Origin of the sequence: Streptomyces sp. NPDC002870 (assembly GCF_042888505.1) — a bacterium.
Lineage (GTDB): Bacteria > Actinomycetota > Actinomycetes > Streptomycetales > Streptomycetaceae > Streptomyces.
Genome location: NZ_JBIAPW010000012.1, coordinates 56573 through 111724, shown reverse-complemented (window position 1 = coordinate 111724; position 55152 = coordinate 56573). Strand labels below are relative to the sequence as shown.

At 71.0% G+C, this 55152-nt stretch carries 50 protein-coding genes (2 of these 50 only partly in view); 28 read left to right on the top strand and 22 right to left on the bottom strand.

Annotated features, from left to right (window positions below; translation table 11 throughout):
• Window positions 1-370, bottom strand: the start of a protein-coding gene (locus ACFYWY_RS17460; protein WP_389186952.1) for an ABC transporter ATP-binding protein. Its footprint begins 452 nt before the window's first position; the window shows 370 of its 822 coding nt (coding positions 1-370); the start codon lies at window positions 368-370; its stop codon lies off the left edge, out of view.
• Window positions 371-429: 59 nt separating this feature from the next.
• Complete coding sequence (locus ACFYWY_RS17455; protein WP_389186949.1) at window positions 430-1086, bottom strand: bifunctional DNA primase/polymerase; 657 nt, start codon at window positions 1084-1086, stop codon at window positions 430-432.
• Between the two features lie 279 nt (window positions 1087-1365).
• Between ACFYWY_RS17455 and ACFYWY_RS17450 the strand changes: the two genes are divergently transcribed.
• Window positions 1366-2748 carry a transcriptional regulator gene (locus tag ACFYWY_RS17450; protein WP_389186638.1) on the top strand — a complete coding sequence of 461 codons (1383 nt, stop codon included), beginning with the start codon at window positions 1366-1368 and terminating at the stop codon, window positions 2746-2748.
• A 171-nt stretch (window positions 2749-2919) separates the two neighbouring features.
• Window positions 2920-4557 carry a hypothetical protein gene (locus ACFYWY_RS17445; RefSeq protein ID WP_389186635.1) on the top strand — a complete coding sequence of 546 codons (1638 nt, stop codon included), beginning with the start codon at window positions 2920-2922 and terminating at the stop codon, window positions 4555-4557.
• 270 nt (window positions 4558-4827) lie between these two features.
• On the opposite strand, the gene ACFYWY_RS17440 is transcribed toward ACFYWY_RS17445, so the two are convergent.
• Window positions 4828-6222 (bottom strand): ABC transporter substrate-binding protein, encoded by a 1395-nt coding sequence (locus tag ACFYWY_RS17440; protein WP_389186632.1) that lies wholly within the window; start codon window positions 6220-6222, stop codon window positions 4828-4830.
• A 173-nt stretch (window positions 6223-6395) separates the two neighbouring features.
• Between ACFYWY_RS17440 and ACFYWY_RS17435 the strand changes: the two genes are divergently transcribed.
• Window positions 6396-6842 (top strand): hypothetical protein, encoded by a 447-nt coding sequence (locus tag ACFYWY_RS17435; protein ID WP_389186946.1) that lies wholly within the window; start codon window positions 6396-6398, stop codon window positions 6840-6842.
• Window positions 6843-6966: 124 nt separating this feature from the next.
• Window positions 6967-7818: a formyltetrahydrofolate deformylase gene (gene purU / locus ACFYWY_RS17430; protein WP_389186629.1), complete on the top strand. Its 852-nt coding sequence runs from the start codon at window positions 6967-6969 to the stop codon at window positions 7816-7818.
• A gap of 16 nt (window positions 7819-7834) precedes the next feature.
• Here the strand turns inward: purU and ACFYWY_RS17425 are convergent, their stop codons facing one another.
• The 3 genes from ACFYWY_RS17425 to ACFYWY_RS17415 form a co-directional block, all read right to left on the bottom strand.
• Complete coding sequence (locus ACFYWY_RS17425; RefSeq protein ID WP_389186626.1) at window positions 7835-9160, bottom strand: extracellular solute-binding protein; 1326 nt, start codon at window positions 9158-9160, stop codon at window positions 7835-7837.
• Window positions 9157-10320 carry a hypothetical protein gene (locus tag ACFYWY_RS17420; protein ID WP_389186623.1) on the bottom strand — a complete coding sequence of 388 codons (1164 nt, stop codon included), beginning with the start codon at window positions 10318-10320 and terminating at the stop codon, window positions 9157-9159. The genes ACFYWY_RS17425 and ACFYWY_RS17420 overlap by 4 nt, the downstream gene beginning before the upstream one ends.
• 61 nt (window positions 10321-10381) lie before the next feature.
• Window positions 10382-14191 (bottom strand): tetratricopeptide repeat protein, encoded by a 3810-nt coding sequence (locus ACFYWY_RS17415; RefSeq protein WP_389186620.1) that lies wholly within the window; start codon window positions 14189-14191, stop codon window positions 10382-10384.
• Between the two features lie 36 nt (window positions 14192-14227).
• On the opposite strand from ACFYWY_RS17415, the gene ACFYWY_RS17410 reads away from it, so the two are divergent.
• The 5 genes from ACFYWY_RS17410 to ACFYWY_RS17390 all read left to right on the top strand — a co-directional run bounded on the left by ACFYWY_RS17410 (window position 14228) and on the right by ACFYWY_RS17390 (window position 19127).
• Window positions 14228-14533 carry a trypco2 family protein gene (locus ACFYWY_RS17410; protein WP_381195542.1) on the top strand — a complete coding sequence of 102 codons (306 nt, stop codon included), beginning with the start codon at window positions 14228-14230 and terminating at the stop codon, window positions 14531-14533.
• A gap of 226 nt (window positions 14534-14759) precedes the next feature.
• Window positions 14760-15431, top strand: a complete 672-nt coding sequence (locus tag ACFYWY_RS17405; protein WP_389186615.1) for an RNA polymerase sigma factor — start codon at window positions 14760-14762, stop codon at window positions 15429-15431.
• Window positions 15428-15658 carry an anti-sigma factor family protein gene (locus ACFYWY_RS17400; RefSeq protein WP_389186612.1) on the top strand — a complete coding sequence of 77 codons (231 nt, stop codon included), beginning with the start codon at window positions 15428-15430 and terminating at the stop codon, window positions 15656-15658. Before ACFYWY_RS17405 ends, ACFYWY_RS17400 begins: the two co-directional genes overlap by 4 nt.
• Before the next feature lie 498 nt (window positions 15659-16156).
• Window positions 16157-17791 carry an NAD(P)/FAD-dependent oxidoreductase gene (locus ACFYWY_RS17395; protein WP_389186609.1) on the top strand — a complete coding sequence of 545 codons (1635 nt, stop codon included), beginning with the start codon at window positions 16157-16159 and terminating at the stop codon, window positions 17789-17791.
• Window positions 17784-19127, top strand: coding sequence for a hypothetical protein (locus ACFYWY_RS17390; protein ID WP_389186606.1), 1344 nt, complete (start codon window positions 17784-17786; stop codon window positions 19125-19127). The genes ACFYWY_RS17395 and ACFYWY_RS17390 overlap by 8 nt, the downstream gene beginning before the upstream one ends.
• An 83-nt stretch (window positions 19128-19210) precedes the next feature.
• Here ACFYWY_RS17390 and ACFYWY_RS17385 read toward each other — a convergent pair whose 3' ends face one another.
• The 5 genes from ACFYWY_RS17385 to ACFYWY_RS17365 all read right to left on the bottom strand — a co-directional run bounded on the left by ACFYWY_RS17385 (window position 19211) and on the right by ACFYWY_RS17365 (window position 23945).
• Window positions 19211-19717 carry a DM13 domain-containing protein gene (locus ACFYWY_RS17385; RefSeq protein WP_389186603.1) on the bottom strand — a complete coding sequence of 169 codons (507 nt, stop codon included), beginning with the start codon at window positions 19715-19717 and terminating at the stop codon, window positions 19211-19213.
• A 403-nt stretch (window positions 19718-20120) separates the two neighbouring features.
• On the bottom strand, window positions 20121-21059 hold the full coding sequence (locus tag ACFYWY_RS17380) for a hypothetical protein (RefSeq protein WP_389186600.1): 939 nt from the start codon (window positions 21057-21059) through the stop codon (window positions 20121-20123).
• Window positions 21060-21080: 21 nt separating this feature from the next.
• A complete protein-coding gene (locus tag ACFYWY_RS17375; protein ID WP_389186597.1) occupies window positions 21081-21782 on the bottom strand; it encodes a flavodoxin family protein in 702 nt (233 codons plus the stop codon).
• 238 nt (window positions 21783-22020) lie between these two features.
• The gene (locus tag ACFYWY_RS17370; RefSeq protein ID WP_389186943.1) at window positions 22021-23319 is read right to left on the bottom strand and encodes a maleylpyruvate isomerase N-terminal domain-containing protein; all 1299 of its coding nucleotides are present in this window, start codon (window positions 23317-23319) and stop codon (window positions 22021-22023) included.
• A gap of 44 nt (window positions 23320-23363) precedes the next feature.
• Window positions 23364-23945: a sigma-70 family RNA polymerase sigma factor gene (locus ACFYWY_RS17365; protein WP_389186594.1), complete on the bottom strand. Its 582-nt coding sequence runs from the start codon at window positions 23943-23945 to the stop codon at window positions 23364-23366.
• A gap of 234 nt (window positions 23946-24179) precedes the next feature.
• Between ACFYWY_RS17365 and ACFYWY_RS17360 the strand changes: the two genes are divergently transcribed.
• A complete protein-coding gene (locus ACFYWY_RS17360) occupies window positions 24180-24554 on the top strand; it encodes an STAS domain-containing protein (RefSeq protein WP_389186591.1) in 375 nt (124 codons plus the stop codon).
• A gap of 113 nt (window positions 24555-24667) precedes the next feature.
• Window positions 24668-25180, top strand: a complete 513-nt coding sequence (locus tag ACFYWY_RS17355) for an EF-hand domain-containing protein (RefSeq protein ID WP_389186588.1) — start codon at window positions 24668-24670, stop codon at window positions 25178-25180.
• 43 nt (window positions 25181-25223) lie between these two features.
• Here the strand turns inward: ACFYWY_RS17355 and ACFYWY_RS17350 are convergent, their stop codons facing one another.
• Window positions 25224-26804, bottom strand: coding sequence for a class I adenylate-forming enzyme family protein (locus tag ACFYWY_RS17350; protein ID WP_389186585.1), 1581 nt, complete (start codon window positions 26802-26804; stop codon window positions 25224-25226).
• 147 nt (window positions 26805-26951) lie between these two features.
• Between ACFYWY_RS17350 and ACFYWY_RS17345 the strand changes: the two genes are divergently transcribed.
• From ACFYWY_RS17345 to ACFYWY_RS17330, 4 genes are all read left to right on the top strand, one after another.
• Window positions 26952-28142 carry an amidohydrolase family protein gene (locus ACFYWY_RS17345; protein ID WP_389186581.1) on the top strand — a complete coding sequence of 397 codons (1191 nt, stop codon included), beginning with the start codon at window positions 26952-26954 and terminating at the stop codon, window positions 28140-28142.
• Window positions 28139-29272, top strand: a complete 1134-nt coding sequence (locus ACFYWY_RS17340; protein ID WP_389186578.1) for an acyl-CoA dehydrogenase family protein — start codon at window positions 28139-28141, stop codon at window positions 29270-29272. Before ACFYWY_RS17345 ends, ACFYWY_RS17340 begins: the two co-directional genes overlap by 4 nt.
• On the top strand, window positions 29272-30198 hold the full coding sequence (locus ACFYWY_RS17335) for an acyl-CoA dehydrogenase family protein (RefSeq protein WP_389186574.1): 927 nt from the start codon (window positions 29272-29274) through the stop codon (window positions 30196-30198). The genes ACFYWY_RS17340 and ACFYWY_RS17335 overlap by 1 nt, the downstream gene beginning before the upstream one ends.
• Before the next feature lie 414 nt (window positions 30199-30612).
• Window positions 30613-31065, top strand: coding sequence for an ATP-binding protein (locus tag ACFYWY_RS17330; protein WP_389186571.1), 453 nt, complete (start codon window positions 30613-30615; stop codon window positions 31063-31065).
• Window positions 31066-31073: 8 nt separating this feature from the next.
• Here ACFYWY_RS17330 and ACFYWY_RS17325 read toward each other — a convergent pair whose 3' ends face one another.
• The gene (locus ACFYWY_RS17325) at window positions 31074-32000 is read right to left on the bottom strand and encodes a cyclase family protein (RefSeq protein ID WP_389186568.1); all 927 of its coding nucleotides are present in this window, start codon (window positions 31998-32000) and stop codon (window positions 31074-31076) included.
• Window positions 32001-32083: 83 nt separating this feature from the next.
• On the opposite strand from ACFYWY_RS17325, the gene ACFYWY_RS17320 reads away from it, so the two are divergent.
• From ACFYWY_RS17320 to ACFYWY_RS17310, 3 genes are all read left to right on the top strand, one after another.
• Window positions 32084-32995, top strand: coding sequence for an SDR family NAD(P)-dependent oxidoreductase (locus ACFYWY_RS17320; RefSeq protein WP_389186564.1), 912 nt, complete (start codon window positions 32084-32086; stop codon window positions 32993-32995).
• A gap of 389 nt (window positions 32996-33384) precedes the next feature.
• Window positions 33385-34530, top strand: coding sequence for an acyl-CoA dehydrogenase family protein (locus tag ACFYWY_RS17315; protein WP_389186561.1), 1146 nt, complete (start codon window positions 33385-33387; stop codon window positions 34528-34530).
• A complete protein-coding gene (locus ACFYWY_RS17310) occupies window positions 34527-35576 on the top strand; it encodes a Zn-dependent alcohol dehydrogenase (protein WP_389186558.1) in 1050 nt (349 codons plus the stop codon). The genes ACFYWY_RS17315 and ACFYWY_RS17310 overlap by 4 nt, the downstream gene beginning before the upstream one ends.
• Before the next feature lie 36 nt (window positions 35577-35612).
• Here the strand turns inward: ACFYWY_RS17310 and ACFYWY_RS17305 are convergent, their stop codons facing one another.
• Window positions 35613-36605: a GlxA family transcriptional regulator gene (locus ACFYWY_RS17305; protein WP_389186940.1), complete on the bottom strand. Its 993-nt coding sequence runs from the start codon at window positions 36603-36605 to the stop codon at window positions 35613-35615.
• A 122-nt stretch (window positions 36606-36727) separates the two neighbouring features.
• Between ACFYWY_RS17305 and ACFYWY_RS17300 the strand changes: the two genes are divergently transcribed.
• Entirely contained in the window at window positions 36728-38098 is a 1371-nt protein-coding gene (locus ACFYWY_RS17300) for an MFS transporter (RefSeq protein ID WP_389186555.1), read from the top strand.
• Here ACFYWY_RS17300 and ACFYWY_RS17295 read toward each other — a convergent pair.
• Entirely contained in the window at window positions 38088-38702 is a 615-nt protein-coding gene (locus ACFYWY_RS17295) for a flavin reductase family protein (protein WP_389186936.1), read from the bottom strand. The two genes, ACFYWY_RS17300 and ACFYWY_RS17295, sit on opposite strands and share 11 nt — an antisense overlap.
• Window positions 38703-38893: 191 nt before the next feature.
• On the opposite strand from ACFYWY_RS17295, the gene ACFYWY_RS17290 reads away from it, so the two are divergent.
• Window positions 38894-39778 carry a sigma-70 family RNA polymerase sigma factor gene (locus ACFYWY_RS17290; RefSeq protein ID WP_389186552.1) on the top strand — a complete coding sequence of 295 codons (885 nt, stop codon included), beginning with the start codon at window positions 38894-38896 and terminating at the stop codon, window positions 39776-39778.
• 119 nt (window positions 39779-39897) lie between these two features.
• Here the strand turns inward: ACFYWY_RS17290 and ACFYWY_RS17285 are convergent, their stop codons facing one another.
• From ACFYWY_RS17285 to ACFYWY_RS17270, 4 genes are all read right to left on the bottom strand, one after another.
• Window positions 39898-41070, bottom strand: coding sequence for a DUF3103 family protein (locus ACFYWY_RS17285; protein WP_389186549.1), 1173 nt, complete (start codon window positions 41068-41070; stop codon window positions 39898-39900).
• Window positions 41071-41271: 201 nt separating this feature from the next.
• A complete protein-coding gene (locus ACFYWY_RS17280) occupies window positions 41272-42132 on the bottom strand; it encodes an enoyl-CoA hydratase/isomerase family protein (protein ID WP_389186546.1) in 861 nt (286 codons plus the stop codon).
• A gap of 37 nt (window positions 42133-42169) precedes the next feature.
• Window positions 42170-44389: an acetate--CoA ligase family protein gene (locus tag ACFYWY_RS17275; protein WP_389186543.1), complete on the bottom strand. Its 2220-nt coding sequence runs from the start codon at window positions 44387-44389 to the stop codon at window positions 42170-42172.
• A 349-nt stretch (window positions 44390-44738) separates the two neighbouring features.
• Window positions 44739-45887, bottom strand: coding sequence for a flavin-containing monooxygenase (locus tag ACFYWY_RS17270; protein ID WP_389186540.1), 1149 nt, complete (start codon window positions 45885-45887; stop codon window positions 44739-44741).
• A 172-nt stretch (window positions 45888-46059) separates the two neighbouring features.
• Here ACFYWY_RS17270 and ACFYWY_RS17265 point away from each other — a divergent pair, with 172 nt between their 5' ends.
• Both ACFYWY_RS17265 and ACFYWY_RS17260 read left to right on the top strand, forming a co-directional pair.
• Window positions 46060-46509, top strand: a complete 450-nt coding sequence (locus ACFYWY_RS17265) for a DoxX family protein (protein WP_389186537.1) — start codon at window positions 46060-46062, stop codon at window positions 46507-46509.
• Window positions 46509-46919 (top strand): Zn-ribbon domain-containing OB-fold protein, encoded by a 411-nt coding sequence (locus ACFYWY_RS17260; RefSeq protein WP_389186534.1) that lies wholly within the window; start codon window positions 46509-46511, stop codon window positions 46917-46919. Before ACFYWY_RS17265 ends, ACFYWY_RS17260 begins: the two co-directional genes overlap by 1 nt.
• A gap of 9 nt (window positions 46920-46928) precedes the next feature.
• Here ACFYWY_RS17260 and ACFYWY_RS17255 read toward each other — a convergent pair whose 3' ends face one another.
• Window positions 46929-47597 carry a pyridoxal 5'-phosphate synthase gene (locus ACFYWY_RS17255; RefSeq protein ID WP_389186531.1) on the bottom strand — a complete coding sequence of 223 codons (669 nt, stop codon included), beginning with the start codon at window positions 47595-47597 and terminating at the stop codon, window positions 46929-46931.
• Window positions 47598-47656: 59 nt separating this feature from the next.
• Here ACFYWY_RS17255 and ACFYWY_RS17250 point away from each other — a divergent pair, with 59 nt between their 5' ends.
• Window positions 47657-48229, top strand: a complete 573-nt coding sequence (locus ACFYWY_RS17250) for a TetR/AcrR family transcriptional regulator (RefSeq protein ID WP_389186528.1) — start codon at window positions 47657-47659, stop codon at window positions 48227-48229.
• A 49-nt stretch (window positions 48230-48278) separates the two neighbouring features.
• Here ACFYWY_RS17250 and ACFYWY_RS17245 read toward each other — a convergent pair whose 3' ends face one another.
• Window positions 48279-49448, bottom strand: coding sequence for an acetyl-CoA acetyltransferase (locus ACFYWY_RS17245; RefSeq protein ID WP_389186525.1), 1170 nt, complete (start codon window positions 49446-49448; stop codon window positions 48279-48281).
• 33 nt (window positions 49449-49481) lie between these two features.
• Between ACFYWY_RS17245 and ACFYWY_RS17240 the strand changes: the two genes are divergently transcribed.
• The 3 genes from ACFYWY_RS17240 to ACFYWY_RS17230 all read left to right on the top strand — a co-directional run bounded on the left by ACFYWY_RS17240 (window position 49482) and on the right by ACFYWY_RS17230 (window position 51644).
• Window positions 49482-49853 carry an iron chaperone gene (locus ACFYWY_RS17240; RefSeq protein ID WP_389186522.1) on the top strand — a complete coding sequence of 124 codons (372 nt, stop codon included), beginning with the start codon at window positions 49482-49484 and terminating at the stop codon, window positions 49851-49853.
• A 124-nt stretch (window positions 49854-49977) separates the two neighbouring features.
• Entirely contained in the window at window positions 49978-51162 is a 1185-nt protein-coding gene (locus ACFYWY_RS17235) for an acyl-CoA dehydrogenase family protein (protein ID WP_389186519.1), read from the top strand.
• A complete protein-coding gene (locus tag ACFYWY_RS17230; protein ID WP_389186516.1) occupies window positions 51162-51644 on the top strand; it encodes a nitroreductase family deazaflavin-dependent oxidoreductase in 483 nt (160 codons plus the stop codon). Before ACFYWY_RS17235 ends, ACFYWY_RS17230 begins: the two co-directional genes overlap by 1 nt.
• Before the next feature lie 230 nt (window positions 51645-51874).
• Here ACFYWY_RS17230 and ACFYWY_RS17225 read toward each other — a convergent pair whose 3' ends face one another.
• The gene (locus ACFYWY_RS17225) at window positions 51875-52522 is read right to left on the bottom strand and encodes a TetR family transcriptional regulator (RefSeq protein ID WP_389186513.1); all 648 of its coding nucleotides are present in this window, start codon (window positions 52520-52522) and stop codon (window positions 51875-51877) included.
• 298 nt (window positions 52523-52820) lie between these two features.
• Between ACFYWY_RS17225 and ACFYWY_RS17220 the strand changes: the two genes are divergently transcribed.
• Complete coding sequence (locus ACFYWY_RS17220) at window positions 52821-53594, top strand: VOC family protein (protein ID WP_389186510.1); 774 nt, start codon at window positions 52821-52823, stop codon at window positions 53592-53594.
• 249 nt (window positions 53595-53843) lie between these two features.
• On the top strand, window positions 53844-55152 hold the 5' portion of the coding sequence (locus tag ACFYWY_RS17215; protein WP_389186507.1) for a PQQ-binding-like beta-propeller repeat protein. Its footprint extends 1136 nt past the window's final position; 1309 of the gene's 2445 nt are visible here — the first part of the coding sequence; the start codon lies at window positions 53844-53846; its stop codon lies off the right edge, out of view.

Here is a 55152-nt window from a genome sequence, read left to right as displayed (position 1 = left end):
GCAGGCCCCGCAGCCGCCCGTTGTATGCGAGCAGCTCGCGGCCGGAGAGGCGCTCGAAGAGGCGCAGACCCTCCGGCAGCACGCCTATCCGGGACTTGACCTCGACCGGATCGCGCCACACATCGTGGCCCGACACCTCCACCCGCCCCTGATCCGGGCGGAGCAGGCCCGTCACCATGGACAGGGTCGTCGTCTTGCCCGCGCCGTTCGGTCCCACCAGGCCGATGAACTTGCCGGCGGGGAGCGTCAGATCGATGCCGCCGACGGCGATCTGCTCGCCGAACCGCTTCCACAGCCCCTCAACGTGAACGGCGGGCGGCGCTGTGCGCGCTCCGCCCGCCACTGTGGCTCCAATTGCCCGGTCCGGCATGGTGCCCTGCCTTTCGATGTCCCCGTGTCTGTACAGGTCCACCTTATGTACGGCACGCCCTATCTACGGCGTGCTCGTTCAGCGGCCGCCTCCCGCCCGCATGCGTACGCCAGCGGACTGATCAACTCGTCCGAGTCCGGAAGCCATCGGTTGGCGGAGGTGGGGCGGCGCGCCCACTGCACCGCGCCATGGCCGCCGATGCGGGTCGGCGGGGCCGCGACATAGTGGCCCTGGCCGCGCGCGATCAGATCGATGGAGCTCGGCGCCCAGCCCAGGGTGCGGATCAGATCGGGGACCTTGAGGGCGGCTCCGGGGAGTACGAAGAACAGCATCCGGCGGGTGGGGGTGCAGGTCACCGGGCCGAGAGGGAGGCCCATCCGCTCCAGCCGCGCCAGCGCCAGGAAGCCCGCGGACTCGGGGACGTCGATGGCGTCGAAGGTGCGGCCCGTCGGCAGCAGGATGGACGCCTTCGGCTGCTTCGACCACAGCCGGCGGGCCGCTGTCGCGCTCCCGGTCGCCTGGTTCCCCCAGTCCGCCCTCACCGGGTGGGCGCCGGGCGAGGCGCAGGCGACGTCGCCGCACGAGCAGTGTTCTCTGCCTTCCACAGCCTCGAGCCAGGTGCCGGGGAACACGTCCCAGTGCCGCTCTTCCGCGTACCGCACGGCATGGTCCAGCTGCTGCTCACCTCGCTGCTGGGGGATCTGCGCGGCTTCCATGACTCCGATGGTCTCTTCCACGACACACTCAACTACCGCCGTCACCTTGGGTTACGGGCGTGCCGTGGCGGGGCGCGACGCATCGATCCTGCACGCGGGGCGCACGGATGCATGGGTGGGGGCGCGCATGAGGCCGGACCGCGGCGGGCGGGTAGCCACTCGCAGGGGGGTCACGCCGATTCCCGGGAAAAACCGACGAACTCGCTCCAAGTCTGCATTCTCCGTATATCAGCCGGGCAGTGATCACGTCACGGATCACCGCGGCCTCAGGGGGTAGTCATGGCAGCCAGGCCTCTCGTCGCCCGACAACCGAACGAACGGTTGCAGGCGCTCATTCAGGAAGCCGGGTGTTCCAACGCCGGCCTCGCCCGCCGAGTCAACATGGTCGGCGCGGAAAGGGGGTTGGACCTGCGCTACGACAAAACATCGGTGGCGCGCTGGCTGCGTGGGCAGCAGCCGCGCGGCCGGGCGCCGGGAATCATCGCGGAGGCGCTCGGCCGCAAACTCGGCCGTACGGTCACGATCGACGAAATCGGAATGGCGAACGGCAAGAACCTTGCGTCGGGCGTCGGCCTGCAGTTCTCGCCGACCGTGCTCGGCGCGATCGAGCAGGTCTGCGAGCTGTGGCGCAGCGACGTCGGCCGCCGCGACTTTCTGTCCGGGGCGGCGGTCGCCGCGTCCGCGCTGGTCGAGCCGAGCCGCGACTGGCTGATCACCGGCGCGGACACACAGGTGGCGCGTACGGCAGGGGCGCGGGTCGGGGTCTCGGACGTCGAAGCGGTACGGGCGATGACGACGGCCCTGACCGAGCTGGACCACCGCTTCGGCAGCGGGCACGTCCGTCCGGTCCTCGTGCACTACCTGAACAGCGTGGTCTCCGGTCTCCTGTCGGGGTCGTACCGCGAATCGGTCGGCCGCGAACTGTTCGCGGCGGTCGCCCGGTTGACGGAGCTCGCCGGCTACATGGCGGTCGACACGGGTCAGCCCGGACTCGCCCAGCGCTACTACATCCAGGCGCTGCGCCTCGCCCAGGCGGCGGGCGACCGTGGGTACGGCGGGTATGTGCTGGCCGCATCCATGAGCCACCTCGCGGCGCAGCTGGGGAACCCCCGGGAGATCGCCCAGCTGGCACGGGCCGCGCAGGAGGGCGCGCGGGGGCAGGTCACTCCGCGGGCCGAGGCGATGTTCTTCGCGGCCGAGGCGCGCGGGCACGCCGTGCTCGGCGACGCCCGCACCTGCCACGAGGTGGCCGGCAAGGCGCTCGCCGCGTTGGAGCGGGCCGAGCCGTCGGCGGGGGACGACCCGGTGTGGATCGCGCACTTCGACGACGCCTATCTCGCGGACGAGCTGGCGCACTGCTACCGCGACCTGGGTCAGCCGGAGGCGGCGGCGCACCACGCGTCCCACGCGCTGGAGGGCCACCCCGAGTCGAGGGCCAGACGCCGGGCGATCGGCCTCGTCCTGCTGGCCACGGCCCAGGTCCAGCAGCGCGAGGTGGAGCAGGCCTGCCACACCGGCACGCGCGCGGTGGAACTACTGGGGAGACTGCGCTCGAGCCGGGGCGCGGAGTATCTGGAAGACCTCCAGCAACGGCTCGAGCCGTACGGCGACGAGTCGGCGGTGCGGGAATTCGGGGCGCGCCTGGAGCTCCAGGCTGCCTAGATTCCTGCGCCCCGGCCCATTCGCCGCTCGTCGGGAGCCGGTCCTCATCAGCGTTCCTTATCAGCGTCCTGAGGGGACTTCTTGTTACTGCTCCCACACGTGTGTGCGGAGTCCCGGGCGTACCCGGTAGCGTGAGCCGACGATTCCGTAGGTCCACACGTAGGAGTCCCGGTGACGCAAAGCGGACAGGGTGACGAGCAGCAGCCGCCTGCTGCGCGGCCCGCGCACGAAGGCGTCGTGCTGCCCGCCGACGGAAGCGAGCCCTGGATTCCAGGCGTTTCCGACGCCCAGGTGGCTCCGGCGGGCGGCCAGCCGTGGGGTGAGCCGTGGGGACCGCAGCAGCAGCCGGGGCAGCCCGGCCCGCCCGCTGACGGTGAGCCGGTCGGGCAGCAGGGCTGGGGCGAGGCCCCACAGCCGCCGCAGGCGGGGTACGGCGGGCAGCCGCTGCCGCCACAGGGGCAGCCGCCGCAGGCCGGGTATGACCAGCTGACGCCTGCGCAGGCGGGGTACGACGCGCTGACGCCTGCGCAGGCGGGGTACGACGCGCTGCCGCCTGCGCAGGCCGGGTACGACGCGCTGCCGCCCGCTCAGGCCGGGTACGACGCGCTGCCGCCCGCTCAGGCCGGGTACGACGCGCTCCCGCCCGCGCAGCCGGGGTACGGCGCGAGCCCGCAGGGAGAGGCTCCCCAGCCTCCGCAGGCCGCCTACGGTGCGCAGCCGCTGCCGCAGGCCCTGCCCCCGCAGGCCGTCCCCATGGCGGACTCCGACGCCACGCAGTACATCCCTCCCGTCGCGCCCGGGGCGCTGCCGCCCGAGAACCCCGCCGAGTCGACACAGTTCCTCGGGACCGGGCCGGGGCCTGCGCAGGCTCCCGCAGCGGGGCCGGACGCCGACGCCACGCAGTACATCCCGCCAGTGCCGCCGACGCCCTCCGGCGCGCCCTTCGGGATCCGGCCGGGGACTCCCGGTGAACGGCAGCCGCCCGCGGAATTCGACAGCCTCTTCCGTACGGACGCGCCCGCCGCCCAAACCCCGGACGCCACACAGCAGTTGCCCCGGTTCGAGGCGGCCCCGCGCGGGGTCGGCCGGCCGCCGCGTCAGCAGCAGTACCAGCAGCCGCAGAACCCACAGCCGCAGGCGCACTACGAGCCGCAGGGTCCGGAGCGCGAGTCCCGGCGTCGTAAGTCCTCGCATGTGCCCGTCATAGCCGCTGTCGTCGTCGGCTGTGCCGTCCTGGGACTCGGCGTCAGCGCCGTCATGTTCGGCGGGGACGAGGAGAAGGACCCCGGCGCAGGCAAGAACGTCGCCGCCACCTCCGACGCCCCCAGCGGCAGCCCCAAGGCCGCTGACGACCCCGCCAAACCGCAGGCCGAGGCGCTCGACAAGCTCCTCGCCGACAGCAACAACAGCCGCGCCGCCGTCATCCGCTCGGTGGAGAACATCAAGCAGTGCAAGAACCTGGACCAGGCGGCCAGTGATCTGAGCGGGGCCGCGGAGCAGCGCCGCGGTCTGGTGACCCGCCTGGGGGGGCTCACCGTGGACAAGCTGCCCAGCCATGCGCAGCTGACCGCGTCGCTCACCAAGGCCTGGCAGGCGTCCGCATCGGCGGACGACCACTATGCGGCCTGGGCCAAGCAGGTCGAGGGCAAGAAGGGCTGCAAGGACGGCAAGGCGCGCAATACGGGACAGACCGCCCAGGCCAACCGTGCCAGTGGTGAGGCGACCAAGGCCAAGAAGGAAGCCTCCGGGCTGTGGAACGCCATCGCCGGAAAGTACGGCCTCACCGAGCGGCGCAGCGACCAGCTCTAGGGAACGGGCCGGGCCCCGGGCGCGTACCCGTACCGGTTGCCCGTGCCCGGCCTGAGAGGCGACGCGTACCCGTGTCCGGGAGTGAGACGCGACGCCTACCCGTGCCCGGCCCGAGACGCGGCGCTTACCCGTGCCCGGCCCGAGAGGCGGCGCTTACGCGCGCCCGGGCAGAGAGCGGCGCTTGCCCGTGCCCGGCCCGAGACGCCGCGCTTGCCCGTGCCCGGCCCGAGACGCGGCGCTTGCCCGTGCCCGGGCGGGAGACGCGCGGCGTCAGCTGGACGTGACGGCGGAGGCCGACAGCGTCTTGCTGACGTCCACGAAGCCCTGCTTCTGGGCCACCAGCCGCCCGTCGCGCACTACTTGGAACGTCACGCTCCGGTTCACGATCCGCGGGAAGCCGGGCGTGCCGAGCATGTCCTCGTACTCCCAGCGCAGGGTGGGAGTCAGCCCGCCGGTCGGCACCCGTACCCCGCTGTCCAGGGCGCGCGAGATCTTCCCCGCCGTGATGTCGTCCGAGTCGAGCGACTGGATGACCGTCCGCAGCACGGTGTACGCGATCCAGGTGGTCTGCACGCCCGCGTCGGCCGGGTCGATGCGGTTGTCGCCGAAGGCGTGGGCGCGGATGACCCGCTCCATCTCGGCCCACCGCGAGTCGCCCGAGTCCGGGTACCAGCCGGTGATGTAGGCGCCTTCGAAGGGGCCGTTGCGGCCGCCGGTGCGGTCGATGAGGGGCTGGCCGACGGAGCCCATGACCGAGGAGACGTGGATGTCCCGGTCGTCCTCCGGCAGCCGCCGGAAGGAGTCGAAGAAGGTCTCGGTACGGTCGCCGAGCGCGGCGGTGACGCACCCCGGGCGGTCGTCCGACCCGGAGCCCGACCCGGGCCCGGAGCCCGACCCGGAGCCGGAGCCCGACCCGGAGCCGGAGCCCGACCCGGAGCCGGAGCCCGACCCTGACCCCGCCCTCTTACGGGCCTGCTCGGCCTGCGCCGTGTAGTCCGTCGCGTCCTCCGCCGCCAGGATGTCCGCGGACTTGCGCCGACTGCCCCCCGCGAGGCCCGCGTTGAGCAGCACGGGCAGCTCGTCCCCCGCGAGGGTGTTGGGCCGCACCAGCGAGACGCGGTCGCAGGAGTCCGCGAGCTGCTGGCCATTGCCGGCCAGGAGGGCCGCCTGGCCGCCGTTCACGGGGTAGGAGAGGTAGCTGGTGAACTCCTCCTCGGATATCCCGTAGCCGCCGATGAAGGGGATGCCCGCGGCCTCCAGCGGGGCCATGAAGGCTTCGCCGTGCTGGCTGTACGAGCCGACGACCGCGTCCACGCCCTCCTTGACCGCCCGCCGGGCGCAGGCGGCGGCGCCGTTCGAGGTGTTCTGCTCGTTGCAGGAGATGACGCGCAGCTCGTGTCCGTCGAGCCCGCCCTGCGTCTTGGTCCAGCGGGCGTACGCCTTCGCCATCGCCGACATGCCGGGCATGTTCGTCGCCCGGGTCTCCTCAGGGGCGAAGGTCATCACCTTGACGGGTTCCCTGGAGCCCCCCGAGCCTCCAGGGAAGACGCCGCAGCCGGTGACCAGCGACGCACCCGCCACCACGGCAGCCGTAGTCGTACATACGGCGCGAACTCGAGCGGTCCTTGAGGGGCGGGGGGAGAAGGAACGTAGCCAACCGGTCATGCTCAGCCACATTTCCGCTTCCCGGGTAACGGAGTAGTGTGCATTGTTCAACGCGGGGTGACGGGAAGGTGAATTACGGGGGGTGGTCCGGTCGCACGAAAGGGGAACGTACGATCGACGGCGTGCAGCAAGGTTCGGACACCTCTTCCCGTCGCGGCCGTCGCTCCTCCACCATGGGCGGCATGCCGCTCAATGACATGCCCTGGTGGCGCTGGCGCTGCAATGTGCGCTCGGCGCTGCACATGCTCTCCGACCCCGTCTTCCACCAGGAGTGCTGGCTGGCCGGCCTCGAGGGGTACGGCGACGTCACTGACGCCGTGTACCGCCTGGTCGAGGACACCTGGCTGGACAACTGGTCCGCCGAGAAGTACGTCGGGACGATCTTCCGCGACTCGGGCGAGGCCGCCCTGGTCGATGTCGCCGTCCTGCGCGTGCTGCGGATCATGCACCAAGTCGGTGCGGATGCTCCCGTATCGGCCTATCTGGAACACCACGGCTGGCCGGAAGCCGTACGGGCCGCCCGCGATGCGCACGTACGCCTCTCGGTGAACGACGACGAGGATCCGGATGTGCCGCCGCGCTCGCTCGATGTGCTGCGCATCATGACGCGGTCCGCCTGAGGGTCTGCCCTCGCCCGAAGGTCGCCGGAAGGTTCACCGAAGGCCACCCGAGGGTCCGCTCCCCGGGGGTCCGTCTGACGGACCGGGATCACGCCGGGACCGGCGAATATGGCACCCTACGAGGATGACTGACCAGTACGTCCTGACGCTCTCCTGCCCGGACAAACAGGGCATTGTGCACGCCGTGTCGAGCTATCTCTTCATCACCGGCTGCAACATCGAGGACAGTCAGCAGTTCGGAGACCGGGACACGGGCCTGTTCTTCATGCGGGTTCACTTCTCGGCCGAGGCGCCGGTGACCGTGGACAAGCTGCGGGCCAGCTTCGCCGCCGTCGGGGACTCGTTCCGGATGGACTGGCAGATCCATCTCGCAGAAGAGCGGATGCGGATCGTGCTGATGGTCAGCAGGTTCGGTCACTGCCTCAACGACCTGCTCTTCCGCTCCAGGACCGGTGCGCTGCCGGTCGAGATCGCGGCGGTCGTCTCCAATCACACGGACTTCGCCGATCTGGTCGCCTCGTACGACGTCCCGTTCCATCACATTCCGGTCACCAAGGACAACAAGGCCGAGGCCGAGGCCCAACTGCTGGAGCTGGTGCGCGGCGAGAACATCGAGCTGGTGGTGCTCGCCCGCTATATGCAGGTGCTCTCGGACGATCTGTGCAAGCAGCTGAGCGGCCGGATCATCAATATCCACCACTCCTTCCTGCCGAGCTTCAAGGGCGCGAAGCCGTACCACCAGGCGCACGAACGCGGCGTGAAGCTGATCGGCGCGACCGCGCACTATGTGACGGCCGATCTCGACGAGGGCCCGATCATCGAGCAGGAGGTCGAGCGGGTCGGCCACGGCGTCACCCCGGAGCAGCTGGTGGCGATCGGCCGCGACGTGGAGTGCCAGGCACTGGCGCGGGCGGTGAAGTGGCACGCGGAGCACCGGATCCTGCTCAACGGCCGCCGTACGGTGGTCTTCGCGTAACAACCGCCCGCAGTCCTCATTCGTTGCCGGGCGGCGGTCCCGGCACGTTGTCGCAGAGATCGTCCAGTACGAACGCTCCTTCCTGCCGTTGCAAGACCCTTTCAGCCTCCAGCCGTTTGAGCAGCTCGTCCAGCAGCCTCTCGTCCTGCGGGTCGCCCAGGAATTCCAGTACGGCGCGGTAGAAGGCGTCCCGCAGGGTCGGCGGCATGGCGTCCGACGCGTCCAGGCAGATCTGGCTCGCCCCGTCGAACAGGCGCTGGACGGCCCGGGTGTTCTGCGACAGCGGTACGGTGCCGAATGAGCCGCCGGGAAAATACGGCCGCTCCCCGGGCCGCGCCGCCTTCGCCCAGTCCTCGCGGGCCTGGCGGGAGGTCAGCCTGTCGAGGAGGTCCCAGGCGGCGGCGCTGGGCTTGAAGACCGCGGCCATGTCGCCAGAGACCTCGAAGGCGTTGTCCTCGCTCTGCCCCTCGCTCTGCCCCTCGCTCTGCCCACCGGTCTTCCCGCCGGTCTTCCCCGCGCCGAAGAGGGCGGCGGTGGGCGTGGGTTGCACGTCGTCGCCGTAGTGGCGGCGGATGAACGAACCCTGGTGCTCATGGGTGCAGTGACCGCCGTTCAGCAGCCCGTACCGGCCGTTGCCGAGATCCTCGAAGGACAACCTGAGCCCCTCGCCGCCGAGGTTGCCGCCGTTGGCGGCGAGCAGACCGGCCCACTCCTTCCAGGCCGCCCTGGTCTGCGACCACGGGGTCTTGCCCGTCGCCCACCTCTCGTACGCGGCGGGGCCCTGCCGTTGCAGCAGCAGGTCCTCCACCCAGTCCGTGCCCGGCCAGCCGGAGGTGGCGCCGGAGCCCACGCCCAGGCACCAGTCCGGCTTCTTGCGGGCGCTCTCCGCGCGGCGGAAGACCAGCGACTTCAGGTCGACCCGCACCGGCGCCCAATAGGCGCGCGTACGGGCCTCGCCCTGCTCGTTCTCGACGGTCACCGAGGGCGCCCACGGCGGGACCGCGGCCCCGGCCACGTGCTCAGGGAGCGGATAGGCGTCTTGGGCCCTGGCGTACTCGGCGAGCTCACCGGGGCTGCTCAGGATCGCCAGGTCCGGCGGCGCGCCCGCCTGGAGCTGGGCCACCAGCGTCTCGCGCAGGGAGCGGGTCCCCTTGTAGACGTAACTGCGTCCGGTCCGCTCACCGATGCGCCGCAGCGCCGCCACGAACGGCTTCTCCTCGCCGTCGGTCCACGGGCCGAGGACGACTAGGGTGCGCTCCTCGGCGGCTTCCGAGCAGCCGCCCGCCGTAACGGCAGCGGCGGCGAGCAGACAGCAGGCCAGCAGTGCCCTCAAGCGCTTCATATGTCTGTGTACTTCCGTCGGGGGCGGCCGGCCGGATACGGCCGGCCGTAGAGGAAGAGCGTCACGCCGCAGGCGAGCGCGCCCACGCCGGCCGCGGGCACGACGACGCCGGCGGTCAGCGACCAGCGGTCGGGGTGGGCCTCGCGCATCAGGGCGGCCGCCTCGCGTGCGGTGGACTCGATCTTGCGAGGCGCCATGCCTTCTGCGCCCTGCTGCTCCAGGGCGCCGACGGTCGTACGCACCCGCTCCTGCGCGGCGTGCTCCTCGGCGCCGCCGAGAGCCAGCAGCACGGGCGTGAGCAGCACCGGCACCGCGGCCACCGCCAGCTGCACGCTGATCAGCCGCAGCCGGTCCCGCAGGAAGACCGAGGTGCCGACGAGGACGAAGGCGAAGAGGGCGGCGGCGAGTGCCGCGGCGGCGGCCGCGGCCAGGGTGAGCGGGCTCCAGGCCGCCAAGTCGCGGTTCTCCTGCCGCAGTTGGTGCTCGAGCTCCGCGATTCGGTCGAGGATGGAGATGGGCTCCTGGGGGGTGGCCTGGGCGACGGTCCGGTGCTTGCCGCGCAGCATGTCGTCGGCGTAGGTGACCCCGGCTTCACGCAGCGTTTTGTTCTTACGGTTCCGGTCGGCCCACGCGATCTTGTCGCCGTACGCGACGACCAGGCCGGAGACGACCCGCAGCTCCTGCTCCTGTGCCTTGTGCAGGGCCCTGGACTGCGCGACCCGGTTGAGGCTCTGCGCGGCCTCGGTGAGGAGGGAGCGGTAGGTCTCGCCGACCTCGACGCTGCCGGCCTGCGCGGCGGTGAAGAGGCGTAACTTTGCCTGCCCCTGGGCGAGTTCGAGGGAGATCCGGGCGTGCGCCAGATCCACGAGTGCGGGCGCGCAACGATCCCGCAGCCGCTCCGTACGGTCGTGCACGTCGCCGTAGGCGGCTGTGGAGAGGACGAGGGAGACCACGGCAAGCGCGGGCAGTACCAGCATCCGGCGGCGCAGGAACGCGGCAGTGGGGCGGCTGCCCTCGGGGGTGCGGCCCGCGGCGCGCAGCCACAGGGCGGGGAAGAGCCCGCGCAGGGCTGGGAGGACGCGGGTGGCGGCGTGGTGCAGCCGCGCCAGGGCGGGCCGGAGCCGGTTGAGGAGCGGGCGGAACCGCTTGCGGCTGGTCATGCGCCCTCCCGGGGGCCGCGGTGTCGCGCCGGCACGGGACGGAGCCGCCGGTTCAGGCCGTTCATGCGTCATCGCCCGGCTCGGGCAGCCGCGGGCGGCGCGGCAGCCACGCGGTCAGCGGCCGCTGTGCCCGGTCCCGGTCCGGGTTCCGGTCGCGGTCCGGGTTCCGGTCCCGGTAGTGCTTCAGGCCCAGCGGGCGGGTTCGGTACGCGCTGTCGAGCAGCGCCTCCGCGAGCGCGGCGTCTTCCGCGCGGTCGGTGCGCGGCACCTGCTTGGCCAGCTTGCGGTAGCTGGCGGAGAGCTGCTCGCGCAGCTCCCGTTCGGTGGCCGGGACGGACGTCCCGGGTGGCAGCGAGGCGCGCAGCTCGGCCAGCGGGTCGGCCTTCTCCCGTGCGGCGCCGACCAGTTCGAGAAGCAGTTCCAGGAGCTCTGTGGTGAGCCGTTCGTACGACTGCCGGTCGGTGAGCCCCTCGTGGCTGACCAGCCGGCGCAGCGCGCCGTACGCGCGCACCGCCGACGCCACCGTCGGCGCGCTCCCGTCCGAGGGCGGGCTGGCGTGGATGCGGACCATCGCGGTACGCGCCGCGGTGCGGTGCCGGGAGTCCGGGGGCACACCGTCCAGGTACGCGAGGGCCAGATCCGGGCTGTGCCGGGCGAGATGGATGCGGGCGAGCCCGAAGGCGGCGCTGCCGAGCGCGTGGTTGCGCCGCCACACCGCGTCGTAGAACCGCATGGCCTGCTGCTCCTTCTCCTCCCGGTCCTCCCGCTCGTCCCGGTCCTCCGGGGCCTTTCGGGCCGCGGCCCCCGGGGCGCCGTCGTCGTCCGTGCCGCGCCTTGCGTCCGCCAGCTTTTCGTGGCAGTAGCCGAGGGCGAGCTTCGGCGCGTACTCGCCCGGAATGGCGTAGTACACCTCGTCGAAGCAGGCCAGGGCATGGTGCGGGCGGCCGTGGGCAAGCTCGGTGAGCCCCCGGTGCCAGTCGAGCCGCCAGTCGTAGTCCGCGCGCTCGCCGAGCAGCCTGCGGGCCCGGTCGAGCTCCATCGCGGCGGCGAGCAGTTGCCGGTCCCTCCCCCGGCCACCTGCCCCGGCCACCGCTGGTGGAGCCCCCGGGCGCGACTGGTCGCGGGCGAGCTCCAGATGGAGCCTGCAGCGCAGCAGATGCAGCTCGGGGGAGGCCAGCCACTCGTCGCTGAGCTGGAGCAGACCTGCCGGGTCGGCGTACGAAGTGCGCTGCAGCTCCTTCCAGTTGGGGTCCCGCTGGTCCGGTTTGGGCACGGGCAGGGCCACCGCGACCTCGGCCGGGTCGGGCACCCCCGCACCGAGGAGATGGCCGCCCGCGCCGCCTGCCCGCCAGCGGTCCAGCGGCGGGGCCTTGCCGAGCTGACCGTCCAGGGCGGTGGCGGCCCGGTCGAAGAGCGGGGACGGCTCGAAGGTCTCCTCGCCGAGCCGCAGGGAGCGCAGTTCGCGCAGCACACCGCGCAGTTGGAGGGCCATTTCCTGGGCGGATGCGTAACGCCGCTTGGGGTCGTGTGCCATGGCGCGCCGCAGCGCCCGCTCCAGCGACTCGGTGCCGAGGTCGGCGGGGGGCGCGGGGGCCTTGGCGAGCAGCGAGGCGAGGACCGCGCCGACGCTGTAGAGGTCCCCCGCCGTCGTCATCTCGCCCGCGGGGCCGGTCTCCGGCGGCCGGTGGCTGACCGGTCCCGGCGTGCCGGGCTTGCGGACGCCCGCGACGTCGATGAGTTTGATGCCGTTGCCGCAGTGCAGAACGTTGGTGAGGGACAGATCGCCGTAGACGAGACCCTCCTGGTCGTGCAGATAGCTGAGCGCGTCCAGGATGAGCAGCCCGTACACGACGACGAACTCCCGCACCCGGGGCCCGGAGAACGGCGGACGGTGCTGGGCGATCCGGGCCGCGACCCACTCCAATGGCGCCCCGTCGGCGAACTCCATCACGATGAACTCCGCCGAAGTCGACGGATGACGCGCGTAGTTGACCACCCGGATGACGGAGGGATGATTCAGGCTGACCAGCCGCAGCCGCTCTTGATGCGCCTGGAGGACCGCTGCGGGATTTCCCGGGTCGAGGATTCCCTTGAGCGCCACCGGACGGTCGTCGAGCAGCAGATCGCGGGCGAGATACACCTGCCCGTGGCTGCCCTGGCCGATCGGGCCCACGACCTCGTACTGCTGGTGCAGCCGGTCGCCGCCGGTCAGGTGGGGCCCGGGCGGCGCGGTGACGAGTGCGTCCGGGTCGCGTACGGCGACGACCGGCAGATCGGTGAGCCCGTCGCCGGGCGGGTCCACGACGAACTCGTGCGGGCCCAGCGGGCCGGCCAGGGTCAGTTCGGCCGCTTCGGCGTCCAGCAGGGCCGTCTCGACGTCGACGGCGAGCCGGAACAGCTCGTGCGGCAGGGCGGGCGTGTCGTACAGGAGGCCGCCGCGGCGCAGCTGTTGGAGCCGCGCGCGCAGCCGTGGCGACCGGTCCTCCGGGCGGCGCGGTGTCGGCCCGCCCGATGTGGCCGGATGCCCGGGCAGCTGCCGTAATCGCTGTTCGGTCTCGGCGAGCCGGGTGATGCGCGCGGCGAGCCGGTCGGTGCGGCGGTCGGGCCACTCGGGTTCCAGGAGTTCGGCGCGTACCCGGGCGAGCAGCGGCGAGCGCGGGTCGCTGAAGACGAGCAGCAGCCGGCTGTCGCCGCGGGCCAGCAGCGCGCGCAGCAGCGCCACGATCTCCGCGTCGGGCGACGCGGACCGGTCGACGGCGAGGAAGGCGGCGATCAGCGGCGGGCTCGCCTCGGCGATCTGGTCGAGCAGCTCGGTGTGCGGTGTACGGGACGGGGCCGGGTCGTCCAGGCCGATCCGGTCGGCGGCGTGGACGGCGAGCTCCTCGGCGGTGCGGTTGGTGGCGTCGACGGCGATGTCGATGCTGCCCACCTGCGGCTCGCCCGCCGAACTCGCGGACGCGGACGGCGGGCTCTGCTCCCGGTCGGCGAGGGTGAGGACGGAGCGGACGGTGTGCAGCAGCGCGTGCTCCCCCTCACCGGCGAAGGCCAGCTCGACGGGGTCGGTGTCGGCAGCCCCGTCCAGCCAGCGGGTCAGCCTGCGATGCAGGCCGGGGACCCGGCCGGAGGCGGTCCTGTCGGGGGCGACGGCGACATCGCGGGAGACGGCACGGGGTCCGTTCACCGTCAGCCCGAGCCGTTCCAGCGGCAGATACTTCAGCACGGTCTCGGTCGGGATCATGTACGCGTGCTCACGGCGTACGGGCGCCTGCGGGGTGCCGAACTGGTGGGCCACGATGCCGATGAGCCGGCGTGAGCGGCTGTGGACGACCCCGCTGCCGCTGTAGCCGTGCCGCACGACGTACGAGGAGCCCTCCGTGTCGAGCTGCACCCACTCGGGCTTGGGCGCTGGTCCGCCGCGCCCCATCAGCCGGGCGTCGAGATGCTCGCCGCCGGGCAGGTCCTCCGGGTAGCCGGTGAAGTGCACCGGCTCATTGCGCGCCGGGATCTGGCGGTGCAGCACGGCATGCGGCACGGACGGCTCGTGGTCCAGCTTGAGCAGGGCGAGGTCGCCGCTGAAGTGCGGGGTGGGCAGGACCAGATACTCCCGCAGCACCCGGGCGCGCAGCGGGCCCGGCCCGTCACCGGACAGGGCGGCGCCGGGACCGTCCACGTACACGGTGTCGAAGGGGGTGCGGGCGCCGTCCTGGCCGGGGCGCGACAGCACCGTATGGGCGCAGGTGAGCACCAGCCCCCCGGGCAGCAGCACCCCGGCGCCCAGCGGGCGGCTCGCCCGGTCCTGCGTGCGCAGCAGACAGACCCGCCAACTCTCCTCCTGCGACGACGAGTTGGACGTGCGCCACGGCTCCCTCATACTTCACAACGATAACTACAGGAGACGGGGGAGGCGATGGCTGTGCGTGACGATGCCGCGGTGGCCGGGCTCGCCGAGGTGATCGGCCAGGTCCGGGACGAGCTGGAGCGGGCGCAGCGGGCCGGCGAGGGGCGCGATCTCAAATTCAGCGTGGAGAGGGTGAATCTGGAGTTCGCCGTGCAGGTCAGGCGCGAGGGCAGCGGCAGGGCCGAGCTGCGGATCGGGGTGGTCACGGCGGGCGGCGGCGGGACGGCGGCGCGGGACACGACGCACACGATCCAGATCGAGCTGAAGCCGCAGGGGCGCGACGGGGACCCGAACGTGCGGGTGGGCGGGGAGTAGGGCTGCGTACGCACGGCACGGCTTCACCAGCGTCCGCGTAGGGGGCAGTCGTGAGCGCGGCAAGGTGCAAGCGACAGAGCCGACCCGCTCGGTGGTGTGCGGCCGGGAAATTGACGGCCGTGAATGTCCTTACCGGGACATGAACAAAGGCACCAGCAGACGATCTCACTCACTGAGCTGCCCTAAGCTGACCTCCCAGTTGACGGCCGGCAAGGGGGAGAGACGAATGGCGGGGGCACGCGAACTGCCGCCGGACGAGGTCCTGGTCGAGCGTCTGCGTGACGGTGACGAGGAGACGTTCGCCCTGGTGCTGGACACCTGGTCGGGTGGCCTGCTCCGGCTGGCCATGTCGTTCGTGTCGACCAAGGCCACCGCGGAGGAGGCCGTCCAGGACACCTGGCTGGCGGTCATCAGGGGGATCAGCGCCTTCGAGGGCCGTTCATCCCTGAAGACATGGGTGTACCGGATCCTGGTCAACACGGCCAAGGCGCGCGGCGCAAAGGAGAGCAGGACCGTTCCCTTCGCCAGCCTGCTGCCGGAGGAGGAAGGGCCGACGGTGGACGCCTCGCGGTTCCGCGCCCCCGGCGAGCGATACGCCGGGCACTGGGCCGTCGGGCAGGAACCGCTTCCCTGGCACGTTCCCGAGGACCACGTGCTGCGCGGCGAAGTCCGCGAGATGATCGCAGAGGCGCTCGACGAGCTCCCGCCCCGGCTCCGCACGGTGATCACGCTTCGCGATGTCGCAGGATACGGCTCGGAGGAAGTGTGTTCCCTGCTGGAGATCTCGCCTGGAAACCAACGCGTCCTCCTCCATCGGGCCAGGGCCTTCATGCGCCGTAAGTTGGAGACCTACTTGTCCGGTGCCCATGACATCGCAGGCGGGAGGGGACGACCGTGAACTGCATCGACTTCGTCGAGTTGGTGACCGAGTTCCTCGAGGGCGCCATGTCCAACGAGGACGAGCGGCGCTTCATCGAGCACCTGGCGGAATGCCCCGGGTGCGAGAGCTACCTCGATCACTTCCGTCAGACGATCGCCACGACGGGCGAGCTGACCCCGGACAACATCTCACCGGACGCCAGGCAGCAGCTGCTCACCGTTTTCAGGGACTGGCAGCAGCGTTGATCCTCGGCATCAAGTAGGGCCTGTCCGGCGGCCCGAGCAGGAGCCGATCGCGCTCACGCGGGGACCGGTGTCCGATCCCGAGCTGATCGCGATCGACCGGTCGGCACCACACGCAGGACCCCAAGGACTCAACTCGCCGCGCCCGTAGGAGTCCGCTGCTGCGCAACCACCTCGCCTCCACCACGCCTGCCCTCCGGCCCATCCCCCCTCATCGCTGATCATCCAGGGCGTGCCGCCGCTCCATGCGGGCGGTGTGGGGCCGCGACAAGCCGCCCGTCTTCGGGCTGACGGCCCGCCGGCGCAGGCCTGTCGGCGGTATCCACGCCCTCTACGGGCGCCTCTCGTCCTCGCCGCCGCGTTTCCGCCCGGGGGACTTGTAACGCTGCTGGGGCGCGCCGCACTGAACGTCTGAGGCGGGCGCTGGAGCCCCCCATGAATCTCGCATGGCCTTCGCCCTCCTCCCCCTGGGCGGAGGCCATGCGACTACCGGAGACATCCATGACTCTGCTCAGACGACTCTTGTTCGGCATCATCGCCGGACTGCCCGGTGGCGCGATCGTGGCGGTCGTGACGAACCCGCCGTGGATCCCGTGGGCGGCGCACACGGTGGTGCTGGGAGCCGTGCTCGGCCTCCTGTTCGGCGAGCACAGGCAGAGCAACGGCTCGGCCTTCTCCGTCGGTCTGCTCATCGGCCTGCTCGACTGGGTGACTTGGACACTCACCCTCGCTCCCGCGCTGGAGGGGAAGACGCCGTCATGGACGGTCGCGGTGGCCGTGTCGCGCTTCCCCGAGCTCGTCGGCGCCGCCCTGTTCGGCACGATCGCCGGGCTCGCCTTCCACGCCCTTTCGGCCTGGCGCCCGCCTCGGCCGGCGCACCGGCGCGCCAAGCCCCATGTGGTGATCGCCGGTGGTGGTTTCGGCGGGATGGGGGCCGCGCGCGAACTGGACCGGCGGGTCGCCCGCGGGCTCGACGCCCACGTGACGCTGATAAGCGACTCGAACTTCCTGCTGTTCACGCCGCTGCTGGTCGGCGTCGCCTCGAGCACGGTGGAGGCCAGGCACGTGAGCGCTCCGGTCCGTGCCGGGCTCAACCATGCCTCCTTCCTGCACGGGCGGGTGGTCTCGATCGACACGCAGACGCGCAATGCGTACGTCGCCGCCGGCAAGGAGGGGATGCTCCGCGTGCCGTACGACGAGCTGGTCCTGGCAGTCGGCGCGGTGTCGCACTTCTTCGACCTGCCGGGAGTGGGCGAGCACGCCTTCCCGATGAAGTCCGTCGAGGACGCCACCAGGCTGCGCAACCAGGTGCTGGGCGCGCTGGAGCGGGCCGATCTCGAGCCGGATCCGGCCGAGCAGGCCAGGCTGCTGACGTTCGTGGTGGCAGGCGGCGGATTCGCCGGGACGGAACTGGTGGCCGAACTCGTCGACCTGGTGCATGACGTGCTCCACTTCTATCCCCGTCTGCACGGGCTGCGGCCCAGATTCGTGATCGTGCACGCGGGTGAGCGGCTGCTGCCGGAGCTGTCGCCGAAGCTCGGCCTCTACGCGCGGCGCAAGCTCGAGAAACGCGGCATCGAGTTTCGCCTCGGCGCGCGCGTGGCCAAGGCCACCGCCGAGGACATCACGCTCGACTCCGGCGAGACCATCACCACCCGCACCCTTGCCTGGACGGCCGGCAACCGGCCGAATCCGCTGGTCCAGCAGGTCATGCAGGCGCCCCTCGTCGTGGATCCCACCATGCAGGTCCCGGGCATGCCCGGCCTGTGGGCGCTGGGCGACTGCGCGAGGATCCCCGACCCGGCGGGCGGGGTCTACCCGCCGACCGCGCAGCACGCGATCCGCGAAGGCAAGGCGGCGGCGAGGAACATCGCCGCGGTCCTCGGCGGACGCCGTCCCGTCCCGTTCCGCTTCGGCGGGCTTGGCGTGCTGGTCTCGCTCGGGCACCGCACGGCGGCCGGCGAGATCGGCGGGCGGCGGGTCTCCGGTCTCCTCGCCTGGGTCCTGTGGCGCTCGGTCTACCTGAGCAAGCTGCCCAGCGTGGAGAAACGGCTGCGCGTGCTCGCCGACTGGACCCTCGACCTGGTCTTCCCCAGGGACATCGCCCTCTCGACCAAGGATGATCGTCATGCGTAACGCTGGATTCGGAGCCCTCGCCGGCCTCGCAGGAGGGCTGGTCTTCGGCCAGGTGATGGCGATGATCGGGTTCCTGCCCACCGTCGCGGCGATCGTCAGAACCGACTCGCCCGTCGTGGGATTCGCCGTCCACTTGCTGATCGCGGCGATCATCGGGAGCATCTTCGGCACGCTCGTGGCGCGGCAGCGCGAGCTGCTGTTCTGGGGACTCGCGTACGGCGCGCTGTGGTGGTTCCTCGGGCCGTTGACGCTGCTGCCGATCCTGCTGGGCAGGCCGGTGGCCTGGGACGTGGCGACGGCGCAGGCGCTGATCCCCAGCCTGCTCGGTCACCTGGCCTACGGAGCGGTCACGGCCGCAGTCCTCGCCTTGCTGTCGCGCGGGGAGCGGCAGTTCAGGCCCGGTCTCTTGGTGCGCGCTTCGGCCGCCGGGCTGCTCGCCGCCGCGGTGCTCGGGCTCGGCTGGAACACGCTGGTCGTCGGAGTGCTGGTCGGCGCGTCCTACGCGGTGATTTTCGGCGACCCCGACGAGGGCACCGGCCCTGCCCTGATCCGCGGCGCCGCCTTCGGCTTCGCGTGGTGGGTGCTCGCGGCGGTGACGATCTCGCCTCTGCTGGACGGCCGCGGGCTGGAGTGGGCGCCGGCCGCGGTACGCGCCGCAGTGGCATCGCTGCCCGGCTATCTGTTGCTCGGGGCCGGTACTGCCCTGCTCACCTGCTGGCTGGGCGGTCTGTCGCGGGCGGTGTTCTCCGACGACGTACGGGACACCCTGGAGGGACGCCTCGCCGGCGGGCGCGTGATCTCGATCTGGCACGGCGTCATCGCCGGGCTGGCCGGCGGCGTGATCTTCACCGGTGGCATGGTCGCCGTGGGATTCCTGCCGGTCGTCGCCGCCCTGATCGGCTCGGAGTCCGCGGGCGTGGGCCTCGTCATCCACCTGCTGATCTCCCAGGTCGTCGGCGTCACCTACGCGGTCTTCTTCCGCCGCCGCAGCTTCGACCCGGCCTCGGGGATCGGCTGGGGTGTGTCCTACGGCTTCCTCTGGTGGGTCCTGGGCAACCTGACGCTGCTTCCCGTGCTGCTCGGTGCCGTACCCCAGTGGAACGCCGCCGCACTGGCCGTGTCCTTCCCCTCCCTCGTCGGCCACCTCGCCTATGGCGCCATTCTCGGCCTGGTGTACCAGCGGCTGGAGGAGCGGGTCAGTCCGTGGCACCTGACCCGCAGTGAGGCGACCGCGGTCCGGGCGGCCGCGCGTCACGAGCAGACGCTGAGCGCGGCACCCGCGCTGTGGAGCCTGATCACTTGCGTGGCCTTGCTCATCCCCATCCTGGTGTCCTAGGAAGTTGGGCGGACAGGACCTGGAAAGCCGTGGAGCGGGTGGCGACGCCACCCGCTCCAGTGCTTTTGAGCGACCTGGCTCCGTCAGGCGCGCTGCTTCAGCTCGGCCGCGCCGAACGACACGCTGAAGCGCTCACACCAGATCGTCACCGTGGAGAACCTGTTCAGGTCGGTGCCTGCCGGGATCGCGTAGTTCTGGTTGCCCTCGTTGCCCTTGAGGGCACCGAGGTCGACCTGCTTGCCGTCGTCGAGGTTGCCGCCGCCGTCCTGCTTGACCGGCTGGTCGCTGAGCCACACGTGCAGGGCCGGGCCGTCGGAGGTGCGCAGGTTCGTCAGGCGCAGCGTCGCCTTCCCGTCTTCGAGCTGCTGGATCTCCACTGAGCCGCTGGTCTCGTGCTCGTGGGAGATGAAAGCACCGGTGGCCAACTGCTTGGCCGCGGCCCCCTGCTGGTTGGTGGCCACGGGAGCCGCCTCATCCACGCGGACTGTGGTGAAAAGCCGCCAGGGCTGGAAGAGGTAGAGCCCGACGGCCGCTGCAAGGACGACCACCACGGTGGTGATCCAGAGGACAGGGCGCTTGCTTCGGCACATGAGGATTTCCGTTTCTGTGGGTGTTCACGCCGGACCGGTGGCCGGACGTGGCGCCGAGGCACATGTCGGCGATGGCCTCGACGTCTTGGCCACATCGCACTCAGAGACGGAGAGAGCGGAGAACGTTACACGTCACGTCCGGCGACTTCCTGGCGGCGGCGAACCTGATTCGGGGGTCACCAAAGGGCCGGTTCGAAGCGGCAGCCCCGAACCGGCCCTGAACTTGCTTACCGCCAACTACAGTTGACGGCTTCTTCTGCAACGCTTTCCTTCCTCTGAGTGAGACCTGCCGCACCCGTGCGGGATTCCTGTCGCCAAGACGGGTGCGGGGATCACGGCGGCCGCTGTCACGCCGGTCGGCGTTCTTGATCGGAACGCCGAAATCAGGCGGGCCGACGACCGTTTAGCACTGCTGCTGAGCGGGGCTCGGCCGCTCGTGTTCGGTGGGGAGCTTGGCCTTCTCGCGGCGCAGCTCATCGGCCTCGTCACGGACAGCGTCGAGCCTGACCTCGAGCGTGCCGACGCGCTCGCGGTAGCGCTCCAGCTCGGCCCGGACGAATTCGGCGTCCGCCACCTGGCGGGCCGTCTCTTCGCGGATCGCGGCGGTCTCCTCAACGAACTTCTGCTGCGCGGCATCGAGCTGGGCGACGGCCATGTCGCCCGCCTCCTCAGCGAGCGCGGCGCGCTGCTCGGCGGCCAGGATGCGCTGCGCAGAGGCGCGGGTGACGGTCTCGATCCGGGCCTCGGCGGCCGCGGAGTCCGTGATGATCGCCAACTCCTCGACATAGGCGGGCAGGTCGGTGGCGAGCTGGTTGATGAGCGCGACCAGGGCGTCGCGTGACTGTGCGGCAGGGGCGCTGTCGGCCATCGACACTTCCGGCATTGCCATCATTTCGCTGTTCATGGCTTCCGTCGGCGCCTCCTCGAGCGCATCGGCGGCGGGAGCCTGTTCGAGCTCCTGGGGCGTCCAGTCAGCACCGGGGGCGTGCCCGAGCGCCTGGGGTACCGCATCCGTGGCGGGCGTTTGCCCGGACGCACTGGGCGCCGCACCCACAGCGGGTGCCTGCCCGGCGGCTGCGGGCCAGGACTGCTCGAAGACCGGCGCCCAGGCCACCTTCGCATCCTCCTCGGCCGCCTTCTTGGCCTCGGCTGCCGCGCGCTTGTCCTCCTTGCGCTGCATCCGCTTGGCGCGGAACTTCCTGAACGCGCCGAGCGCGTTGTGGTCGGGGTGCCGGCAATAGCGGGGCTCCGGACCCTGTACGCCGGGTGCGGGCGACTCGGGCGGATTGGTACAGCCCGGATAGGCGCAGGTGGGGACGGTATCGACGGTCTCGACGGTCATTTTCGGCCTTTCGTAGCTGACTTAGCGATATTCCGGATTCTCAAAGTCGAACCGGCACCCGGCGTCCCACTGCGACCGCTGGTTCCCGTGTGCCGGAACGCCACCGGCGTCCTTGAGCAGCCGGGCCAGATGCAACAGGTTCCACGTCATGAACGTGGCGTTCCTGTTGGTGAAGTCGTTGGTGGGACCGCCGGAACCCGGATCGAGATAGGAGGGGCCTGGCCCGGCCTCGCCGATCCAGCCCGCGTCCGCCTGCGGCGGGATCGTGTATCCCAGGTGCTGCAGGCTGTACAGGACGTTCATGGCGCAATGCTTGACGCCGTCCTCGTTGCCGGTGATCAGGCAGCCGCCCACACGCCCGTAGTAGGTGTACTGACCGGCATCGTTGAGCAGGCCCGAGCAGGCGTAGAGCCGCTCGATGACCAGCTTCGCCACCGAGCTGTTGTCACCCAGCCAGATCGGCCCGGCGATGACGAGGATGTCGGCGGCCATCACCCGCTGGTAGATCGACGGCCACGCGTCGCGTTCCCAGCCGTGCTCGGTCATGTCCGGCCACACCCCGGTGGCGATCTCGTGATCGATCGGCCGCAGGTGCTCGACCTGAACGCCCTGCTTCTCCATGATCCGCGAGCTGAGGTCGATCAGGCCCTGCGTGTTGCTGCGCTCCGGGCTCTTCTTCAGCGTGCAATTGAGGAACAGCGCACGCAGGTCGTCATGGCTCATACCCCTCAGTGCGGCCGCCGCGTCGAACGTTACAAGGGGCACTCGAACCGTTCACGCCCGCGACGGCTGAGCCGGGCACCGCCCCGCGCCTGCCGTCGCCGGCCGCATGCGCCGCACTCAGCGACGCGCCCCGCCCTTTGCGCCCCTCGGCCACACCGCCGAATGCGTACACGGCCAACGACCAATGGGCGCCAGGAACGACCCCGGTCCTTTGCGGCGGAGCAGGGGCACGGGGTGCTCAGAGCCTGCTCAGCGACGCCGCCGCGAACAGCACGTCCCGGATCGCCTCCCGGTCCCCGTCCTGGCCCGCCGCGGCCTCCTCCGGTGAGATGTGGCCCGCCACCAGGCGGCAGAACTCCACGCCGTCCAGCGCCACTTGGGCCACCGCCTGGTCCGCGGAGCCGACGGCTGCCGGGGAGTCCAGCGCGATGTACCAGTTCCCGCCGCCCGAGCCCTCGACCTCCAGATGCAGCGAGCGGCCCGGCGCGCCCGCCGCGACCAGATGTCTCGCGGGTCCGGCGAGGCCCGCGCGTCTGCGGTCGGCGAGCGCCGCGGGCAGCAGCCGCGCCGCCAGGTCGATCATCCGGTGCAGATGGGACCCGCTCGGCGGCTCGTACGGATAGTCCACCGCGTCCGCGATGTCGCCCGCATGCATCCAGCACTCGAAGGCCCGGTCCAGCAGGGAGTCCCGCAGCGGCAGGGCGAAGTCACCGTACGAGACCGACAGTTCGGCGACTCCGCCGCCGGCGAAGGACACCGTGCGGATGAGGGTGTGGCTCTGGTCGCGCCACGGCTCGCGGATCGTGCGGGTGGGCGGCGCGTCTGCCGCGCTCCAGAAGGCTTCGGTGCGCTCGGTGGGCACTCTCGGCGCGTTCGGTCCGAGCGGATCGTCCAGACCGAGGGCGCCCGCGACCAGTCCGTCGACGGTCATCAGATGCGCGATCACCCCGGCCACGGTCGTCCGGCGGCTCACCTGCCGCTCGCCCTCGAACCACTTGAGGCGCACGGGCGCATGCCACTCCGACTCGCCGATGTCCCGCAGCAGCGCGTCGAGCCGCGCGGTCTCGGCGTCGTACGGATGCGCCCAGGTGGGCACCGGAATACGGGCGGGCCTGCGTCCCAGGCAGTTCTCGAGGACGCGGAACCGCAGCAGCGGGTCGAGGTCCAGGTCCCGGTCGGTGTGCAGCAGCGCGACGGCGTCACGCAGCCGCAGGGCCTCTTCCGCACAGGGTGCGCAGTCGCCGAGGTGTTCCTCGACGGCCTCGGTCTCCTCGGCGGAGCAGGCGGCCAGCGCCCATGCGCCGAGCAGGGATTTCAGCACGCTGTGGGACGGGCGTTCGCCCCTGCGCGGTCCATCGGCCGTTCTGCCGCCCGCTTCGCTCCCGGTTTCGCCTTTTCTGCCTGTTCCGCCGCTTGTCCCGGGCGGCGGTTCGGACACTGGGGGAGCCGCTTCGGGCAGTCGGCGCGCGGGCGAGTCAAGCGCGTCCAGATCGTCCGCCGCCGACCGCGGCCCCGGTATGCGCGGCGCGCCCCGCATCTCGTCGCGGCCGTCGTCGCCGTGGCCGCCGTCCAGCGGGCCGTTCACAAGGAGCGTCCGTATCCGGGCGGGGACGAGCCCTCCAGCGGGCGTGTGTTGGCGGTGGACAGCAGTTGGAGGCCGAGCCGCAGCCGACGCCTGGCCTCGTCCTCTGTGACCCCGAGGTCGGCCGCGGTCTGGCGGTAGTCCCTGCGCTGGAAGTACGCGAGTTCCAGCGCGGCGCGCAGCGGCGCCGGCATGGAGGTGACGATGTAGTCGGCACGGGCCGCGACCGCAGCCCTGCGCACCTTCTGCTCCAGCTCCTCCGTCGTACCCTCGCCGCTTTCCGCGAGCGCGGCGGCCTCGGTCTTCCGCAGCCGGTACACCGCCTGGCTGTTGGTGATTCTCGCCACCCAGGAACGCATCGAGCCCTGTTTGGGGTCGTATGCGTCGGGGTTCTCCCAGATGTAGCCGAAGACCTCGCGGGTGACCTGGTCGGCCGCCTCGTCGTCGTCGAGAACCCGGTGGGCGAGCATGTGCACGAGTGACGCGAACCTGTCGTACAGCTCCCCGAGCGCGGCGGCCTCCCCGCGCGAGAGCCGCTGCTGCATCCTGCGGTCCCAGCGCGGTGGTGCGTCCTTTGCCATGCGGCCCCCAAGCCTCGGCCTCTGTGCCTGTCGCCTCTTCGTCGCCCCTTCGAATGTAGTCGGCGTGGCCGCGGAGGCACGACCCTTTACGGCAAGAGCGCCCCCAGAGCCGGACCGGGATGGTAAGAGCCGACCCTGCCCGGTCAGCCTGCCTGGACTGTTGTGTTTCGTGCGAGGACGGCCTGGGCAGTCGCGACAGGAAGGGCTGATTCCGGTATGAGGAGAGGTCGGGTCGTGATGCTTGAGGTGGACGTGACCCGGCAAGGCGCATGGACGGTGCTGCGCGTCCGCGGCGAACTCGATCTCGTCTCCTCGCCGGCGATCCGCCAGCATGTCCATGACGCGGTCGCCGTCGGCCGCCGCGATGTGGTGCTCGACCTCTCAGAGGTGCTCTTCTGCGACTCCAGCGGGGTCGGCGTCCTGATCGCCGCCCGCCGCCTGCTGCGCTCCTGCCAAGGCAGACTCCGGCTGATCCTGCCTGCCCGCGGCGCCGAGGAAGGTTCCCACGTCAACCGGGTGCTGGCGGCCCTCGGAGTGCGCCGTCTCTTCGAGGTGTACGCAGACGCCCGCTCGGCCACCGACGAGGAGGCCGAGCCGCTCTCCGCCTGACCGTAGTCATCGCGTGACTGTCTGTCCGTCACCAGGGTGTCGCGCGGATGTCGCCGTCACGTAATTGGCTGGGTACTTGCACGCGTCAGCGTCCGGGGCCGTACCCTCGCCGCATGGACAGCGCAGAGTACGAGCGCAAGATCGCTTCCCGCTTCGCCGCCTTCGACCAGGACGGCAATGGCTATATCGACCGTGAGGACTTCAGCGGGGCCGCCGCGGCCCTGCTCGCCGAGTTCGACACGACCGCCCGCTGCGACAAGGGCCAGTCCCTGTACAGCGGCGCGGAGGCGTTCTGGCAGGGCATGGCCGGGATCGCGGATGTGGACGGCGACCAGCGGGTCACCCGCGAGGAGTTCGTCACGGGTGCGGTGAAGAGACTGCGCGACAACCCCCAGCGGTTCGCCGAGATCGCCCGCCCCTTCCTCCACGCCGTGATCGCCATCGCCGACGAGGACGGCAATGGCGTGACACCGTCGGCCGCCGAGCGGGTGCTGCGGGTGCTGGGCGTGCCGCCCGAGGTCGCGACGAAGGTGGCTCAGGCGCTGGACGGGGACGGCGACGGGCGGATCAGCGAGGAGGAGATCCTCGCCGCCTTCGCGACGTACTACGTCACGCCCGAGCCGTAGGCCGCCCGCCGGGGCTCCGCCCCGGACGGGTCCCCCACGCCCGTCAGGGCGTAGGGGGTGGGGGCACCTCCCATGCCCGAAGGGCTTTGGGGGAGGGCGGGGGCTGAGCCCCAGTGGCGTACCGCTCTCGCAGCTTGTACTTCAGCACCTTGCGCAGCGTCTCGTTCCGCGGCAACGCCTCCGTGATCTCCAGCTGCTCAGGCAGCTTGTGCACCGAAAGCCCCCGCTCCCGCAGATACGCCGTGACCGCGCCGAGGGACAACCCCCCGGCGCCGTCCGTCTGTTCCACCACCGCGCACACCCGCTCACCGCGCTCCGCGTCCGGCAGCCCGATCACCGCCACGTCCGCGATCGCCGGGTGTTCGTGCAGCAGGTCCTCGATCTCCTTCGCGGAGATGTTCTCGCCCTTGCGGATGATGACGTCCTTGAGTCGGCCGGTGAGGACCAGATGCCCGGACTCGGTGAGGTGCCCCAGGTCGCCGGTGATGAAGAACCCCTCGCCGTCGAAGGCCGCGGCGCTCTGCACCGGATCCAGGTAGCCCCGGCAGACCGCCTCGCCGCGCAGCCGCACCTCGCCGTCGACGATCCGTATCTCCATGCCCGCGGGCGGCCGTCCCTCCGTCGTGGCGAGGTTGTGCGCGGTGTCGTCGGGCGCACCCATGGTGATCATGGGGACTTCGGTCATGCCGTAGCCGTGGGTGAGCCGGCAGCCCATCTCTCGTACGACGGCGTGGTAGATCTCCGGCGGCTTGGGCGCCCCGCCCCCGGCCAGCAGCCGCAGACTGGGGATCAGTTTGCGCTCGGGCTGTTCGCGCTGCTCGGCGAGGAACATCGAGTAGAAGGCGGTGGAGCCGCCCGCGACCGTGACGCCGTGTCTGCGGTAGCCCTCCAGCGCTTCGGGCAGCGCGAAGTGCTCGAACATCACGGCGGGGAAGCCGTACAGCAGCAGCATCACCGTGTAGTCGGGCCCGGCGATGTGCGCGAAGGGGAAGGCCATCGAGCCGACGTCGTCGGACGACAGGCGCAGCGCGTGCGCGAGGCAGGAACCGCCCGCGATCAGCGAACGGTCGGTGTGCAGCACGCCCTTGGGGTCCGATGTGGTGCCCGAGGTCCAATAGATCCACCGCACGTCCGTCCCGGAGGCGGGCGGCGGCGGCAGCACCGCGGGATCGGCGTCGGGCAGGGTGTCGTACGCCTCGAGGATCAGCGGCGGTTCGGGGAGTTCCAGCGCGAGACGGCGTGCCATGCCGGTGTGGTCGAAGCCGCGCCAGGTGCCGGGCACGGCGAAGAAGGCGGCCTTCGACTCCCGTAGCGCGAAGCCGACCTCGCGGTCCCGGTAGAAGGGAATGACCGGCGATTGTACGGCTCCGATGCGGGCGAGCGCGAAGGAGAGCAGCGCGGTCTCGATCCGGGTGGGCAGCTGCCACGCGACCACGGTGCCGGGCCGTACGCCCAGCTCCCACAGCCCCGCCGCGACCCGCTCGGAGCGGTCCCGCAGAGCGCCGAAGGTGAGGGCGCGGTCGTCCTGGAGGAGCACGGGCCGGTCCGGGGTGACGTCCGCCCTGCGTTGGACGAGTTCCCAGAGTGTGCGCGACTCGCCCAGTGCGTGCGGGGTCTCGGTCATGCCGTATCCCTCCATGGCGGGCGCGTAGCTGGTAGCTGACGGATAGTCAGATGGTGCGGAGAGCGTAGGGCTCACCGCCTTGTTCGGTCCAGGGGGCGGGGCTAGCCTGATTTCTGACGGGTCATCAGAAACTGTCGAGGGGACACCATGACCGAACTGCCTCGGATCATCAGCGTCGACGACCATGTGATCGAGCCGGCCCACCTCTTCGAGACCTGGCTGCCCGCCAAGTACCAGGACCGCGGACCCAAGCCGCTCACCGCGGGCATCGGCGAGCTCGCGTACGTCGCGGGCAAGTACCGGATCACGATGGATCCCGACGGGCCGCCGACCGACTGGTGGATCTACGAGGACCTCAAGTTCCCGTACAAGCGCAATATCGCCGCCGTCGGCTTCGACCGCGACGACATGACCCTCGAAGGCATCACTCGCGCGGAGATGCGGCCCGGCTGCTGGGACCCCAGGGAACGCCTCAAGGACATGGACCTCAACCATGTCGAGGCCTCGCTCTGTTTCCCCACCTTCCCCCGCTTTTGCGGGCAGACCTTCGCGGAGGCGCACGACAAGGAGGTCGCGCTCGCCTGCGTACGCGCCTACAACGACTGGATGGTCGAGGAGTGGTGCGGGGACAGCGGCGGCCGGCTCATCCCGCTGTGCATCATCCCGCTCTGGAACATCGGCCTGGCGGTGGCGGAGATCAAGCGCAACGCCGCGCGCGGTGTGAAGGCCGTGACCTTCTCCGAGATCCCGACCTACCTCGGGCTGCCGTCCATCCACTCCGGCTACTGGGACCCGTTCTTCGCGATCTGCCAGGAGACCGGCACAGTCGTGAACATGCACATCGGGTCGTCCTCGCAGATGCCCGCCGCATCGCCGGACGCGCCCCCCGCCGTGCAGGCGTCCCTCAGCTTCAACAACGCCATGGCCTCGATGATGGACTTCCTCTTCAGCGGCGTGCTGGTGAAGTTCCCACGGCTCAAGCTGGCGTACAGCGAGGGCCAGATGGGGTGGATTCCCTACGCCCTCGAGCGCGCCGACGATGTGTGGGAGGAGCACCGGGCGTGGGGCGGGGTCCGTGACCTCATCCCCGAGCCGCCCTCCACGTATTACTACCGGCAGATGTTCTGCTGCTTCTTCCGCGACAAGCACGGGATCGCCTCACTGGACGTCGTCGGCCGCGACAACGCCACCTTCGAGACCGACTACCCCCATGTCGACTCGACCTTCCCGCACACCAAGGAAGTCGCCCTCGACCACATGAAGGGCCTGGACGACGAGACGGTCTACAAGCTGATGCGCGGCAACGCGATACGGATGCTGGATCTGGGCATCGAATGAACCTCTCGTACACCGAGGAGGAAGAGGACTTCCGGGCCCGGCTGCGCGAGTGGCTGGCCCTCTCACTGCCGAAGCTGCCCGCGAAGCCCGATCCGCACGACTGGCCGGGCCGCCGGGCGTACGACACGGGCTGGCAGCGGATGCTGTACGACGCCGGGTACGCCGACGTCCACTGGCAGGCGGCCCCGACCCAGCGGCTGATCTTCCTGGAGGAGACGGAGCTGGCCGGCGCGCCCTATGTCGGCGCGAACTTCGTCGGGCTGCTGCACGCGGGCCCCACCATCGCCGCGGAGGGCACGGCCGGGCAGCGCGCCCGCTGGCTGCCGCCCGTGCTGCGCGGCGACGAGGTGTGGTGCCAGGGCTTCAGCGAGCCCGACGCGGGCTCCGACCTTGCGTCGCTGCGAACGAGAGCCGTCCGGGACGGCGACTCCTACATCGTCACCGGCTCCAAGATCTGGACCTCGCACGCCGAGGTCGCCGACTGGTGCGAGCTGCTCGTACGCACCGATCAGAAAGCGCCCAAGCACCACGGCATCACCTGGCTCGCCATGCCGATGGACGCGCCCGGGGTCACCGTACGCCCGCTGCGAACGCTGGCCGGGTCGGTGGAGTTCGCTGAGATGTTCCTCGACGAGGTCCGGGTGCCGGTCGAGAACCGGGTCGGCCGGGAGAACGACGGCTGGCGCGTCACCATGGTCACCCTCTCCTTCGAGCGGGGCACGGCCTTCGTCGGAGAGGTCGTCGCCTGCCGCCGCACGCTGGGCGAACTGGCCGCCGCCGCCCGCGCGAACGGCACCTGGCACGACCCGGTGCTGCGCCGCAGGCTGGGCCGCCTGAATGCCGAGTTCCGCGCCCTGTGGCGGCTCACCCAGTGGAACGTCAGCGAGTCCCAGAGGACGGGCGGCGTACCCGGCATCGGCGGCTCGGTCTTCAAGCTCCGCTACTCGCACGCACGCCAGGAGCTGTACGACACGGCAGCGGAGGTGCTCGGACCCGACGCCTTCGACCTCGACCGGGAGTGGACCGCGGACCGGCTCTCCGCCCTCTCGTACACCATCGCGGCGGGCACCTCCCAGATCCAGCGGAACATCGTCGCCGAGCGGATCCTCGGCCTCCCGAAGGGGCGCTGATGGACTTCCAGTTGACGGACGACCAGCGTGCGTTGCGGAAAGGTGTACGGGAACTGCTGGCCGGCCGTTTCGGGGGCGATGCGCTCAGGGCGGCCGTGGACCGCGAGGGCACGGTCGACCGGAAGCTGTGGCGGGAGCTCGGCGCGGCCGGATTCTTCTCGCTGCGGCTGCCGGAGGGGGAGGGCGGGGTGGGGCTCGGCCTGCCGGAGGCCGTCCTGCTCTTCGAGGAGGCGGGCCGGGCGCTGCTGAACGGGCCGCTCGTGGCGACCCACCTGGCCGCGTGCGGCGGGCTGCCGGGCGCTGCGGACGGCACGCGCGTGATCACCTGCGCCACCCAACTGCGGGCCCTCGTTCCGCACTTCGCCGACGCGGACGACGCCGTCGTCATCCATGGCACCTCGATACGGGTCCGCCGGCCGAAGGATCTGGCGTCGGCCCGGCCCGTACGGTCCATGGACCCGCTCACTCCGCTGCACCGGATCCCGGGCGGGACGCCGAAGGCCCCGCCGCGTCCGGACGCCGTGCTCCTCACCGCGGCCGAGCAGCTCGGCAGCGCCGCCCGCACCACCGAGACGGCGGTGCAATACGCCAAGGAGCGCGAACAGTTCGGGCAGCCCATCGGCGGCTTCCAGGCAGTCAAGCACCTGTGTGCCCAGATGCTCGTACGCACGGAGGTGGCCCGCGCCGCCGTCTATGCGGCGGCCGTCACCGAGGACTTCACCGATATCGCCGGCGCCAAACTGCTGGCCGACGAGGCCGCGGTCCAGGGCGCTCGCGACTGCCTCCAGGTGCACGGCGGAATGGGCTTCACCTGGGAGGCGGACGTGCATCTGCACCTCAAGCGGGCCTGGCTGCGCGCGCAGATGTGGCTGACGGCCGGGGAGGCGGAGGAGATCCAGGCCGAGGCATTGGCCTCAGCACTCTGAAGCGTTACCGAGCGTTGACCATTGAGTCGGATACGGGCGTCGATACCGGGTTGTGTCCTTTGAGCGACTCGTCACGGCCCGGAGTCGGGGACCTGCTCCGGTACCCTCCGTGGGATGCGAGTGGTTCCGAGGCAGAGGTGTCACGGTGTTGCCGATACGGCGACTCCGAGCCCTGGAATGCGCGCCGTTCACCCCGTGCGCGCGCGTGCTGCGAGCCTCTGTTCGACTCCCCGCAACGTGCGTCGCACAGTATGCACCACGGATACTCCTTCGCGCTGGAATATGCCCGAAGCGCTTGTTGCGGTGACTGTACGTCAACCATGCTGTCTTGCAAGGGAGTCACGTTCAGTGACCTGGTTGAGGACCTTGTCGAGGCGCGAGGCGATGTGTCCGCCGGTTCGGATGGTGTGAGCGGTGCAGGTGCTTCTGGTTCAGTTGGAGGTCGGGCCCGACCCCGCGGAGGTGGGACGCGCTCGGAGGTGGGCCCGTTCGCGGCTCGCCGGGTCAGGCATAGGGGACGACGAGCCACTGGCCGAGACGCTGATCCTGCTGATCTCGGAGCTGGTCACCAACGCGGTCGTGCACACCGGCTGTCCGGCGGTGCTGCGGATGCTCTTCGGCGCGGGTGCGGCGGAGGCCGGGACCGTACGGGTGGAGGTCGCCGACATCAGCGCCTGCCCGCCGAAGCCGCGCCACGCCCATGGTGACGACACCAACGGCCGCGGGCTGGAACTGGTCGACGGCCTCGCCGACCGGTGGGGCTGGCAGCGGGAGGGTGCGGGCAAGTCCATCTGGTGCGAGGTGGACCGGGGTGCGCCGGAAGTCGCGTACGAGCCGGCGGGGCGGGGCTTCGTCACCGCGCCGTAGGGCGGGCCTTACAGGATCGCGACCGGGGCGACGGGGGTTCCGGTGCCGCCGACGAAGGGCTCGGGCATCGCGGAGAGCAGGAACGCGTACCGCCTCTCTTCCGCACAGGCTGTGGACAGGTTCTCCAGATTCCAGTTCTGGCCCTGGAGCATGCCCATCTCGACGAGGTCGAGGGCGTGCACGGGCAGCCAGAGGTTCTCGATCTCCGGCGGGAAGATCTCGAAGGTGAGCGTGTCGTTCGCCACCGCTGCGACATCGTGGGCGTGGAACCACTCGGGGGTGCGGACGGACAGGCCAGGGGACGGATATCCGTAACCGTGCTTGTCGCCGGCGAGAGCGACCTGCAGTTGTCCGGTCCGTACGAGAACGATGTCACCGGGCTCGACGGTCAGCCCGGCGAACTCGGCGGCTTCGTCCAGGTCCTCGGGCGTGACAGCGTGATCGCCGGGCAGCCGGTCGAGCCCCTTGGAGCGGGCGACGTCGAGCAGCACGCCGCGCGAGACGATGTGCTTCGCCTTGTCGATGCCGCTGTACTGGGCCCGGGTGTGCGGGGTGATGGTGTCGGCGGGACGGCCGTTGTAGATCTTCCCCGAGTGGGAGACATGGGTCAGGGCGTCCCAGTGGGTGGCGGCCTGGAGCCCCATGGTCACGGCGTCGTCGCTGGTGGCGACCGTGCCGGGGCCGAAGAGCTCCTGGTTGATCTGGACCATGGTGTGCAGGGGGTTCACCCGGCCGGGGATGAGGCCGGTCTGGATGCCGTCCTGCTGGAGGGGGAGCGCGAGGGCGACGCGGCGGCCGCTGCGGACGGTGGCGGCGGCGTCCTTGACGACCTCGTCGGTGATCAGGTTGAGCGTCCCCATCTCGTCGGCCTGGCCCCAACGCCCCCAGTTGTTCACGCGCTTGGCGATCTCGTGGAACTCGGCCGGGAGTGACATCGGGCCTCCTGGGGCTTGTGCTCGGGTGTCTGACTGACCGTAGAATCTAACGGTCCGTCAGAAACCGCGGGAAGGGGCCGGGCGTGGGGAACTTCTTGGCAGGCAAGGTCGTCGCCGTGACAGGTGCCGGGCGCGGCATTGGCCGGGCGGTGGCACTGGCCGCGGCGGCGGAGGGGGCGCGGGTCGTCGTCAACGACTACGGCGTCTCGGTCGAGGGCGGCGAGCCGACGTCGGAGGTCGCGTCGGCGGTCGTCAAGGAGATCCTGGCGGCCGGCGGCGAGGCCGTCGCGGTGGCCGACGACATCGCGACGATGGCCGGGGGGCAGCGACTGATCGACGTCGCGCTCGCCGAGTACGGCCGTATCGACGGGGTCGTATGCGTGGCCGGGATTCTGCGTGAGCGGATGCTCTTCAACATGTCGGAGGAGGAGTGGGACCCGGTCGTGGCCACCCACCTGAAGGGCACGTTCACGGTCTTCCGTGCGGCGTCCGCGGTGATGCGCAAACAGGGCACGGGCACGCTGATCGGCTTCACCAGCGGCAACCATCAGGGCAGCGTGGCGCAGGCGAACTACTCCGCCGCGAAGGGCGGGATCATCTCCCTGGTCCGGAGCGCGGCGCTGGGCCTGAACAAGTACGGGGTGACGGCGAACGCGATCGCCCCCGTTGCACGTACGCGCATGTCAGCGAACGTCCCCATGGAGCTGAAGGAGATCGGCGAGCCGGAGGATGTGGCGGCGCTGGTGGTGTACCTGCTCTCCGAACGGGCCCGGGAGGAACGGATCACGGGCCAGGTCTACACGATCGCAGGCCCGAAGATCGCGGTGTGGGCCCAGCCGAGGGAACTCCGGGCGGGCTACGTGGAGGGAGCCTGGACCCCGGAGAAGATCGCGGACTTCCTGCCGGGGACGGTGGGGGTGGACCCGATGCCGATGCTGGCGCGACTGGAGGAGATGGCGCGGGCGGCGGCGTCCGGGGACCGCCCGAACGCGTGAGGGAGCCGCGCCTCGATCGCCTGCGGCGGGCCTGTCCCCCACCCCGCCCTCCCCCTACGGCCTGGCGGCCGTGGGAGGTACCCCCATCCCGTAACTGGGGGGCAGGCCCCCAAACCCCTGCGCCCGCTTCGCGGCGCGGACTGGGGCTCCCCCCCGGACCCCCGCTCCTCAAACTCCCCCAGACTTCGTCCGGGGGGACCCCCACGGGCTGAATTTCGCGTCCGGAACCACGCCTCAATCGCCGGCGGGGCTGGATTGTGCGGCCGGGCCGCACATTCAGCCCGTGGGGGTCCCCGGGGTCCGGGGCGAAGCCCCGTCGGGGGTCCGGGGGCAGCGCCCCCGGTTACGGGAAAGGGCGGGGTGGGGAAACACAACTCCTAGGAGACGACGTGGACTTCGAGTTCGGCCCGGCCGACGACGCCTTCCGCCGCGACGCCCGCGACTGGCTCCGCGCCCACCGCCACGACCCCGACCGCGAAACCCGCCGCGACTGGGAGCGCCGGCTCGGCCGCGACGGCTGGATCGGGCTCGGCTGGGGGAGCGCTGGGTACGGCAATCGCCAGGGAACCCTCACCCAGCAGGTCGTCTGGGCCGAGGAGAACGCCCGCGCCGGCGCCCCCGCCCGCGTCGGGCACATCGGCGAGAATCTGCTCGCGCCGACGCTCATCGCGCACGGGACCGCGGAGCAGAAGCGGCGCTTCCTGCCCGCGATCGCCCGCGGCGACGAGCTCTGGTGCCAGGGCTACAGCGAACCGAACGCGGGGTCCGACCTCGCCGGGGTGCGGACCACGGCCGTACGCGACGGTGACGTCTACCGGATCAGGGGGCAGAAGATCTGGACCTCCCTGGCGCAGGACGCCGACTGGTGCTTCGTACTGGCACGGACCGAAGAGGGATCCCGGCGGCATCAAGGGCTGTCGTTCCTGCTCACGCCGATGGACCAGCCGGGCCGTATCGAGGTACGGCCGATCCGGCAGATGACCGGGACCAGCGAGTTCAACGAGGTCTTCTTCGACGGCGCCGAGGCCCGAGCCGAGCATGTCGTCGGCGGCGAGGGCAACGGCTGGCGCGTCGCCATGGGCCTGCTCGAATTCGAGCGCGGCGTCTCCACCCTCGTCCAACAGATCGGCTTCGCCGAGGAGTTGACGCAGGTCGTACGGCTGGCCGTCGACAGCGGCGCGCTCAGCGATCCTGCGCTGCGCGACCGGCTCGTACGGCAGTGGGCCGAGCTGCGCACCATGCGGTGGAACGCCCTGCGGACCCTGGGCAGTTCGGTCGACCCCGGCGCCCCCAGCGTCGCCAAACTGCTCTGGGGCGGCTGGCACCAGCGGCTCGGCGAGCTCGCCATGGCCGTACGGGGCGCGAGCGCGGCCGCAGGCCCGTACGACTGGAGCAGCGAGAACCCGTACGAACTCGACGCCCTGCAGCGCCTGTTCCTCTTCACCCGCGCCGACACCATCTACGGCGGCTCGGACGAAATCCAGCGCAACATCATCGCCGAGCGAGTGCTCGGCCTACCGAGGGAGCCCCGATGAGAGGCGTCGTCTTCGACGGCACGCAGCCCCAGGTGGTCGACGATCTGGAGATACGGGACCCGGGCCCCGGCGAGGTGCTGGTCGCCGTCGCCGCCGCCGGGCTGTGTCACAGCGATCTGTCGGTGATCGACGGCACGATCCCCTTCCCCGTACCGGTGGTGCTCGGGCACGAGGGCGCGGGTGTCGTCGAGGCGGTCGGCGCGGGCGTCGGCCATGTCGCGCCCGGCGACCATGTCTCGCTGTCCACCCTCGCCAACTGCGGCGCGTGCGCGGACTGCGACCGCGGCCGCCCCACGATGTGCCGCAAGGCGATCGGCCGCCCCGGCCGGCCCTTCTCCCGCGGCGGTGAACCGCTCTTCCAGTTCGCCTCCAACTCCGCCTTCGCGGAACGCACGATCGTCAAGGCCGTCCAGGCGGTGAAGATCCCCTCCGACCTGCCCCTCACCTCGGCCGCCCTGATCGGCTGCGGGGTGCTGACGGGGGTGGGAGCCGTACTGAACCGTGCGAAGGTCGACCGTGGTGACACCGTCGTCGTCATCGGCACCGGCGGCATCGGTCTGAACGTCATCCAGGGCGCCAGGATCGCGGGCGCGTCCGCGATCGTCGCCGTCGACTCGAACCCGGTGAAGGAGGCGGTGGCCCGGCAGTTCGGGGCGACGGACTTCCTCACGTCGGCGCAGGGCGTACGGGAGATTCTGCCGACCGGCGCCGACCAGGTCTTCGAGTGCGTCGGGCATGTGGGGCTGATCAGGCAGGCGATCGAGCTGCTCGACCGGCACGGCCAGGCGATCCTCCTCGGCATGCCGGCGGCGACGGCGGAGGCGAGCTTCGTGCCGGCGGGGATGTTCCTGGACAAGTCCATCCTGGGCTGCCGCTACGGCTCCTCGCGCCCGCAGCACGACATCGCGCTGTACGCCGAGCTGTACCGGCAGGGCAGGCTACTGCTGGACGAACTGGTCACAGAGACCTACCCGATAGAGGACTTCGCGAAGGCGGCGGACGACGCGCACCACGGGCGGGTGGCGCGCGGCGTGCTGACGTTCTGAGCCCCCTGCCGCGGCAGCACCTCAGCCCTCGGCCCCTCAACCCCCGGCGGCGGCGCGGAAAGCGCGCCGGTATGCGGTCGGCGGCACCCCGAGCACTGCCTGCAGGTGCTGGCGCATCGACTGCGCCGTGCCGAAGCCCGCGTCCCGTGCCACCTGGTCGACGGAGAGGTCCGTGGATTCGAGCAGATGCCGGGCGCGCTCCACGCGCTGCCGCGTCAGCCACTGGCCGGGGCTGACGCCTGCCTCCTCGCGGAAGCGGCGGGTGAACGTCCGTACCGACATGGACTCCTGGTCGGCCATGTCGCGCAGCTGGATCGGCTCGTGGAGGCGGCTCAGCGCCCAGGCCCGTGCGCTGGTGGTGGTCGCCAGCTGCGGTTCGGGGACGGGCCGGTGGATGTACTGGGCCTGGCCGCCGTCCCGGTGCGGCGGTACGACCGTACGGCGCGCGACGTCATTGGCGACCGCCGCGCCGTGGTCACGCCGCACGATGTGCAGGCACAGGTCGATTCCGGCCGCGACTCCCGCCGAGGTGAGCACGTCACCGTCGTCGATGAAGAGGACGTCCGCGTCGACCTTGACGGCCGGGAAGAGCCGCTGGAAGTGCTCGGCGGAGGACCAGTGGGTGGTGGCGGGCCGGCCGTCGAGGAACCCGGCTGCGGCGAGGACGTAACCGCCGGTGCAGATCGAGACCATCCGGGTGCCGGGCCGGATGTGCGCGAGGGCGGCAGCCAGCTCTTCGGTGAGCCGGCCCTCCTCGAACACCGGCCCCAGTTCGTACGAGGCGGGTACGACGACGGTGTCGGCGGTGGCCAGCGCTTCGGGGCCGTGCTCGACGTGAATGTCGAAGTCGGCGTCCGTGCGGACGGGGCCGGGCCGCACCGAGCAGGTGACGATGTCGTACAGAGGGTGGCCGTCCGCGTCTTTGGCACGGCCGAAGATCCGGTGCGGAATGCCCAGCTCGAAGGGGAGCAGCCCGGTCAGGGCCAGCACGACGACCCGATGCCTCTTGACGCTCTTTACGTCGTCCATGACCACCTCGTCGATTACCTGGTGCACGACCTCGTCCATGACGTCGTCCATGACGTCGCCCATGGCCCGATCCTATCGAACGCTGTCCTCCGGGCCACTCGTTGCGGTTGATCGCTCCCCGGATGCTGGGTGACGTGACCCAGACAACCGAGCCGCAGCACGACAGATCGCCCATTCATCGCCCTCGGCGTATCCGTATCCACCGTGCGTGGTTCGTGGCCGTCGTCACCTTTGTGACGATCATCGGCGCCGCGGCCTTCGCCTCGCTGCCCGGTCTGCTGATCGAGCCGCTGCACGAGGAGTTCGACTGGTCGCGCGGCACGATCGGTTTCGCGGTCTCGGTCAATCTCGCGCTGTACGGGCTCACCGCGCCGTTCGCCGCGGCGCTGATGGACCGCTTCGGCATCCGCCGGGTGGTCGCCGTAGCCCTCACGGTCATCGCGGTCGGCTCCGGGCTCACCGTCTTCATGACGACGTCCTGGCAGCTCGTCCTCTACTGGGGCATCCTCGTGGGCCTCGGCAGCGGCTCGATGGCGCTGGCGTTCGCCGCGACGGTCACCAATCGCTGGTTCGTGCAGCGGCGCGGACTGGTCACCGGCATCCTCACCGCGGCCGGCGCCTCCGGCCAGCTCGTCTTTCTCCCTCTCCTCTCCTGGCTGGTCGAGAACCACGGCTGGCGTCCGGCCTCGATCACGGTCGCGCTCTCGGCGCTGGCCGTAGTCCCCTTCGTCTGGCTGCTGCTGCGGGACCACCCGGCGGACGTGGGGATCGCCGCGTACGGCGCGGAGGGCTTCACCCCCAAGCCGGACCCGGTACCGGGCGCGGCCCGCCGCGCGGTCAGGGTGCTGTTCAAGGCGGCCCGCACCGGGCCGTTCTGGCTGCTGGCGGGCACCTTCGCGATCTGCGGCGCCTCGACGAACGGCCTGGTCAAAACCCACTTCGTGCCCGCCGCCCACGACCACGGCATGCCGATCACGGCGGCGGCGTCGCTGCTGGCGGTGATAGGCGTCTTCGATGTCGTCGGCACGATCGCTTCGGGCTGGTTCACCGACCGCTTCGAGGCGCGGCGGCTGCTGGCGGTGTACTACGCGCTGCGCGGGATCTCCCTGCTCTTCCTCCCGATGCTGCTTGCCCCGTCAGTCCACCCGCCGATGCTCTTCTTCATCGTCTTCTACGGCCTGGACTGGGTGGCCACCGTGCCGCCGACGATCGCCCTGTGCCGTGAGCACTACGGCGAGGACAGCGCGATCGTGTTCGGCTGGGTGCTGGCATCGCACCAGGTGGGCGCGGCGATCATCGCCTTCGGGGGCGGCGTGGCGCGGGACGTCTTCGGCTCGTACGACGTGGTCTGGTACGCCTCGGGCGCGCTGTGCGCGGTAGCGGCGCTGATGGCCCTGGTGATCCGGCGCAGACCGCTGGCCGCGCTGTCGCCGGTGTCGTCGGTAAAGTCGGTCTCCTCGCAGAAGGGGGCGGAAGACGCGGTCAGTGGCTGAGGCGCCCGAACCTTCCGCGGTGGAAGAGCAGCGGCGCGCCATCGTCCTCCGCGCCGAGCGCCGCCACGCGACCGACGACGATCAGGTGGTCGCCCCCGGTGTGTACCGCCTGGATCGTGCAGTCGATCCAAGCCGGTACGGCGTCAAGGAGCGGCGACCCGGTCGCGGGGGACGCGGTGTGGACGACCCCGGCGAACTTGTCCGCGCCGCTGACGGCGAACCCCCGGCACAGTTCGCCCTGGTGCGCGCCCAGGACGTTGACGCAGAAGGCCCCGGCGCGGGCGATGCGCGGCCAGGTGGTGGACGTACGGGCGACCATGAAGGCGATCAGCGGCGGATCGAGCGACAGGGACACGAGGGACTGGCAGGCGAACCCGGCCGGGCCGTCATCGTCGTGCGCCGTGACGACGGTGACGCCGGTCGCGAAGTGCCCCAGCACGCGCCGGAATTCGGCCGGTGCGACGGGCAGTCGCTCGTCATCACCGACGGCCCGCAGGTCGGGGCGCGGCAGCGCGTCGAACGGCTCGTCGGCCGGGTGGGCCGCCGGGTCGGTGGCCGTGGGAGCCCCCACGGACCTGAGGTATCGGACGGCGGTGGCCGCCATCCCTGCGTGTCCCATCACATGGCCATTGAACCTGACGATGCGTCAGATTGGAAGGGGTGCACCCGCCCAGCCCATACCCCGTGCAGCTCGCGCGATCCGTGCTCATCGGTGCTTGCATTGCATCCCCCTGTCACATCGGATGGGTTTGGTCGGTCATCGCTGTGACACGACGCGACGGAGGTAAGTGACCGATGGACGAGCACGAGCGGCTGGCTGAGCGGTTCGAGGCGCACCGGAGCCATCTTCGGGCCGTGGCCTACCGCATGCTCGGCTCGGCGAGCGAGGCGGACGACGCCCTTCAGGAAGCGTGGCTGCGCATCAGCCGATCCGACACCGGCGGGGTCGAGAACATGGGCGCCTGGCTGACGACCGTGGTCGGCCGGGTGTCGCTGAACATGCTGCGTTCGCGCACCTCACGGCGTGAGGACCCGCTGGACGCGCAGGCGCCCGAGCCCGTCGTGAGCCGTGCGGAACGGGCCGAGGGGATCGACCCCGAGCAGGAGGCAGTGCTGGCCGACTCGGTCGGGCTCGCGCTGCTCGTCGTACTCGACACGCTGGCTCCTGCGGAGCGGCTCGCCTTCGTACTGCATGACATGTTCGCCGTGCCCTTCGACGAGATCGCCCCCATCGTGGAGCGCTCTCCCGTCGCGGCACGGCAGCTCGCCAGCCGCGCACGCCGCCGGGTGCAGGGGGCGGCTCCGGTTCCAGAGGTCGACCTCGGTCGCAAGCGCGCGGTCGTCGACGCCTTCCTCGCCGCCTCGCGCGGCGGTGAGTTCGACGCGCTGCTCGCCGTGCTCGATCCGGACGTCGTGCTCCGGGCCGACCGCGCTGCCGTTTCCGCGGGGGCGGCCGAGCAGGTCCGTGGCGCGCAGGCGGTGGCCGACTCCTTCTCGGGGCGGGCCCGGATGGCTCAGCCGGCTCTGGTGGACGGGGCGGCGGGCGCCCTGTGGGCTCCGGGCGGGAAGCCGCGGATCGTCTTCGACTTCACGATCAGGGACGGGAAGATCGTCGGGATCGACATTCTCGCCGACCCCGAACTCATCGGCGAGCTCGACCTGGCGGTTGCCGACGACTAGAGCTCAGGCAGAGGGGCAACGGCCTCTGTGGCCAGGCAATTCAGCCTGGCCGCAGAGGCCGTCACCGCGAGCGCCTCGCGCTCAGAACAAAGGCTGCGAGCGGAGGTTCGGACGAGGTCTCACAACCCCTGGACGTAGTACGGCTCGACCGTCATCCAGCCGTTCGCGCGGGCGCCGTCGCGGCGGCCGGCGTCGTTCTTGGCCAGGGTGTACCAGGAGTCGACGTAGTCCGGGTCGTCGGTCCACCAGTCGTCGGGAATGGCGTCCAGGACCGCGTTCACCAACGGTATGTAGGCGCCCTGGTCGGCGATGGTGAGCAGGATGCCGGCGATGGCCTTGGCGAGGTCGCGGTAGTTGGTGCTGCCGTCCTCCTCCATCATCACGACGTCGGCGAGGTTGTACTTGTAGTTGGACCAGTTCACCAGGATCTGGTTGGGGCGGTAGACCACTCCGTCTTTGTCCAGGTAGGGCATCTCTACCGGGTCGACGCGGACCTTGCCGTCCAGGCCGAAGCCGGTCACGAGCGAGTAGACCTCGGCGTCGCCCTTGATCCAGGGCTCCTCGTCGTCCGAGAGCGCCACGCCGGTTATACGCGTGGTCCAGAAGCCCGCACTGGCGGTGCTCGCCTGCGGCATCGTCAGGCCCTGCTTGCCGAACTCCTCGCGCATGACCTCCATGCCCGCCGCAAGGGCCTTGGACTCGTCGATGTCGAGCACATAGACGGGCCGGTCGGGCGTCTTGCGCGCGTCCAGCCTGTGGGCGGTGCCCTGGCTGTCGTATGCGGTGATCGTCTTGGCATTGTCGTCGGCCGTGGCGGCGGCGACCAGCGGGGCGGCTCCCGCCTTGAGATCCTTGCGCATCGAGTCTGCGCCCAGCCGCAGCCGCAGCAGGGAACCGGTGTCCGCGCCAAGGCCCTTGGCGGCGGCGATCTGCCGGTCGGCCGTGACCAGCGAGGACGTGAGGCGCTTGCCGGCCTGCGCGGTGGCTGCCCGGCCGGTCAGCGCGCGCAGGTCCAACTGCTGGTCGGCCACGGCCGCATCCCGTACCTGCGAGCGCCAGCCCGCGTCGGCGAGCGAAGCGGCGACCGCCCGGGCGGTCCGGTCCCCGATGCGGCTGACCGCGGCCGAGGTTGCTGCGCGGGACGACGGGGCCGAGGCTGTCGCCCGGTCCCCCGTCGCGGTGTCGGCCGGGGCGGCCGCCGCGGGAAACGCGGCAAGCTGGACGGCGGCCAGGCAGGTGACGGAAATGATGGCACCGGCAAGGAGTCTGGGCCGTGCACGTCTACTGCTCAAGAGGTCCTCCTGAAGCGAGTGGGGGCATTCTGGGTCGCATTCGGATGGAGCGTGAGAGCTGTGGCACTGAGCGGTCTACACGAGTAGACCTACCCGCGGGTACAGCATGGCGGTGCCATGTCAGAAATGCAACGGGTCTGGTCCCAACTCGGGCCTGCCCGGGGCGCGTTGGGAGTGAATTCGGGAGGAACTCGCGGTTGGCTAGAGCCCGCGGTACTGAGGCGTGCGGCGTTCCACGAAGCTCGCCACGCCCTCGTTGGCGTCCCGCGTCGTCATATTGATCTCCTGCGCGGCAGCCTCCGCGGCGAACGCCGCGGCCCGGTCTGCGTCGAACGAGGCGTTCACCAGTTGTTTGGTGAGCGCGATCGCCCTCGTCGGCCCGGACGCGAGGCGTTGCGCCCACTCGCGCGCGGTCTTCTCCAGCTCCTCCGCCGCCACGACGCGGTTGACCAGCCCGATCCGCTCGGCCTCCGCCGCGGGCAGCGAGTCGCCGAAGAACATGAGCTCCTTGGCCCTTTGCGGCCCGATCAGCCGGGGGAGCAGGTACGCACCGCCGCCGTCCGGGACGAGCCCGCGCCGTACGAACACCTCGATGAACTTGGCCCCTTCCGCGGCCAGTACGAGATCACAGGCGAACGCGAGATGCGCGCCGATGCCCGCGGCGGTTCCGTTGACGGCGGCGATCACGGGCTTCTCGCAGTCCAGTACGGCCCCGATGAGGCGCTGCGCGCCGAGCCGTATCGTCCGCGCGACGTCTCCGGGGATCCGCTCCCGACCGGCCGGCGGTGTCCCGCGCAGGTCCGCGCCCGCGCAGAAGCCCTTGCCGGTCGCGGTGATGACGACGGCCCGGATCCCTGGGTCGGCGGAGGCGGCGGCGAGCAGCGCGATGATCCTCTCCCGCTGGTCCCAGGTGACGGCGTTCATGGCTTCGGGGCGGTTGAGCGTGATGGACGAGACGCCGTTGTCAGTGGCGTGCAGTATCAATGACTCAACGTGATCGACGGCATCGACGCCATCGACGCGATCAACGTGACCAACGGGCTCTTCGGGGGAGGAAGTCATGGGGGTACGGCTCCGAATCGTCAGGTGGGCGGGTGACTTACCGGCACACCGCCAGCGCGTCCAGCGCCACCGCGCCCTGCCCGCGTGGCAGCACCATCAGCGGGTTGATGTCCAGCTCCGACAGCTCGTCGCCCAGCTCCAGCGCCATCCGCTCGACCCGCAGCACCACCTCCACCAGCGCGTCCACATCCACCGGCGGGCCGCCCCTGACACCGTCCAGCAGGGCACGGCCGCGCAGTTCGCTGAGCATCGCGCGCGCCTGGTCCTCGCCGAAGGGCGGTACGCGCACGGCCGCGTCGTGCAGCACCTCCACCAGCACCCCGCCGAGGCCGACCGTCACCGTCGGGCCGAACAGCGCGTCCTGGGTGACGCCGACGACCATCTCGACCCCCCGCTCGACCATCTGGCAGACCAGGATCCCGTCGAGGTCGACGCCCTCGTAGCGGGCGATGTCGGTCAGTTCCCGATAGGCGTCGCGGACCTGGCTGGCCGAGGTCAGCCCGACCTTGACCAGGCCCAGTTCGGTCTTGTGGGCGAGCTGCGTCCCCGACGCCTTCATGACGACCGGGTAGCCGACCAGCCCCGCGGCCCGCACCGCCGCCGCCGCGCTGGTCACCAGCTGCTCGCGCGGCACGCGGATGCCGTACGCCCGAAGGAGCTGCTTCGCCGCGTGCTCGCTCAGCTGCTTTCCCGGGCGCATCAGTGCCTGCGCCTTGCGGAAAGAGGGGGACGGGGTGCGCGGCGCCTCGTCGAAGGGGGAGAGGTAGCCGGCCCTGAAGCGGTGGTGGTCCAGGTAGGCGCGGACGGCGGTGATGCAGTTGGCGAAGGTACGGAAGGTGGCGACCCGCGAGGACCCGAGCAGCGTCTCGCGGTACGCCGCCTCAGTGCCCACCGGCGACCCCCACACCACGCACACCGGCTTCTCCGTGGCCTCCGCCGCGTCCACCAGGTCCTGCGCCAGCTTGTCGCTCATCGGCGGGAAGGGGCCGGTGATCGGACAGATCAGCACCCCGACCTCCGGGTCGGCCAGGATCGCATCGATGATCTTGCGCCCGCGCCAGTCGCCCACGGGATGCCCGCCGTTGTCGACGGGGTTCGCGACGCTCAGATACGGCGGTATCCACTCGTGCAGCTCGGCCTGCTTGGCCTCGGAGAGCCGCGGCAGCCGCAGCCCCGCCGCGGTCGCCAGGTCCGAGAAGTGCGCGCCCGTGCCGCCCGAGATCGAATAGACCACGACGCCGTCGGCCACGGGCCTGCGGGCCCGCGCCAACAGCGCTGACGTGTCCTGGAGTTCGTCGAGCCCGTCCACCCGGATCACGCCGAACTGCCGCATCGCCGCGTCCACCACCTGGTCCGCGCCGGTCAGTTTGCCGGTGTGCGAGGCGGCCATCCGCGCACCGGTCTCGGTCCGCCCGACCTTGACCGCGACCACCGGCACACCGCGCCGTGCGGCCCGGTCGGCGGCGAGCAGGAAGGAGCGTCCGTCCTTGAGCCCCTCGACGTAGCAGGCGATGGCCCCGACCTCGGGCCGCTCCGCGAAGTACGAGATGAAGTCGGCGGTCTCCAGGTCGGCCTCGTTGCCTGTGGGCGCCCAGTGGGAGAGCCGTATGCCGAGCTCCTGCATGGTGAAGACGGGCCGCCCCTGGTGTCCGGACTGGGTGATCAGCGCGATCGCCGGCCCCTCCAGGTCGTCCCTGATCTTCTCGAAGGCGTTGAGATTGGTGTTCGGCCCCAGCATCCGCAGCCCGGAGCGCTCCACCGCCGCCGCCAACTGCCGCTGAGCCGCCGCGCCCTGCTCGCCGGTCTCGGCGTACCCGGAGGCGAAGGCCACGGCGAACTTCACCTTGGCCGCCGCGAGTTCCTCGACCAGCGGCAGCGGGTCGGCGACCAGCAGCACGGCGAGGTCGATCTGCTCGGGCAGCTCACCGACGGACGGCGCACAGCGCAGTCCGAAGACGCTCTCCCGGGTCTGATGCACGGGATACAGCCGCGCCCCGACGCGCTCGGCCCAGTCGACGAGCTGCCGGGTGATCCCGGTATTGGGCCGGCCCTCGCCGTCGGACGCCCCGACGACGGCGACGGAGGCGGGCCGGAAGAACCGGTCCAGATCGGGCACGGGCGCGTACAGCGGCCGGCCGCTGACGTCCAGATCGCCGTCCGTGGCGGTGCCGTGCACAGCGGTGTGCGGTGATTCGCCGCAGGCCACAACGCGGGCGCGGAGGTCGGTGGTGAGGGTGCCGTGAGTCGATCCAAGCATCGCCGAGCCCCGCTCCTGCTCGTCGGACAGTTAACTGACGCATAGTCAGATTACAGAACTGACGGCCTGTCAGGAACAGTCCTGCGGGCAAAGGTCGGCGGCGGCCGCCGATGTGCGTGTTCTGCGGAACGCCACGCCCGGTTCTCGCGGGTGCGCAGATCGCCCCGCGAAACGGCCGCCCCGCATACGGCCGCCCCGCATACGGCCGCCCCGCATACGGCTGCCGCTGCCCCGCGAACGGCCGCTCCCCACTCGTACCCGTGCGCGCGAGCCCGCACCCGCCCGCATCGAGCGGGAGCGGGAGCGGGAGCGGGATCACGCTCTCCTGGTGGGGCGGCCTGGCGCCCCGCTAGCGCGCCAGCGCCTTCGCGATCTTTCGTGCGTCGATCGCCATCTCGCGTAGCATCCCGCTGATCGGGTTGGTGAACCCGGTGAAGAAGAGCCCCGGCGCCGTCCCCGGCGAACGCCCGCCGTGCGCCACCGGCCGTCCCCGCTCGTCCAGTACGCCGAGGTGGCCGACGAGGTTCTCCAGTGCCCGCCGGTAGCCCGTCGCCGCGATCACCGTGTCGGGGGAGATGCGGGTGCCGTCCGCAAGGACCGCCTTGCTGTCCTCGAAGGAGTCCAGCGCCGCGACCGGTTCGACCTTTCCGGACCGCACCGCGGCGATCAGGCCGACGTCCTGGACCGGGATCGCGCCTTCGCGCACCCGGGAGTACAAGCCCGTGTCCGGGCGGGGCAGGCCCTGTTCGGTGAGGTCGGGGACGGAGATCTTGCACATGATCTCGCCCGCCCGGTCCACGAGGCGGACCGGGAGGCGGCGGACCAGGATGCCGGTGCGCTGGGCCGGCCAGCCCGCCGTCGAGCGGCGGACGATGTGCGGAGCCGTCCGCACGGCGAGGCGGACCCGGGCGGCGCCGCCCTCCATCAGGTCGACGGCTATCTCGGCGCCGGTGTTGCCGACGCCGACGACCAGTACGTCCTTGCCCGCGTACGGGGCGGCGTTGCGGTACTCGCCCGCGTGGAGCAGTTCGCCGGTGTACGAATCGCGGCCCGGCCAGTCCGGCAGTCGCGGGGTGTGGTTGTAGCCGGTGGCCACCACGACCGCCCGCCCGGTCAGCAGCCGCCCGCCCGTGGCGTGCAGCAGCCAGTCGGAGCCCGACGGCTCGATCCGGGAGACCTCGACCCCTGTCACGATCTCCAGCTCGTGGAGCTCCGCGTACTTCTCCAGGTAGCGGATCACGTCGTCGCGCGAGACCCAGCGTCCGAAGGACCGCGGTATCGCGAGGCCGGGCAGGCCGGACAGCCGCCGTGTGGTGTGCAGATGCAGCCGGTCGTAGTGGCGCCGCCAGGACGCGCCCACGGATTCGGACTTCTCCAGCACCACGGCCCGTACGCCCTGCTCCCGCAGTGCGGCGGCAGCCGCGAGACCGCCCGGGCCGCCGCCGATGACGTAGACGGGCCGGTCGTTCGTGAGGTCGATGTCCATTTCGTCGGGCATGAATCGTGAGCGTAATCGCACGATTACTTAATGGGTCTCAGTCAAGGCGGGAATCGGTTGCGAATTGATCACGCGCGTACACCACTTGTTCACAAGCCGCCGCATCCCTTGCGCGCGGGTCGCCCCATCCGCTGAACTGACGTACCGTCAGAAATGTGGAAAGGGGGCCCGGATGGAGACCGTCTGGCTCACCGGTGCCGAATGGCTCGCCGTCCTTCGTATCGGTCTCGGCCTGTGGTGGCTGGAGAGCTGGCGCCACAAGGACAAGAAGGGCTGGTTCGAGCGCGGCACCGGCATCGCCTGGGCCGCCGACGTCGCGGGCAAGCACAAGTGGCCCTTGGTGAAGACCGGCTTCGAGACGGTGGTCCAGCCCCGCCCCAAGGTGATGGCGTACATCGTCGTCTACGCCGAACTCGCCCTCGGCCTCGGTCTGGTCGTCGGCTTCCTGACCCCGATCGCTCTCGTCGGCGGCCTGCTCCTCAACCTGCTCTACCTCGTCCTGATGATCCACGACTGGGCGGAACAGGGGCAGAACGCCATGATGGCGCTCATATCTTTCGTCGCGCTCTTTGCCATGTCCTGGCAGACCTGGTCTCTCGACAGCGCGATCGGACTTTTCTGATGACGACGGAGCCGCGGTTCGATCTGCCCGAAATCGACGACTTCACCCGCCCCTTCTGGGACGCCGCCACCGACGGACGGCTGCTGATCCGCCGTTGCCGCGCGTGCACGAGAACTCACCACTATCCGCGCGAGTTCTGCCCGTACTGCTGGAGCGAGGACGTCGACTGGGAGCGGGCGAGCGGCCGCGCGACGCTGTACACCTGGTCCGTCGTGCACCGCAATGACCTGCCGCCCTTCGGCGCCCGCGTCCCGTACACCGCCGCGGTCGTCGATCTCGTCGAGGGGCCGCGCATGATGACCGAGATCGTTCGGCGCCCGGAGGGCGGGCTGAGCATCGACATGGCGCTGGAGGTCACCTTCCGCCAGGAGGACGGCGAGCAAGCAGTCCCCGTCTTCCGGCCGGCCTGATCGGCGTGATCACGGCCAGAGCAGCTCCGTCGCCCACCCGCCGTCCTCGCGGCGGTAGCGCAGCCGTACGTGCCGCCGCTGCTCGTCGCCCTGGAAGAACTCCACCTCGTGCGGATCGAGCACATAGCGCGTCCAGGTCGGCACGGGTGCGTCGGGCTCGGCCTGCGCCCGCTCCCACGCCGCTTGCGAGGCCTCTGCCAACTCGCTCTGGGAGCCGAGCACTTCACTCTGGCGGCCGGTGAGCGCCGCGGCCAGCGCGCCCGTCGAGCGGGCGTGCAGATCGGCCTGGCTCTCGGTGGAGCCGCCCGCGCTCACCGTGCCCCGGATCCGGATCTGACGGCCCTGCGCCGCCCAGTAGAAGCCCAGCGCGGCATCGGGGTGCGCGGCCAGCTGGCGGCCCTTCGCGCTGGTGGCGTGCGAGGCGAAGTGCCAGCCCCGCTCGTCCGCGTCGTGCAGCATCAGCGTCCGTACGTCGGGACGCCCCTGCTCGTCCACGGTGGCCAGGGTCATGGTGTGCGGCTCTGTCTGACCGGCAGCCACGGCCTCCGCGAACCACCGGTGGAACAGCGGCAGCGGCGCGCGCGGCGCCGCGTCAGGGTCGAAGCCGGGGAGCGCGGTGTCCCAGACCCGCTGTGCGTGCAGGAGCCTGCGGAACGTTTCCTGCTGATCGTTGTCCATGCGGTCATTACTACACTCGCAGTGGTGTCAGGGGTCAGGGGGCAGTGAGAGGAACACGCATGAGGCAGAACCTCGCCCGGCGCGCCGCGCTGGTCGACGCGGCCATCGAGGTGCTCGCCCGTGAGGGTGCGCGCGGCCTGACGTTCCGGGCCGTCGACGCCGAGGCGGAGGTGCCCCAGGGCACCGCGTCCAACTATTTCGCCAACCGCGACGACCTGCTCACCCAGGCCGGCGGCCGGATCTACGAGCGGATGCGCCCGGACGAGGCGACCATGGAGGCCATGCTCGAAGGGCCGGCGACCCGCGCGCGGACCGCCGAGCTGGTGCGCGATGTGGTGGAGCGCGTCACCGCGTTCCGCACCGGCTATCTGGCGCTGCTGGAGCTGCGTCTGGAGGCCACCCGTCGGCCCGCCCTGCGCGCCGTGCTCACCGAGCGCGTCAGCGAGGACGTCGAGAACAATGTCACCAGCCACCTCGCCGCCGGTCTGCCCGGCGACGCCGATGCGGTCAAGATGATCTACCTCGCCGCCAATTGGCTGGTCGTGGAACGCCTCACGCTTCCGGACGTCTTCCCCCAGGAGGAGGCAGGCGACCTCATCGCGGCGCTGGTGGAGCGGCTGCTCCCGGAGTAGTCCCGGGCTTCGCCGCGACGGGCTCCTTCCGTTTCCTCGGACCCGTTTCTCAGTCCCGGCCCAGCACCACCGTTCCGGACGAGCAGAACCAGCCGCCCGTACCGGATGCCACGGCCAGCCGCGGTGGCCCGCCGTCCGTCTTGCGCACCTGGTGTCCTTCGGCCTCGCCGCGCAGCTGCCGTACCGCCTCGACCAGCAGAAACAGTCCGCGCATCCCGGGATGGCAGGCGGAAAGGCCGCCGCCGTCGGTGTTCACCGGCAGCTCGCCGTCGAGCCTCAGCCGCCCCTTCTCGACGAAGGGCCCGCCCTCGCCCTTGGCGCAGAAGCCCAGGTCCTCCAGCGTCACCAGCGTCATATAGGTGAATGCATCATAGATCTCGGCGATGTCGATGTCGGCGGGGGTGACGCCCGCGCGCGCGAAGGCGAGCCGGCCGCTCACCGCCGCCGGGGAGACCGTGAAGTCCTCCCACTGGGACATGGTGGTGTGGGAGAGGTACTCGCCGGTGCCCAGAATCCACACAGGCTCCTTCGCGCAGTCGGGTACGTACTCCTCCGCGGCGATCAGCACCGCGCAGCCGCCGTCGCTGCGGATACAGCAGTGCAGCTTGGTGAACGGGTCCGCGATCACCGGCCCGGCCAGCACCTCGTCGACGGTGATCGGGTCGCGGAACATCGCGTCCGGGTTGCCGGCGGCGTTCGCCCGCGCCTGGACCGCCACCGAGGCGAGCTGCTCCAGCGTCGTGCCGTACTCGTGCATATGGCGGCGGGCGGCCATCGCGTACTTGGCGATGAGGGTGTGGCCGTACGGGACCTCGAACTGGAGCGGTCCGCGACCGCCGAAGGAGAGGTTGGAGGTGCGCCGTCGCGCCTTGATGTCGGCGCGGGCGGTCGATCCGTAGACGAGCAGTACGGCACCGGCGTGACCGGCGGCGATCGCGTCTGCCGCATGCGCCGCCATGACCTCCCAGGTGGCGCCGCCCACGGCAGTCGAGTCCACCCAGCGTGGCTTCAGGCCCAGATACTCGGCGACCTCGGCCGGGGCGAGCGTGCCGAGGCCCGCCGAGCCGAATCCGTCGATGACGGACCGGTCGAGGCCGCTGTCGGCGAGTGCGCGGCGAGCGGCCTGGGCATGGAGGGCGTAGGGCGTGGGGCCGTCGACGCGGCCGCAGTCCGAGAGGGATATGCCGACGATGGCGACTCTGCGCTGTGGGGTAGGCATGAATCTGACGGTACATCAGATAACGTGGAGCGTATGGCTGGAAGCAATGCCGAAGATGTCGACACCTATCTCGCGGAGGTAGGGGAGCCGGACCGGCTCACGGCGCTGGTCCGGATCCGGGAGCTGTGCCGTACGGAGCTCGCGGAGTACGAGGAGGTCATGGCGTGGGGCATGCCCTGCTATCGCCGCAAGGATGGTGAGCCGGAGATCGCCTTCGCCAACCAGAAGCAGTACGTCTCCTTCTATCTGATGCGGCCGGACGTCCGGGACGGGTTCGAGGACCGGCTGGCCGATCAGGACATGGGCAAGGGGTGCCTGCGGTTCCGGCGTACGGAGAGGATCGACTACGACCTGGTACGCGACCTGCTGCGGGCAACCGCGGCTGCGCCGGGTGAGGTCTGCTGAGCGCCCCTTGGCTCCTTGGTGCCTTCGTGCCTTGGTCCTCGGCTTCTTGACGCCTGCGCGCATGCCTCTGTGCATCTGGGTCCGCCGGATCTAACATGACGGCCCGTCAGATACGGAGGGACCCATGGACACCGCCTTCACCGCGGAGCAGGACGAGATCCGCCGCACCCTGCGCGAGCTGCTGGCCAAACGGTCCGGCCCGGACGAGGTCAGGGCCGCTGTCCGCACCGCCGCCGGGTACGACCCGCAGCTGTGGGCGCAGCTGTCCGAGCAGCTCGGCCTGCCGGGTCTCGCGCTCCCCGAGTCGTACGGCGGCGTGGGGTGCGGCCTCACGGAGCTCGCGCTCGCCTGCGAGGAGACCGGACGGGCGCTGCTGCCCTCGCCGCTGCTGGCCACCGCGGGGCTCGCGGCGCCGCTGATCACCGCGCTCGGGACGCCCGGGCAGCAGGGCGAGCTGCTGCCGCGGATCGCGGACGGCTCACTGACCTGCGCACTCGCTGTGCCGGGAGGCGCTCTGGCGCCGGCTCTCGGGCTGACTGGTGACAACGCGTCGGGGGAGTGGGCGGGCGGCGGCCGGGCCGGCGGCGTACAGGCGCGGCCCGGTGAGCACGGGGCGTGGCTGCTCTACGGGGAGGCCCGGCAGGTCCTCGACGGGCACAGCGCGGGACTGCTGCTGGTCGCGGCGCACACGGGCGGCTTCGCCCGCAGCCGCACGCTCCTCTTCCTGGTACGGGCCGATGCGGCGGGTCTTACCCGGGTCCGGCAGACGTCGCTGGACGAGACACGGCCGCAGGCCCGTATCGAACTGCGGGACTGCGCCGCCAAGTTGCTGGGCGCTGACGACGCGGCGGATGTGGCGGGGGCGCTGGCCGGCGCGGGGGCGCGGGTGGCGGCCCTGCTGGCGGCGGAGGCGGTCGGCGCCGCCGCGAGCGCGCTGGACCGGACGGTGGAGTACGTCCGCGCCCGCGAGCAGTTCGGCCGGGCGATCGGCTCCTTCCAGGCGGTGAAGCACCGGCTGGCGGATCTGTACGTACGGGTCCAGGCGGCCCGCTCGGCGGCGTACTACGCGGCGTGGGACCCGGCGGAGGGCGGCCTGGCACTGGCCCAGTGCCTGGAGGCGCTGCGGGTGGTCACCGGTGAGGCCGTCCAGCTGCACGGCGGGATCGGCTTCACCTGGGAACACGAGGCGCACCTTTACTTCAAACGGGCGACGGCGGACGAGCTGCTGTTCGGCCCGGTCCACCGGCTGCGTGCGCATGCGGCCGAACGGGCGGGACTCTTCGCCGCGCGCCCGGCGGTGGCGGTCTGATGCCTCCCGGTGGGCGACCCGGTGTGCGACTGATCCAGAAGGTGTCGTCGACCCGCGCCTTCGCGAAGATCGCGCCCCACTTCATCCCGGCGATGGACCGCACGGTGCACCGCCTGACACGCGGCAAGGTGCTGCTCAGCGCACAGATGCTGCCGGGCGTCATCCTCACGGCCCGCGGGGCGAAGAGCGGCCTGCCGAGGGTCACCCCGCTGGCCTGTATGCCGGAGGACTCGGGCGACTGGCTGCTGATCGGGTCCAACTTCGGCCGCCCCGGCCACCCGTCCTGGACGACGAACCTGCTGAGGAACCCGGACGCGGAGGTCAGCTGGAAGGGTGAGGACATCCAGGTCCACGCCCGCCTGCTGGAGGGCGAGGAAAGGGAAGAGGCCTGGCGGGCGGCCCTGAGGTTCTGGCCGCCGTACGCGACGTACCAGTCAAGGGTGGAGCGGCAGATCCGCCTCTTCCGCCTCACACGCCGGTAGGGGTACGGGGAAACCCACCACCGGGAGCAACCACCAACGCCCCCTGGCCCACCCTCACCACGGACCAGGACGACTGGGGGTTCGCTCGTGAAACCCCCACCGGAGAGTAACCACCAACGCCCCCTGGCCCACCCGCACCACGGACCAGGATGACCAAAGCCGACGGCGGTCACCTGGAAAGGGACCGCCGTCGGCGTGACAGGACTTGAAGAAAGGTGAGCCGGGGCCGCCTATTTCGTCGGCTTCTTGCCCGTGATGCCCAGGTGCACCAACAGCGCGAGATTCGGCTTCAGTTCGGCCTGTTTCACTCCCCAGGTCGTGAACCCCTTCTGATGTGACGCCACCGCCGCCAGCATCGCCACCAGCGAGCCTGCCATCGCCGCCGGGCTGACGTCCTTGTCGACCCTTCCCTTGGCCTGCAAGTCCTTCACCGCGTCCGTAAGGGAGTTGGTGACGGAGTTCAGGATCTTCATGCGGATCTTGTAGAACCGCTTGTCGCCCTCCGCGGCCCCCAGATCCACCACCCTCAGAATCGCGTCGTGGCGGCGCCAGAAATCGAGGAAGCCCTCGACCAGTTCCTCCGACGTCTGCCAGGCGGCCTTGCCGACCCAGGAGCGGCCGGAGACCAGTTCGGTCAACCCCGCGCCCTCCTTGGCCATTTCCTCCGCGATCTCGAGGACCGCGCCCTCGACGTCCGGGAAGTACTGGTAGAAGGTCGCGGGTGAAGTGCCCGCCTTCCGGGCCACGTCGATGACTTTGACGTCCCGGTACGGCGAGGAGCTGAGCATCTCGCTGAGGCAGTCGAGCAGCTTCTGCCGCGTCGCCTGACCGCGTCGTCCGGCCACTCGGCCGTCGACGGTGCGTACTTGTCCTGTCATGCCGTCAGCTTACCGAGGGGTGATCGGCGCGCGATTCGGCCGAGTGCAAATGGGGTGCGGCAGGGCTGTGACAGGGGCGAGACCCGGGCGCGGCCGGTGTACGCCAATAGTGTTATCAACAGCCTGTGGACAACTTCCGTGGACAACTCGACAAATCCGCACCCCGCCCCGGCTCCAATGTCCTGACAATTGGGCAAATGTTCGATTCGATTACCTGCGCCACGCGGGCCACGCCGCTAGCTTGAGTGTGACGGGCACCACACCCGCCGCATCCCGCACCAGGGAAGGAACCAGGTCCATGGCCGTATTCCCACAGGGCGCGCCGTGCTGGGTGGACGCGGCGCTCCCCGATGTCGAGGCGGGCAAGCGTTTCTACGGCGAGCTCTTCGGCTGGACATTCGGTGAGGGCGAAGGGCCGCACGTCGACGCCTTCAGCGACGGAAAGCTGGTCGCCGCCCTCGTGCCCAAGCGCGACGGCCGGATGCCCACCGTCTGGGGCGTCTACTTCGCCACCTCCGACGCCGCCGCGCTGAGCAGGGACATCAGGGACGCCGGCGGCCAGGTGATCACGGCCCCGGTGCAGGTCGGCACGGCCGGGACGATGGCGCTCGCCACGGACCCCGGCGGCGCGGTCTTCGGGCTCTGGCAGGCGGGCGACAGAGTCGGCTTCGAGAAACAGGGCGAGCCGGGCTCCTTCTGCTGGACCGAGGTGTACACGCGGGACAAGGAGCGGGCCGACCCCTTCTACGAACGGGTTTTCGGCTTCCTGGGCACGGACCTGCCCGACGACTCCATCGACTTCCGGATGTGGTCCCCGGCCGGTACGGAACCGGGGGAGGACACCGCCATCGGCGGCCGCAGCGTCATCACCGACGCTTTCCCGGCCGAGATGCCCGGCCACTTCCTCATCTACTTCTGCGTCGACGACTGCGACGAGACCGCCGCGGCCGCAACCCGCCTCGGCGGCCGTATCCAGGCGATGCCCTTCGACATCCCGTACGGACGCATCGCCGTGCTCGCCGACAACCAGGGCGCTTCATTCGCGGTGCTCGCAGAACCGAAGGCTGCCTGAGGGCAACCCGAAGTGGCCGGTCCGCGTCAAGACTGACGCCTGGACGCGTGCGGCTGAACCATTCCGCTCCCCGATCCGTGTCCGAAACCGGGTGAGACACCCCGATCCGCCCCCGGGTTCGCAACCGCCGCCTCAGACAGGAAGAATCAGGGTGCGCACCGCTGAGGGTCTCGGTGGTGAGACGCTGCACGGGGCTGGAATTGGCGGGCTCCAAATCTTCTGGGGCCCGTACGGGGAGGTGGCAGGCAAGTGATCGAGCAGCTGACGCAGCATGACCCGAGACGGATCGGTCCGTTCGAGGTACTGGGCCGGCTCGGTGCCGGCGGCATGGGGCTGGTCTATCTCGCCCGGTCGGCGTCCGGCCGCCGGGTGGCGATCAAGACGGTGCGTACCGAGCTCGCCGAGGACCAGCTGTTCCGTGTCCGCTTCACCCGTGAGGTGGAAGCCGCCCGGGCCGTCAGCGGTTTCTACACGGCGGCCGTGGTCGACGCCGACCCGCGGGCTGCCGTGCCGTGGCTTGCCACCGCGTACGTCCCCGCGCCCTCCCTCGAAGAGATAGTGAATGAGTGCGGGCCGATGCCGGCCCAGGCGGTGCGCTGGCTGGCGGCCGGCGTCGCCGAGGCGCTGCAGTCCATCCATGGCGCCGGCCTCGTCCACCGCGATCTCAAGCCTTCGAACGTCCTGGTGGTGGAGGACGGGCCGCGCGTCATCGACTTCGGCATCGCGTCCGGCGTCTCCAACACCCGGCTGACCATGACCAATGTCGCCGTGGGCACGCCCGCTTACATGTCACCGGAGCAGGCGCGCGACTCCCGCAGCGTGACCGGCGCGAGCGATGTGTTCTCGCTCGGTTCCACGCTGGTCTTCGCGGCGACCGGCCACGCCCCCTTTCACGGTGCGAACCCGGTCGAGACCGTCTTCATGCTGCTGCGGGAGGGCCCGGACCTTCAGGGGCTGCCGGACGAACTCCGGCCGCTGATCGAGTCCTGTATGCAGATGGAGGCCGGGCGGCGGCCCACGCCCGAGGATCTGCAGTCTCAGCTCGCCCCTCATCTGTTCTCGTCCGGCAGTGACGACAGCGGTACCGCGTCCGCATGGCTGCCGGCGCGGGCCACCGCGATGATCGAGCAGCGCCGCGGCGGCAGACCCGCCGTCCCGGCCCCCCTCGCCCCGCCGCGACCGGCCGAGCCCGCCCCGCCCGTTCCCCAGGCACCGCCGCAGCCGCCGCCCCGGCAGGGCGCCGACTGGGACTCCGCCTGGCACGGCGGCAGCGATCCGCGTACGGGACAGGCCTCACCGTCACCCGTTGCGGTGACCTCGCCCGCCACCGCCGGACCCGTGCGGCTGCCCGGCTCCAAGGTGCCGATCGGCCCCGGCCCGCGCGTCGCCGACGCCGGCCGCGGCGGGGTAGTCGAGACCGGCCCGGCGACCGGCTGGATCCGCCCGCCCGGCGGGCTGAACGGCGCCGAGGCCGCGACCAGCGCCCACCCGCCACCCGGACCGGCCCCCGTCCAGGCACCCGTGCCGCAGCCCGCCTCGCCCCCGGACACGCCCACCG

Excerpts from the sequence above, each read along its gene's own strand:
- ACFYWY_RS17455 (WP_389186949.1), bottom strand. The coding sequence starts at position 1,086 with ATGGAAGCCGCGCAGATCCCCCAGCAGCGAGGTGAGCAGCAGCTGGAC.
- ACFYWY_RS17450 (WP_389186638.1), top strand. The coding sequence starts at position 1,366 with ATGGCAGCCAGGCCTCTCGTCGCCCGACAACCGAACGAACGGTTGCAG.
- ACFYWY_RS17440 (WP_389186632.1), bottom strand. The coding sequence starts at position 6,222 with ATGACCGGTTGGCTACGTTCCTTCTCCCCCCGCCCCTCAAGGACCGCT.
- ACFYWY_RS17435 (WP_389186946.1), top strand. The coding sequence starts at position 6,396 with ATGGGCGGCATGCCGCTCAATGACATGCCCTGGTGGCGCTGGCGCTGC.
- purU (WP_389186629.1), top strand. The coding sequence starts at position 6,967 with ATGACTGACCAGTACGTCCTGACGCTCTCCTGCCCGGACAAACAGGGC.
- ACFYWY_RS17425 (WP_389186626.1), bottom strand. The coding sequence starts at position 9,160 with ATGAAGCGCTTGAGGGCACTGCTGGCCTGCTGTCTGCTCGCCGCCGCT.
- ACFYWY_RS17420 (WP_389186623.1), bottom strand. The coding sequence starts at position 10,320 with ATGACCAGCCGCAAGCGGTTCCGCCCGCTCCTCAACCGGCTCCGGCCC.
- ACFYWY_RS17415 (WP_389186620.1), bottom strand. The coding sequence starts at position 14,191 with ATGAGGGAGCCGTGGCGCACGTCCAACTCGTCGTCGCAGGAGGAGAGT.
- ACFYWY_RS17410 (WP_381195542.1), top strand. The coding sequence starts at position 14,228 with ATGGCTGTGCGTGACGATGCCGCGGTGGCCGGGCTCGCCGAGGTGATC.
- ACFYWY_RS17405 (WP_389186615.1), top strand. The coding sequence starts at position 14,760 with ATGGCGGGGGCACGCGAACTGCCGCCGGACGAGGTCCTGGTCGAGCGT.
- ACFYWY_RS17395 (WP_389186609.1), top strand. The coding sequence starts at position 16,157 with ATGACTCTGCTCAGACGACTCTTGTTCGGCATCATCGCCGGACTGCCC.
- ACFYWY_RS17390 (WP_389186606.1), top strand. The coding sequence starts at position 17,784 with ATGCGTAACGCTGGATTCGGAGCCCTCGCCGGCCTCGCAGGAGGGCTG.
- ACFYWY_RS17385 (WP_389186603.1), bottom strand. The coding sequence starts at position 19,717 with ATGTGCCGAAGCAAGCGCCCTGTCCTCTGGATCACCACCGTGGTGGTC.
- ACFYWY_RS17380 (WP_389186600.1), bottom strand. The coding sequence starts at position 21,059 with ATGACCGTCGAGACCGTCGATACCGTCCCCACCTGCGCCTATCCGGGC.
- ACFYWY_RS17375 (WP_389186597.1), bottom strand. The coding sequence starts at position 21,782 with ATGAGCCATGACGACCTGCGTGCGCTGTTCCTCAATTGCACGCTGAAG.
- ACFYWY_RS17370 (WP_389186943.1), bottom strand. The coding sequence starts at position 23,319 with ATGCGGGGCGCGCCGCGCATACCGGGGCCGCGGTCGGCGGCGGACGAT.
- ACFYWY_RS17365 (WP_389186594.1), bottom strand. The coding sequence starts at position 23,945 with ATGGCAAAGGACGCACCACCGCGCTGGGACCGCAGGATGCAGCAGCGG.
- ACFYWY_RS17355 (WP_389186588.1), top strand. The coding sequence starts at position 24,668 with ATGGACAGCGCAGAGTACGAGCGCAAGATCGCTTCCCGCTTCGCCGCC.
- ACFYWY_RS17350 (WP_389186585.1), bottom strand. The coding sequence starts at position 26,804 with ATGACCGAGACCCCGCACGCACTGGGCGAGTCGCGCACACTCTGGGAA.
- ACFYWY_RS17345 (WP_389186581.1), top strand. The coding sequence starts at position 26,952 with ATGACCGAACTGCCTCGGATCATCAGCGTCGACGACCATGTGATCGAG.
- ACFYWY_RS17340 (WP_389186578.1), top strand. The coding sequence starts at position 28,139 with ATGAACCTCTCGTACACCGAGGAGGAAGAGGACTTCCGGGCCCGGCTG.
- ACFYWY_RS17335 (WP_389186574.1), top strand. The coding sequence starts at position 29,272 with ATGGACTTCCAGTTGACGGACGACCAGCGTGCGTTGCGGAAAGGTGTA.
- ACFYWY_RS17325 (WP_389186568.1), bottom strand. The coding sequence starts at position 32,000 with ATGTCACTCCCGGCCGAGTTCCACGAGATCGCCAAGCGCGTGAACAAC.
- ACFYWY_RS17310 (WP_389186558.1), top strand. The coding sequence starts at position 34,527 with ATGAGAGGCGTCGTCTTCGACGGCACGCAGCCCCAGGTGGTCGACGAT.
- ACFYWY_RS17305 (WP_389186940.1), bottom strand. The coding sequence starts at position 36,605 with ATGGACGACGTAAAGAGCGTCAAGAGGCATCGGGTCGTCGTGCTGGCC.
- ACFYWY_RS17300 (WP_389186555.1), top strand. The coding sequence starts at position 36,728 with ATGCTGGGTGACGTGACCCAGACAACCGAGCCGCAGCACGACAGATCG.
- ACFYWY_RS17295 (WP_389186936.1), bottom strand. The coding sequence starts at position 38,702 with ATGGCGGCCACCGCCGTCCGATACCTCAGGTCCGTGGGGGCTCCCACG.
- ACFYWY_RS17290 (WP_389186552.1), top strand. The coding sequence starts at position 38,894 with ATGGACGAGCACGAGCGGCTGGCTGAGCGGTTCGAGGCGCACCGGAGC.
- ACFYWY_RS17280 (WP_389186546.1), bottom strand. The coding sequence starts at position 42,132 with ATGACTTCCTCCCCCGAAGAGCCCGTTGGTCACGTTGATCGCGTCGAT.
- ACFYWY_RS17275 (WP_389186543.1), bottom strand. The coding sequence starts at position 44,389 with ATGCTTGGATCGACTCACGGCACCCTCACCACCGACCTCCGCGCCCGC.
- ACFYWY_RS17270 (WP_389186540.1), bottom strand. The coding sequence starts at position 45,887 with ATGCCCGACGAAATGGACATCGACCTCACGAACGACCGGCCCGTCTAC.
- ACFYWY_RS17265 (WP_389186537.1), top strand. The coding sequence starts at position 46,060 with ATGGAGACCGTCTGGCTCACCGGTGCCGAATGGCTCGCCGTCCTTCGT.
- ACFYWY_RS17260 (WP_389186534.1), top strand. The coding sequence starts at position 46,509 with ATGACGACGGAGCCGCGGTTCGATCTGCCCGAAATCGACGACTTCACC.
- ACFYWY_RS17255 (WP_389186531.1), bottom strand. The coding sequence starts at position 47,597 with ATGGACAACGATCAGCAGGAAACGTTCCGCAGGCTCCTGCACGCACAG.
- ACFYWY_RS17250 (WP_389186528.1), top strand. The coding sequence starts at position 47,657 with ATGAGGCAGAACCTCGCCCGGCGCGCCGCGCTGGTCGACGCGGCCATC.
- ACFYWY_RS17245 (WP_389186525.1), bottom strand. The coding sequence starts at position 49,448 with ATGCCTACCCCACAGCGCAGAGTCGCCATCGTCGGCATATCCCTCTCG.
- ACFYWY_RS17240 (WP_389186522.1), top strand. The coding sequence starts at position 49,482 with ATGGCTGGAAGCAATGCCGAAGATGTCGACACCTATCTCGCGGAGGTA.
- ACFYWY_RS17235 (WP_389186519.1), top strand. The coding sequence starts at position 49,978 with ATGGACACCGCCTTCACCGCGGAGCAGGACGAGATCCGCCGCACCCTG.
- ACFYWY_RS17230 (WP_389186516.1), top strand. The coding sequence starts at position 51,162 with ATGCCTCCCGGTGGGCGACCCGGTGTGCGACTGATCCAGAAGGTGTCG.
- ACFYWY_RS17225 (WP_389186513.1), bottom strand. The coding sequence starts at position 52,522 with ATGACAGGACAAGTACGCACCGTCGACGGCCGAGTGGCCGGACGACGC.
- ACFYWY_RS17220 (WP_389186510.1), top strand. The coding sequence starts at position 52,821 with ATGGCCGTATTCCCACAGGGCGCGCCGTGCTGGGTGGACGCGGCGCTC.